The organism is Vibrio sp. H11 (assembly GCF_004804295.1).
In the GTDB taxonomy this organism is placed as follows: Bacteria; Pseudomonadota; Gammaproteobacteria; order Enterobacterales; family Vibrionaceae; genus Vibrio; species Vibrio ostreae.
Window position 1 is genome coordinate 515,067 of record NZ_SSHN01000001.1, and the last position, 57,671, is coordinate 572,737.

At 51.5% G+C, this 57,671-nt stretch carries 47 protein-coding genes and 1 riboswitch (2 of these 48 cut by a window edge); of the genes, 25 read left to right on the forward strand and 22 right to left on the reverse strand.

Translation table 11 applies throughout. The features are described 5' to 3' along the window. The 3 genes from E6C74_RS02520 to E6C74_RS02525 all read right to left on the reverse strand — a co-directional run. Positions 1-643, reverse strand: partial view of a LysR substrate-binding domain-containing protein gene (locus E6C74_RS02520; protein WP_136483046.1) — the 5' portion only. 329 nt of this gene lie to the left of the window's left edge; only the first 643 of its 972 coding nucleotides appear in the window; the start codon lies at positions 641-643; its stop codon lies off the left edge, out of view. A 214-nt stretch (positions 644-857) separates the two neighbouring features. Further along, the gene (locus E6C74_RS20955; protein ID WP_168796936.1) at positions 858-1,007 is read right to left on the reverse strand and encodes a hypothetical protein; all 150 of its coding nucleotides are present in this window, start codon (positions 1,005-1,007) and stop codon (positions 858-860) included. A 464-nt stretch (positions 1,008-1,471) separates the two neighbouring features. Then, positions 1,472-1,684, reverse strand: coding sequence for a cold-shock protein (locus tag E6C74_RS02525; protein ID WP_136483048.1), 213 nt, complete (start codon positions 1,682-1,684; stop codon positions 1,472-1,474). A 487-nt stretch (positions 1,685-2,171) separates the two neighbouring features. Here E6C74_RS02525 and E6C74_RS02530 point away from each other — a divergent pair, with 487 nt between their 5' ends. After that, a complete protein-coding gene (locus E6C74_RS02530) occupies positions 2,172-3,695 on the forward strand; it encodes a DEAD/DEAH box helicase (protein WP_136483050.1) in 1,524 nt (507 codons plus the stop codon). Between the two features lie 78 nt (positions 3,696-3,773). Here E6C74_RS02530 and E6C74_RS02535 read toward each other — a convergent pair whose 3' ends face one another. From E6C74_RS02535 to E6C74_RS02545, 3 genes are all read right to left on the reverse strand, one after another. After that, entirely contained in the window at positions 3,774-5,729 is a 1,956-nt protein-coding gene (locus tag E6C74_RS02535) for an LTA synthase family protein (protein WP_136483052.1), read from the reverse strand. Beyond that, on the reverse strand, positions 5,717-5,971 hold the full coding sequence (locus E6C74_RS02540) for a diacylglycerol kinase (protein WP_240798114.1): 255 nt from the start codon (positions 5,969-5,971) through the stop codon (positions 5,717-5,719). Before E6C74_RS02540 ends, E6C74_RS02535 begins: the two co-directional genes overlap by 13 nt. 145 nt (positions 5,972-6,116) lie before the next feature. Then, positions 6,117-7,709 carry a phosphoethanolamine--lipid A transferase gene (locus E6C74_RS02545; protein WP_136483056.1) on the reverse strand — a complete coding sequence of 531 codons (1,593 nt, stop codon included), beginning with the start codon at positions 7,707-7,709 and terminating at the stop codon, positions 6,117-6,119. A 425-nt stretch (positions 7,710-8,134) separates the two neighbouring features. On the opposite strand from E6C74_RS02545, the gene E6C74_RS02550 reads away from it, so the two are divergent. Together E6C74_RS02550 and E6C74_RS02555 are read left to right on the forward strand one after the other, a co-directional pair. After that, positions 8,135-10,201, forward strand: coding sequence for a bifunctional metallophosphatase/5'-nucleotidase (locus tag E6C74_RS02550; RefSeq protein WP_136483058.1), 2,067 nt, complete (start codon positions 8,135-8,137; stop codon positions 10,199-10,201). A gap of 473 nt (positions 10,202-10,674) precedes the next feature. After that, positions 10,675-12,843 (forward strand): sensor domain-containing diguanylate cyclase, encoded by a 2,169-nt coding sequence (locus tag E6C74_RS02555; RefSeq protein WP_136483060.1) that lies wholly within the window; start codon positions 10,675-10,677, stop codon positions 12,841-12,843. A 24-nt stretch (positions 12,844-12,867) separates the two neighbouring features. Here the strand turns inward: E6C74_RS02555 and E6C74_RS02560 are convergent, their stop codons facing one another. From E6C74_RS02560 to E6C74_RS02580, 5 genes are all read right to left on the reverse strand, one after another. Then, positions 12,868-13,773, reverse strand: a complete 906-nt coding sequence (locus tag E6C74_RS02560) for a DMT family transporter (RefSeq protein WP_136483062.1) — start codon at positions 13,771-13,773, stop codon at positions 12,868-12,870. A gap of 252 nt (positions 13,774-14,025) precedes the next feature. Next, a complete protein-coding gene (locus tag E6C74_RS02565) occupies positions 14,026-14,505 on the reverse strand; it encodes an LPXTG cell wall anchor domain-containing protein (protein WP_136483064.1) in 480 nt (159 codons plus the stop codon). Between the two features lie 536 nt (positions 14,506-15,041). After that, complete coding sequence (locus tag E6C74_RS02570) at positions 15,042-15,395, reverse strand: hypothetical protein (RefSeq protein ID WP_136483066.1); 354 nt, start codon at positions 15,393-15,395, stop codon at positions 15,042-15,044. A gap of 299 nt (positions 15,396-15,694) precedes the next feature. After that, positions 15,695-16,126, reverse strand: coding sequence for a DoxX family protein (locus E6C74_RS02575; RefSeq protein WP_136483068.1), 432 nt, complete (start codon positions 16,124-16,126; stop codon positions 15,695-15,697). Between the two features lie 351 nt (positions 16,127-16,477). Next, positions 16,478-18,397: a monovalent cation:proton antiporter-2 (CPA2) family protein gene (locus E6C74_RS02580; protein ID WP_136483070.1), complete on the reverse strand. Its 1,920-nt coding sequence runs from the start codon at positions 18,395-18,397 to the stop codon at positions 16,478-16,480. Between the two features lie 318 nt (positions 18,398-18,715). On the opposite strand from E6C74_RS02580, the gene E6C74_RS02585 reads away from it, so the two are divergent. After that, on the forward strand, positions 18,716-19,906 hold the full coding sequence (locus E6C74_RS02585; RefSeq protein WP_136483072.1) for a sugar transporter: 1,191 nt from the start codon (positions 18,716-18,718) through the stop codon (positions 19,904-19,906). Between the two features lie 388 nt (positions 19,907-20,294). Here the strand turns inward: E6C74_RS02585 and E6C74_RS02590 are convergent, their stop codons facing one another. From E6C74_RS02590 to E6C74_RS02605, 4 genes are all read right to left on the reverse strand, one after another. Then, positions 20,295-21,299, reverse strand: coding sequence for a LacI family DNA-binding transcriptional regulator (locus E6C74_RS02590; RefSeq protein ID WP_136483074.1), 1,005 nt, complete (start codon positions 21,297-21,299; stop codon positions 20,295-20,297). A gap of 105 nt (positions 21,300-21,404) precedes the next feature. Next, positions 21,405-22,841 carry a 6-phospho-beta-glucosidase gene (locus E6C74_RS02595; protein WP_136483076.1) on the reverse strand — a complete coding sequence of 479 codons (1,437 nt, stop codon included), beginning with the start codon at positions 22,839-22,841 and terminating at the stop codon, positions 21,405-21,407. 212 nt (positions 22,842-23,053) lie between these two features. Beyond that, positions 23,054-23,950: a DNA-binding response regulator gene (locus E6C74_RS02600; RefSeq protein ID WP_240798116.1), complete on the reverse strand. Its 897-nt coding sequence runs from the start codon at positions 23,948-23,950 to the stop codon at positions 23,054-23,056. Beyond that, positions 23,940-27,257 carry an ATP-binding protein gene (locus E6C74_RS02605; protein WP_136483079.1) on the reverse strand — a complete coding sequence of 1,106 codons (3,318 nt, stop codon included), beginning with the start codon at positions 27,255-27,257 and terminating at the stop codon, positions 23,940-23,942. The genes E6C74_RS02600 and E6C74_RS02605 overlap by 11 nt, the downstream gene beginning before the upstream one ends. Before the next feature lie 421 nt (positions 27,258-27,678). Between E6C74_RS02605 and urtA the strand changes: the two genes are divergently transcribed. The 13 genes from urtA (at position 27,679) to E6C74_RS02670 (ending at position 38,969) form a co-directional block, all read left to right on the forward strand. Next, the gene (urtA, locus tag E6C74_RS02610; RefSeq protein ID WP_136483081.1) at positions 27,679-28,956 is read left to right on the forward strand and encodes an urea ABC transporter substrate-binding protein; all 1,278 of its coding nucleotides are present in this window, start codon (positions 27,679-27,681) and stop codon (positions 28,954-28,956) included. Between the two features lie 109 nt (positions 28,957-29,065). Beyond that, positions 29,066-30,697, forward strand: coding sequence for an urea ABC transporter permease subunit UrtB (urtB, locus tag E6C74_RS02615; protein WP_136483083.1), 1,632 nt, complete (start codon positions 29,066-29,068; stop codon positions 30,695-30,697). Positions 30,698-30,700: 3 nt separating this feature from the next. Beyond that, positions 30,701-31,783, forward strand: a complete 1,083-nt coding sequence (gene urtC / locus E6C74_RS02620; RefSeq protein ID WP_136483084.1) for an urea ABC transporter permease subunit UrtC — start codon at positions 30,701-30,703, stop codon at positions 31,781-31,783. Continuing rightward, on the forward strand, positions 31,780-32,610 hold the full coding sequence (gene urtD / locus E6C74_RS02625) for an urea ABC transporter ATP-binding protein UrtD (RefSeq protein WP_136483086.1): 831 nt from the start codon (positions 31,780-31,782) through the stop codon (positions 32,608-32,610). Before urtC ends, urtD begins: the two co-directional genes overlap by 4 nt. A 2-nt stretch (positions 32,611-32,612) precedes the next feature. Continuing rightward, on the forward strand, positions 32,613-33,308 hold the full coding sequence (urtE, locus tag E6C74_RS02630; RefSeq protein ID WP_136483088.1) for an urea ABC transporter ATP-binding subunit UrtE: 696 nt from the start codon (positions 32,613-32,615) through the stop codon (positions 33,306-33,308). A 4-nt stretch (positions 33,309-33,312) separates the two neighbouring features. Beyond that, positions 33,313-34,176: an urease accessory protein UreD gene (locus tag E6C74_RS02635; protein ID WP_136483090.1), complete on the forward strand. Its 864-nt coding sequence runs from the start codon at positions 33,313-33,315 to the stop codon at positions 34,174-34,176. A gap of 11 nt (positions 34,177-34,187) precedes the next feature. Then, positions 34,188-34,490 (forward strand): urease subunit gamma, encoded by a 303-nt coding sequence (gene ureA / locus E6C74_RS02640; RefSeq protein WP_136483092.1) that lies wholly within the window; start codon positions 34,188-34,190, stop codon positions 34,488-34,490. Between the two features lie 9 nt (positions 34,491-34,499). Next, entirely contained in the window at positions 34,500-34,805 is a 306-nt protein-coding gene (locus E6C74_RS02645) for an urease subunit beta (protein ID WP_136483094.1), read from the forward strand. Between the two features lie 12 nt (positions 34,806-34,817). After that, the gene (gene ureC, locus E6C74_RS02650) at positions 34,818-36,524 is read left to right on the forward strand and encodes an urease subunit alpha (RefSeq protein WP_136483096.1); all 1,707 of its coding nucleotides are present in this window, start codon (positions 34,818-34,820) and stop codon (positions 36,522-36,524) included. Positions 36,525-36,541: 17 nt separating this feature from the next. Further along, positions 36,542-37,108 (forward strand): urease accessory protein UreE, encoded by a 567-nt coding sequence (gene ureE, locus E6C74_RS02655; RefSeq protein WP_136483098.1) that lies wholly within the window; start codon positions 36,542-36,544, stop codon positions 37,106-37,108. Continuing rightward, entirely contained in the window at positions 37,108-37,770 is a 663-nt protein-coding gene (locus E6C74_RS02660; protein WP_136483196.1) for an urease accessory UreF family protein, read from the forward strand. The genes ureE and E6C74_RS02660 overlap by 1 nt, the downstream gene beginning before the upstream one ends. Positions 37,771-37,773: 3 nt before the next feature. Further along, positions 37,774-38,412 (forward strand): urease accessory protein UreG, encoded by a 639-nt coding sequence (gene ureG / locus E6C74_RS02665; protein WP_136483100.1) that lies wholly within the window; start codon positions 37,774-37,776, stop codon positions 38,410-38,412. A gap of 20 nt (positions 38,413-38,432) precedes the next feature. Further along, positions 38,433-38,969 (forward strand): HupE/UreJ family protein, encoded by a 537-nt coding sequence (locus tag E6C74_RS02670; protein ID WP_136483102.1) that lies wholly within the window; start codon positions 38,433-38,435, stop codon positions 38,967-38,969. Between the two features lie 185 nt (positions 38,970-39,154). Here the strand turns inward: E6C74_RS02670 and E6C74_RS02675 are convergent, their stop codons facing one another. From E6C74_RS02675 to thiD, 4 genes are all read right to left on the reverse strand, one after another. Continuing rightward, a complete protein-coding gene (locus E6C74_RS02675; RefSeq protein WP_136483104.1) occupies positions 39,155-39,850 on the reverse strand; it encodes a pirin family protein in 696 nt (231 codons plus the stop codon). Between the two features lie 128 nt (positions 39,851-39,978). Then, entirely contained in the window at positions 39,979-40,626 is a 648-nt protein-coding gene (gene thiE / locus E6C74_RS02680; RefSeq protein WP_136483106.1) for a thiamine phosphate synthase, read from the reverse strand. After that, a complete protein-coding gene (gene thiM / locus E6C74_RS02685; protein WP_136483108.1) occupies positions 40,623-41,447 on the reverse strand; it encodes a hydroxyethylthiazole kinase in 825 nt (274 codons plus the stop codon). The genes thiE and thiM overlap by 4 nt, the downstream gene beginning before the upstream one ends. Beyond that, on the reverse strand, positions 41,444-42,310 hold the full coding sequence (thiD, locus tag E6C74_RS02690; RefSeq protein WP_136483110.1) for a bifunctional hydroxymethylpyrimidine kinase/phosphomethylpyrimidine kinase: 867 nt from the start codon (positions 42,308-42,310) through the stop codon (positions 41,444-41,446). The genes thiM and thiD overlap by 4 nt, the downstream gene beginning before the upstream one ends. Positions 42,311-42,447: 137 nt before the next feature. Continuing rightward, positions 42,448-42,572: riboswitch (TPP riboswitch) on the reverse strand. Between the two features lie 160 nt (positions 42,573-42,732). On the opposite strand from thiD, the gene E6C74_RS02695 reads away from it, so the two are divergent. Beyond that, positions 42,733-43,608, forward strand: coding sequence for an AraC family transcriptional regulator (locus E6C74_RS02695; RefSeq protein ID WP_136483112.1), 876 nt, complete (start codon positions 42,733-42,735; stop codon positions 43,606-43,608). 92 nt (positions 43,609-43,700) lie between these two features. Beyond that, positions 43,701-45,848, forward strand: a complete 2,148-nt coding sequence (locus tag E6C74_RS02700) for a TonB-dependent siderophore receptor (protein ID WP_136483114.1) — start codon at positions 43,701-43,703, stop codon at positions 45,846-45,848. Between the two features lie 76 nt (positions 45,849-45,924). Here the strand turns inward: E6C74_RS02700 and E6C74_RS02705 are convergent, their stop codons facing one another. Then, entirely contained in the window at positions 45,925-47,364 is a 1,440-nt protein-coding gene (locus E6C74_RS02705; protein WP_136483115.1) for a sucrose-specific PTS transporter subunit IIBC, read from the reverse strand. A gap of 254 nt (positions 47,365-47,618) precedes the next feature. Here E6C74_RS02705 and E6C74_RS02710 point away from each other — a divergent pair, with 254 nt between their 5' ends. Continuing rightward, positions 47,619-48,608, forward strand: a complete 990-nt coding sequence (locus E6C74_RS02710; protein WP_136483117.1) for a LacI family DNA-binding transcriptional regulator — start codon at positions 47,619-47,621, stop codon at positions 48,606-48,608. A gap of 234 nt (positions 48,609-48,842) precedes the next feature. Then, a complete protein-coding gene (locus E6C74_RS02715) occupies positions 48,843-50,474 on the forward strand; it encodes a glycoside hydrolase family 32 protein (RefSeq protein WP_136483119.1) in 1,632 nt (543 codons plus the stop codon). Positions 50,475-50,707: 233 nt separating this feature from the next. Here the strand turns inward: E6C74_RS02715 and E6C74_RS02720 are convergent, their stop codons facing one another. Together E6C74_RS02720 and E6C74_RS02725 are read right to left on the reverse strand one after the other, a co-directional pair. Further along, positions 50,708-52,096, reverse strand: coding sequence for a carbohydrate porin (locus E6C74_RS02720; protein ID WP_136483121.1), 1,389 nt, complete (start codon positions 52,094-52,096; stop codon positions 50,708-50,710). A 344-nt stretch (positions 52,097-52,440) separates the two neighbouring features. Continuing rightward, complete coding sequence (locus tag E6C74_RS02725; protein ID WP_136483123.1) at positions 52,441-53,364, reverse strand: aminoimidazole riboside kinase; 924 nt, start codon at positions 53,362-53,364, stop codon at positions 52,441-52,443. 251 nt (positions 53,365-53,615) lie between these two features. Here E6C74_RS02725 and E6C74_RS02730 point away from each other — a divergent pair, with 251 nt between their 5' ends. The 4 genes from E6C74_RS02730 to oppC form a co-directional block, all read left to right on the forward strand. Further along, a complete protein-coding gene (locus E6C74_RS02730; RefSeq protein ID WP_136483125.1) occupies positions 53,616-53,999 on the forward strand; it encodes a DMT family protein in 384 nt (127 codons plus the stop codon). Between the two features lie 830 nt (positions 54,000-54,829). Beyond that, positions 54,830-56,461 (forward strand): ABC transporter substrate-binding protein, encoded by a 1,632-nt coding sequence (locus E6C74_RS02735; RefSeq protein ID WP_136483127.1) that lies wholly within the window; start codon positions 54,830-54,832, stop codon positions 56,459-56,461. A gap of 99 nt (positions 56,462-56,560) precedes the next feature. After that, entirely contained in the window at positions 56,561-57,481 is a 921-nt protein-coding gene (gene oppB / locus E6C74_RS02740) for an oligopeptide ABC transporter permease OppB (RefSeq protein ID WP_136483129.1), read from the forward strand. A 15-nt stretch (positions 57,482-57,496) separates the two neighbouring features. Next, on the forward strand, positions 57,497-57,671 hold the beginning of the coding sequence (gene oppC, locus E6C74_RS02745) for an oligopeptide ABC transporter permease OppC (protein ID WP_136483131.1). 728 nt of this gene lie beyond the right edge of the window; the window shows 175 of its 903 coding nt (coding positions 1-175); the start codon lies at positions 57,497-57,499; its stop codon lies off the right edge, out of view.

Sequence of the window (57,671 nt, forward strand, 5' to 3'; positions counted from 1 at the left end):
CCGCCTTAGCAAAGGCACTGTCGATAGCACTGCGCCCGGTTGATTTTAGCTCGTAGCTGATCAGTTTCTCGTTGGCCAGTTGTTCCAGCGTGATGTTTTGCTGTTTGGCAAGAGGATGATCGGACGGAATTATCAGTGCCAGAGACCACTTGTAAGCCGGTAAAATAGCCAGGTCAGTCTGCTCGTCAATATCTTGTGCAACGATAGAAAAGTCATAGGGCCCAATCGGCAAGGCATTACCACGAGTTTCTGGTTCTATAGTCCCCATATGCAGCGCGACTTTAGGGTATTTCTTCATAAAGTGCTGCACGGTTTGCGGCAACAGAAATTTGGCAATCGCGTTAGTGGTATAGACGTTAAGGCGCCCCATATCCGGTGAGGTGACACTGGCAGAAAGGGCTTTGATCCGCTCTTCGATTTCCAGCATCTGGCTGGCTTCGTGAATGATCTGCTTGCCTATTTCGGTCGGGCCGGATAAATGTTTGCCCTGACGCTCAAAAATTTGCACGCCAAGTTCGTCTTCTAATAAAGCGACTTGTTTACTGATTCCCGGTTGCGAGGTAAACAGCTTGTCTGAAGTTAGAGAAATATTATAACCATTGCGCTGTATCTCGCGGATATAGCGTAATTGCTGCAGCTTCATTATGTACTCCCGGGCTACAAAACGATGACGTAACGATCACTTGAGCGATATAGGCCTGTATGGAATGCCTCCATCAGGCGCTTAGTATACCTTATTCTCTAGAACTTTGAGTGTATTGAGGTATATCAAGCCGTTACGCAGTAGGCGTTAATGGGCCGCAGTGTAAGACGGGCAGAAAAGCAGAGCAACGATTTTCCCACAATGGCGGGTGGGTTTATATCTCGAATTGCTTGTCAAACTCGCGTTGTTCGAGGATATCCTCGATGCGACGGCGGGTTTGATGCTCACTTAACTTTTTCGGCGTTTCTTCGGTTTCGCTGCTGTCATGTTTACTTGGTGCGGTTTTCTTTGATGGTCGGGCCATACCAATATCCTTTTGGTTACGATAATGTGATGTTAGCTGAAAATTGGACTGAAACTTTGAAAAGTTATCAACACTTTGACAAGCATTGGAGAAATGAGTTTCACTTTTACTCGTTTGTGAACTGCGTTCTCAATTTCAACAGTGCGTCTGTTAGTCAGAACAGAGCGTCTGAGTAGCAAAGTGCAGCGTACGGGGCTGGTTAAGTGAGTACTGAGTAATAAATTAGAAGAGATTGGTAGAGTAGAAATTAGTGAGCTTGATGAGAGGTCGGTTTAGTATTGCTTTTTTGCTGGCGCAACAACTGATACCAGTGGCGTTGCCTGGAAGTTCTTCTGGACATTGATTTCCTGTGATTAAGATAAGCGTAGATCGGATGAAATGCAGTGGAATAAGAGAGAGGGCAGTACGGGACAGAGTCAGGGGATTTTGACGCGGCCTGTCGTCAGGCCACGTCCAAGTAATGCTTACAGCGGAGTTACTTGAGTTGCTTGAGGGCCTTTTTTGCCGTCTTCAACGTTGAAGCTTACTTTCTGACCTTCAGTCAGAGTTTTAAAGCCGTCAGCAACAATTGAGTTGAAGTGAACGAATACGTCACTGCCGCCGTTGTCTTGAGAAATAAAGCCGAAACCTTTAGTTTCGTTGAACCATTTTACTGAACCAGTGATTTTACCAGACATAGATACCTCGGTATTTTAAATTTTTACAATAGATAGTTGACGCTGACTACGAAAGCTATTGATGGCGTATGAAGAAAAGTTGTCGCAGGTGCTTATACGAAGGGTATCGAAAGGTGTCTGAGAAAAAACTTGTACTTGATGTTTCATTAATAGCTCTTCGGTGAGAGCTGTCAGTATTATACATAGAGTGAGAGGAATAACCAGCATTATTTTTCTCTTCTTAAGGTAATTATTAGCAGCATGCGGATATGACCACTCTCTTTATCAATAACAAGACCGCTTTGACCGTGCTATGTCGTTGAGCTGTGGGTATAACGTGTATTCGGCTCGTTGGTTCTTACAGCTTGGTTCCTCAGCCAGTGAGGGGCACGGTTGTTCCGGTCGTGATTAGTTGTTGCGAGCCGGGCATAAAAGATTCAGAATGCCGCACCTTTTGTTGTGATCTGCACAACGCCTGTTTTTTTATTTTAACTATTGAGTATCGACTATGGGTTTTACCTCGTTAGGTTTATCTGCGCCAATTCTGCAAGCCATTCAAGAAAAAGGCTACACGACACCTTCTCCGATCCAGGAGCAGGCGATTCCTGCCGTGTTAACCGGCCAAGATGTAATGGCAGCAGCGCAAACCGGTACAGGTAAAACAGCAGGCTTTACTCTGCCTATTCTGCAACGTTTGTCACAGGGGCCGCGTGTGCGTGGTAACCAAGTGCGAGCGTTGATTCTGACCCCAACCCGTGAACTGGCCGCTCAGGTACAGGAAAGCGTGTTTACTTATAGCCGTCATCTGCCTTTGAGCAGCGCTTGTGTGTTTGGCGGCGTTAAGATTAACCCGCAAATGCTGCGCTTGCGTAAAGGGGTCGATGTGCTGGTGGCGACGCCGGGACGTCTGATGGACTTGTATAACCAGAATGCGGTCAAATTTGATCAGCTTGAAATTCTGGTGTTGGATGAAGCTGACCGTATGCTGGATATGGGCTTTATTCGTGATATTCGTAAAATCATCGATTTGCTGCCGGAAAAACGGCAAAACCTGCTGTTTTCAGCCACTTTCTCGGATGACATTCGTCAGCTGGCTAAAGAGCTGGTGAATCAACCGGTCGAAATTTCGGTCAGCCCGGCGAACTCAACGGCAAAAACGGTTGAGCAGTTTGTTTATCCGGCAGACGTGAAAAAGAAAGCGCCGATGTTGGTCAAACTGATTAAAGAAGGTGACTGGCATCAGGTGCTGGTGTTTACCCGTACTAAACGTGGTGCCAATCGCCTGGCCGCATTCTTAAATGAAGAGGGCATCAAGGCCGCAGCGATTCATGGTAATAAAAGTCAGGGCGCGCGTACGACTGCTCTGGCTGAGTTTAAATCGAATGATCTGCGCGTGTTAGTGGCGACTGATATCGCGGCACGCGGTATTGATATTCCTCAGCTACCTCAGGTGGTGAACTTTGAGCTGCCGAATGTGGCGGAAGATTACGTGCACCGTATCGGTCGTACTGGTCGCGCTGGTGAGGCGGGTAAAGCGATTTCTCTGGTGTGTGCGGTTGAAGCGCCGGACCTGTTTGGGATTGAGCGTTTGATTCAGCAAGTTCTGCCTCGTCTTGAACTGGATGGATTTAAGCCAAGTAATACCGTGCCGGAGTCAAAACTCGATACTCGCCCGATCAAAGCTAAGAAGCCGAAAAAGCCAAAGGTTAGTCAGGCTCAGTCTGGGCAGGGTGAAGCGAAATCAGGTGCACAGCGCCAGCGTCGTAAGCCAGCCAATGCCTCCGCTAATAAAGGGACGGGTAACAGTAACCGTGGCGCAAGCAACAATAGATCGGCTAACACTAGCTCGGGCAGTCATGGCGCGGGTAACAAACCGTCGTCTCAGTCCAATTCGAAGCTGGGTGGTCAGGCGACTGGTGCGAAGCCAGGCAATAAACCACGTAATGGGGCTGGTCAAGCCAATTCAGGCCAGGCTGCCAAACCGAATCGCCGTCGCGCCAGGCCGCGTCAGGATTCAACGCTGCAAGGTTAACCTAAGTAAAAACGCCAGAGTGAACTCTGGCGTTTTTTTTACCGCTAAACGGCGGCCAGTCGCGGCCTGCATAAGCGGTCAGGGTTTATACCAGCCTTTCTGATATGCAACGCTGCCAAAGTTGGCGTAGGCATGTGCTTCTTTAGTCAGGGCGGTATCTGTCTCGGTCGGAGTCAGGTTTTCCCCTTGTAGCAAAAATGTCTGAGGTGCTTTGTCTGGTTGGAAAATAACCGCCTTATCCTGTTTCAGATAAGCAAAGTTTTTATCGTATTGCAGTAAGGCACGTCTCTGATCAGCCGCAACGGGTTTGGTGAAGTCATTACCCAGCATTGGATGTTCGCCGGATGCGCCAATCAGTGACAGCAAGGTCGGCCCCAGATCAATTTGGCTTGCCAGGCGGTCATCCTGCTTAGGTGGGACATCGTTACCGAATATCACTGCCGGGATATGGAAATGACGCACAGGCACCAGGCTGGCACCATACACCCGTGAATCGTGATCAGCGACGACGACAAAAATAGTGTCTTTCCAATAGTTGGAATTCTTGGCTTTTTTGACAAATTCCCCTAGGGCGAAATCGGAATATTTCGCAGCGTTATTGCGCGTTTGTTTCTCGGTATCGTAAGGGGTGATTTTACCGTCCGGATAATCATAGGGAGAATGATTCGATGAAGTAAACACCAGACTGAAGAACGGCTTATTTTCTTTGTATAACTGGCTGAATTCGCGATCAGCCTGGTCGTAGAGATCTTCGTCAGAAGCGCCCCAGGAGCCGGTGAAGTTTACCTTGTCGAAGTCACTGCCCTGGACGATGTCCTGAAAACCATTTCCAAGGAAAAACGTCTTCATATTGTCGAAGTGTGCTTCGCCACCATAGATAAACTGGGTGTGGTAACCCTGTCTGCCTAAGAAATCTGCCAAAGTGAAAAAGTTTTGCTGCGACTTGCCGAGTTTGACGACAGCGCGTGCCGGAGTCGGCGTAAAGCCAGTGACCACAGCTTCGATACCACGCACTGAACGGGTTCCGGTTGCGTATAGGCGGGTGAAGTTCCAGCCTTCATCCATCAGCTTGTCCAGGTTCGGGGTCAGCGGTAGTCCGCCCAGTTTGCCGACATAGCGCGCACCTAAGCTCTCCTGTAGCAGAATCACCAGATTCTTTTTACGTTCTGGGAAGCTGCTGATATGCAGGGTTTTGGTCGGCGCGGTCGTGTCCAGATAGTGTGCATCCGGATTCTGCTGACTGGAACGAATCTCACTAAGCAGAGTCTGTTGGTTCATGGGGCCGTAGAAGTCGGCGCTCGACATCTCCTTTTGCGCCTGTTTCCAGGCAAAAGCAACGGAGTAGGCCGAGTTGAGACTCAGATCATTGAGCAGGTGATCGGTTGAGAATGCTACCAATGCCGGGTTAATCGGACGGTGATCCAGCGTACCGCGGCCTGCTAAAACAAACAGGCAAGCCAAAACCAGTTGCAGCGCAAGCTGGGGGAGCATCGCCCCTGTTATATCAGGATTCCAGATCCGGTTAAATACCTTACTCAGCCCGCTACCGAGCAAAAACAGGACCAGCAAGGTCACTGCAATTTCGGTCTTGTAGCCGGAGGCGAGCATAGAAAATACTTCTTTGGGATAGATCAGGTAGTCAATGAATAAGCGGTTCGGGCGCAGATCATATTCAAGAATGAAGGTCGGGGTAATGAGTTCAAAGAACAACAGTAATAAGGTGCTACCCACCAGGTAGACTTTGAGTGGCAGACGGATAAAGCGTGTTGCACGCAAAGCCGCTGCCAGCAGCATCACAAGCAGAGCCGGCGCGAGCAGATAGCCCAATGTTGAGAGGTCAATGCGCAGGCCACCCAGGAAAATCTGGCCATAGTCACCGGCAGCAAATACTCGCTCACTTTGCCAGATCGACAGCATTAAACGTGACAGGCTAAGCAGAGCCAAATCAATCATAAAGAAGCTCAGCAAAGGCAGTAAAGCCCCCGCTTTAAATCTTGCACGTTCGCCTGAAAGAACGGAAATCAACGTAGCCATAACACGGTTCCCCACACGGCTAAAGAGCACACCATACTGAGCAATACAATCGCCGAGCCGATGTTTTTGGCGACACCAGACAGGGTGTGGTATTCAAGGCCCACCCGGTCGACCACTGCTTCAATGGCGGTATTAACCATCTCTGCAAACAGAACAAACACCATGCTGAGCATCACCAGCAGGGTATGCATGGCCGGCAAATCCAACCAAAACGCAAAATAGGTGAGTGGCGCGAATAACATAAGCTCTTGCTGGAAAGCTGCTTCGTTTTTGCACAACCACTTAAAACCGTTAAAGCTGTGTATGAAAGTATGAGCAACTCTGCTCATACCGGTGCGTTTAATGATAACTTCCTGTTGCATGTTAACGGTGCTCTATAGTTATGGGTCATGAATTTAGTTGGCAGTTCTGGGTAATATCCAGCTCTGGGTTGTGGGCTTGTGATGTCACGCCGTACAACCCCAGCAAACTGTGAAAAAGGTTGTCATGTGAGAGCGAACGGGTCTGCGCTTCCTGTTCAAGGCATTGGGTATTCAGCCCTTTTTGCTGAGCGTACTGATGCGGAATCCACATGAGCCAAGGCACATGGGTCTGCTCTTTAGGGGCAATTGAGTAAGGCGTGCCATGCAGATAGAGGCCGCTTTCACCCAATGATTCGCCGTGATCGGAGATGTAGGTCATCATTACGTTGTAATCGTTAGAGACACTTTTTAGCTCATCAATGACCTGGGCCAGAACATAGTCGGTATAGACCAGGGTATTGTCGTATACATTGACGATTTGCTGGTCGCTGCAGTTTTCGATATCGCTGCGATCACAAGCAGGCTGGAACGGTGCCTGTGCGTCCGGATAGCGCTGCCAATAGGTCGGGCCATGGCTGCCGATGGTATGCAGCACCAGCAGCTTGTCGTGTTGGCCATCATCAATAAATTGTTTGGCATCTTTCATCATTGCCACGTCAAAGCAGGTGGTACCGTTGCAGTCTTGATTTTTCAATGAAGAATTAATGGTGCGGTACGGGAGATTATCTGCCACGCCTTTGTCGCCGCCGTCATTGTCAATCCAAAGTACGTCCACCCCTGCATGCTGAATGACATTCAGGGCATTATCCTGAGCCAGAGCACGTGGTTTGTTATAAGTCTCACGGGTCATATTCGAGAACATACAAGGCACTGAGAGCGCGGTGTAGGTGCCGCAGGATGAGACATCCTGAAAGGCAATCAGACCCATGTCTTTGGTGTAAGGGTTGGTATCGCGTGCATAGCCGTTATAGGCAAAGTTTTGCGCGCGGGCGGTTTCACCCAGCACCACGACCATTAACGTAGGTTTGCCGTTAGGATTGGCCACTACCTTGGCATCTTCGCCTTGGGTTTTATAAACCAGAGTCTGGGTAAAATAGGTTTTTTCCAGATATTTGACCCCGTTGTAAATATGCGCCGGGATGATCATCTTGTTAAGGTAGTGGTTGTTGCGTCCGACTGAGGCGTAATCTTTGTAACTGGTTGCGGCAGTCAGCCCAATTCCAGCCAGAGCAATGACAATAATGCCGACCCGGGACAGCGTTGCTCTCAGTAAGGTGCGCTGCGGTACAATACGGACCATGAACAGCAACAGGGTTGGCAGCAGACCAAAACCGGCCAGATAAGCCAGTGTGGCTCCATTCATGTAGAAGGATATTTCTGAGCTGTTAGTCTCAAACACACTTTCCATCATGGTGGAATCAAACAGCGTGTGGAAGTTAACTTCGGCATATAAAGCGGCTGCTGAAGTCAGCAGCACAAACGCCATAAACGGCTTAAAAATATAGGGCCAGGCGACGAGAGAAAAAATAATGATGAAGGCGCAGGTCAGCAGCAGAGGTGCACTGGCAGCAAACAGCGGATTAGAGACATTGCTGCTCAGGTTGAAAATAGCAGACAGGACCGGATAGTTCATCACGGTGCCAAAATAGACCGCGCACAAAACAATCAGTGTGCTCATGGTCATCGGGATTCGGGGCCAGCTAAAACGGCGCGTATTTGTCATCACAGTCAATCACGGTTATCGGACAGTGTGGTTATGATGCGCAGCAAAACTTAAGAGTTGCTTAAGAGTTGTTAAGAAATATTGAGGCTAGAGAAATTCGTAAACATTGACGTACTGGCCACGGTTGCAACGGTTGAATTCAAACCATTTCTGCTAATTGATGTGATTTTATTATTTTATTTATCAATAGCTTGGGTTGCTACCAACGATGTATGCGATTGCATGCATGGAATTGATGAATGAATAGGATCTTTCTTCCAAATATTACTGCAATTTCATATCACGTTCATGATTCGTTGCCAGTCTTGTGACTTGTTTCATCGTCGGTTTTTCGCGTATGGACACTCAATATCAACGTTAGACAGGTCTCGGAGACATAAATGAAAACCGCTAAGCTTAACAAACGCTTTTGGTCGCACTCTCTTGTGGCAAGTGCAATAGCGCTGGCACTGGTGGGCTGTAATGACAATGACAGCAATGATTCACAAGCCGCGTTTACCCTGCAGCTGCTGCATGTGTCAGATATGGACGGCTCGAATGCATTGGCCCTGGCGAATGCCGGTAATTTTGCCAGCAACGTCAGTTCACTGACCGCGCTCTATCCGCACAACACTTTGTTCCTCAGCTCGGGTGATAACTATATTCCCGGTTCACGCTATCAGGCCGGTGACAATGAGACGATGGCGGCGGTGAATGGGATCGGGGTTCCTGGTGTCGGACGCGCGGATATTGCCATGCTCAATGCCATGGGTCTGCAGGCTTCCGCGGTCGGAAACCATGATCTGGATGGCGGTACCGCTGAGTTCGCTGCTATTATTTCTGCCGAGACGGCCAGCGGCTCTTACAGTATGGATTACCCGGGAGCCCGCTTCCCTTATCTGAGCAGTAACATGATCTTTGCTGATGACGCGAATACCGCGCCGCTGGTGGTGGCTGACGGGCAAGTCGCAGATGATGTTCCCAATAGTCTGACGTCAAGCACGGTGATCACTGTGAATGGTGAACGGATTGCTATCGTGGGCGCAACCACGCCAACCAATGAGGTGATTACCAGTACCGGTGATATCACGGTATTACCCGGGAATGATTCCACAACGGAGCTGGCGGCGTTAATTCAGGAAAAAGTCGATGCCCTGACCGCCAGCGGGATAAACAAAGTCATCGTACTGGCTCACATGCAGACAATGACGCTGGAGCAACAGTTGGCAACACTACTGAAGGATGTCGATATTATCGTCGCCGGTGGCTCCAATACCTTACTGGCTGACAGCAACGACCGTCTCTGGGCCGGTGACAGTGCGATTGGTACCTATCCATTGCTTTACAAAGATGCCGACGGCAAAGATGTTGCTGTAGTGAACGTCGATGGTGACTACAAGTATCTGGGGCGTTTGGTGGTTGGTTTTGATGAAAACGGTGATTTACTGACCGGGACTATCAACGCCGAGGAAAGCGGTGCCTATATCAGTGATGATGCTATGGTGAGTGAGCTGGGCGGCAGTAATAATGCAGAGGTTGATGCGATCGTCACGGCGGTCAACAATGTGATTGTTGCAGATGAAAGTAACATTCTCGGCCATACGACTGTGTATCTGAATGGCCGGCGTGCCGATGTGCGCTCCAATGAAACTAACCTGGGCGATCTGACTGCCGATGCGAACTTGTGGTATGCCAAGTTAGAAGATGCCGGCGTACAGATTTCTATCAAAAATGGCGGCGGGATCCGCGCACCAATCGGTTACTCGGCTTATCCGGCAGGTTCGACCAATGCCGATGACCTGCAGTATTATCCACCTGCTGCTTATCCGGCGGCCGGTAAAGCAGAGGGCGATATTTCGCAGTATGATCTGCAGACTACGTTGGCCTTCAATAACGCCTTGGGTATTCTCGATGTGTCGGCGGCTGAGCTAAAGCAGATCCTCGAGCATACGGTGGCTGATATTGATCCGGATGATCCGACCGGCAACGCGGGTGGCCGTTTCCCGCAGATTGCTGGGATGCGTTTTAGTTTTGATCCGACCCAGCCAGCTTTGGATACCGGGGCCGGGGAGTCAGGCCAGCGCATTACCGAACTGGCGGTCGATACTACTGGCGATGGTGTGTACGATGATGTAGTGGTGTCTGCTGGTGTGATGCAGGGGGACAGCAGCCGCTCATTTAGCGTAGTAACCTTAAGCTATCTTGGTGAGGGGGGCGATGGCTATCCATTCCCTTGTACGCAAGCTGTTGACGGGCAGGGCAACAGCTATTGTCAGAACATGGACTATTTGCAAGATAATATGAGTGCTGATACTGGTTTGGCTGACTTTGCCACTACCGGTACTGAGCAGGATGCATTCGCTGAATATTTACTCACTCATTATCCAGACCGCGCGACCCCATACACCAGCGTGGATGCGGTTGAAGACAGCTCTGTCGTTGATACGAGAATTGTACGCATCAATTAATTCATTTAGCAGATTCCCGATTTTTCACTGGCCACCCATAATTGGTGGCCTTTTTATTTTGTAAAAACAGAGGATTAATGGTGCGGCTTTATTAGCGTGCGACCTGGTTTGATTTTTTGTGTCTCAAAAACACTCTATTTTTAAATAAAGACGGAGTGAATATCAGGGATGTAATATCTTTGGTTGTTGCAGTGCCTAACTGAGGTATGCAACATTTTTGTGAGCAGATAATTGACCTGTTTTTGACAATACAGTTACTATGGAATCTGATGAATACGAAGAATAAGTGGCTGCTATTATTTCCTTCCCACAATGCAATTCATCATGGTTTTATTTTTTAATATTTTGAATCGCTGTCAGGTTAATACCACACTCATTTTGTAACGGGCGACATTTTTTGTCGAATAGGGAAGGCATCTTTGGACCGTCATGAATACGCCGTAAAGTCGATTTTTATCAGGTCCTCCTATCTGTTGATTTTAGGGCTGGTAGTCTGTCTGTTGTGGATCTTGTCCCGACAAGATTTTATGACCTTTCATGCCTTCGTCGAATTATTTACAATTCTGGTTTCCGGCTTAATTGCCCTGGCCGGATTTAAAGCTAAGGCAACCGAAGAAACCCGCTATCTGAGATTGCTGAGTACGGTATTCATGTGTGTGGCCTTTATCGACCTGGCGCACATGCTGACCTATAAAGGGGCCTTTTTGTCCGGTAATCTCGGCCCTAATCCACCGACTCAGTTCTGGACGTTAGGCCGCTTAGTTGAAGCGATTGGCTTGCTGATTGTCTTTGTCTGTCCTTTTCAATGTCGTCATCAAACCGCGTATATTCGCGCTCTGATCGCAGTTTCTGCTGCGGGGATTCTGGCGATTTACCCGCTGATGGTATTTCCCGATACCTTTGTGGAGGGGAGTGGCCTGACGCCATTTAAAATATACAGTGAGTACGTGGTGATTGGTCTGATGGCAGTCGCCTGGCTTGCGGTGTGGTTGAAACGTAAAACCCTGCAATCTGTGTACGTGCCACATCTGATTCTCTTTTTTGCCCTGACCATATTGGCGGAACTCTGTTTTACTCAATACATTTCCGTCTATGGTGACGTGAATGCAATCGGTCATCTGTTTCGCTTTATGGCGACCTATTTTTTATACCGGGGCATTTTTTCGGATAAATACTCGTTACGTCATTCGATTTTCCGAATCAACCCGCTGCACGTCACGATTATTGTCCTCACCTGCATAGTGTGGCTCACCGTCGGTTTTGCTGTGCGTTATGTCGAGCAGGAAAGACAGAAGCAAGACCAGTTGTATCTGTACAAACAGCGTTTACAAGGGTTGGTCATTACTCTGCAAGCCATGTTGGATAACGAGTTACGACTCACTGACAGCCTGGAAGCATTCGTCATAGCACGCCCCGATTTTAGCGCACAAGAGTTTACCCTGTTTGCCGAGCGCGTGCTGGCTAAATCAGACTTTGTCAGCAGTCTGCAGCTGGCGCCTGAGGGAGTCGTAACCTATGTTACGGACCTTGAACGTAATCAGAATGCTATCGGACATAATCTGCTGCAAGATCCAAGACGTAAAGAGGGAGTGATGAAAGCGATTACCACCCGCCGGCCGATTGTAGATGGCCCTCTGCGCTTGATCCAAGGTGGGTATGGTCTGATAGCCCGAGCGCCAATTTATATCTCCAGTGGAGAAGGGCGCCAGAAGCAAACATTCTGGGGATTTGCGACAGTATTAATCGATATGGACGCGTTACTCAGCTCGCCCATACTCAAACGTTTTACTGATGAATTTATATTGTCGATCAGGGCGGTGAATCCGGTCGGGTATCTGGACCAACGCATTCTGGGCGAAGATCCGCCCGGGCAGGCGCCGCTGTTGCAAAATAAGTTGCACCTTAATAACAGCACCTGGACACTCTCTATGTACGGCGGGCGCCAGGGGGGGATGCAACATTCGTCTTTTATTCTCTCTTCCTGGTACTGGACCTATCTGCTGCTTTCAACGGGTTTAATCGCCGTGGCTCTGCTGCGGATACTCGGACATAAAGTCTATGTAGAGAAAGCTGTAATTGATGCCACGGAACACTTGCAGCAGGAAGTCATACGTCGCCAACAAGTGGCTGAGATGGAGCGTCGGTTGGCGACCCGTGATGAATTAACCGGCCTCGCCAACCGGCGTCATTTCTATGAACTGGCGTATGAACATCTTGACGTTGCCCGCCAAAAGGGGCGCAGCTTTACCCTGTACTATATGGATCTTGACGGTTTTAAAACGGTCAATGATACCTATGGTCATAGTATTGGCGATGGCGTATTGAAAATGGTCGGCCAGAGATTGTTCGGCTGCCTGCGATCAAGTGATATTGTTGCCCGGCTTGGTGGGGACGAATTTGTCGCAATCCTGTCTGATTCTGAAGATCATGATTTTCTAAAATCCCAGCAGATTATTGATAGGATCGGCATGCCGATGAAGATTGGTGAGCTGCAAGTATGCATAGGGATCAGTATCGGCGCCGCGGTTTATCCGGATAATGGCACCACGATCGAAGCCATGTTACTCCAGGCCGACCGGGCACTTTATCAGGCCAAAGATCAGGGGAAAAACCGCCTGGTGGTTGCCAGCACGGCTTCCTGAGCGCGGAACAAGTTCAAGGTCGGATTAGCTTCGCAGAATTCCGATGAATATCAGTGCCACTCCGGTCAACTGATACCAATGCAAACTCTCACCCAACAGGCCAATTGAGAGCAGAACACCAAACGCCGGGATGAGATGAATCGACAAACCAGCCTTGGCCGGTCCTAAACGCTCGACGCTGGCGGTATAAAGCAGGTAAGCCAGCACAGAGGGCACGATGCCTACATAGGCCAGAGCCAGCAGAGTGTGACTGTTCCAGATCGGGCTTGCACCTGAATACACTTCGGCAGCGTAAAATGGCATAACCACCAGCAGTCCGACAAACATCTGTACTGACATCAGCCCTAACCGGTTCATTTCTTTTGGCATTCTCTGGATCACCAGGGTATATACAGCCCAGCTGACCATCGCCAGGAAGACCACCAGATCACCATGATTAAAGCTCAGTGAGCGGAGGATCTGCCAGTCGCCACGGGTGAGAATCAGCAGCACTCCGCTAAACGACACTGCCATGCCCAGCCATTGTGAGCGCTTGAGGTGCAGTTTGAAAAACAGTGAACCGAACAGGCTGATGAGTAATGGAATGAAGGAGTTTAGGATCAGGGCGTTGCTGGCGGTTGTCGTTTGCAAGCCCACATAGATCAGTGAGTTAAATGCCGCCACGCCAGTGATCGAAGCGAGCAGGATACGGTAGCGATATTGCCAGTACAGACGACACTCGCGACGTAATATAGCGTAAGTAAATGGCAGCAGCACCAGGCTGGCAATCACCCAGCGATCAAAGGAAAGCGTTAAAGGCGGAATATCACCACGCACAGAGCGTCCGACAATAAAATTACCGGCCCAGAATAGTGGCGGCAGTGCCAATATGCAGAGAGTGGCCCAGAAGTTTCCTGAGCGGCTTTTGAGGCGTTGCACAAGGCTGGTCATACGTATCCTTTCGCTGACATTATGAATGACTGTGTTTCGAAAACGAAGATGTGGATGAGGCGCGCAGAGCGATGATAGACCCAGCGCGGCGATTATAGGATTGAAAGTAAGGCTTGCCAGGCGAAAATGCCACTGTTTATTGGATGCGGAGGTCAAAATGAGAGGTTGTCTGGAGTACAAGGGCTTGTCGTGCTGAAATAAAAACATAGCCCGCGAATGCGGGCTATTAAAACGGGAATCCGTCAGGAGAAATTAAACGCCGGCGCGTTTCAGCAGACCTGCCATCAGAGGAGAGCTGGATTTCACTTGTTTCGATTTATTCTGGAAGTTACGAGCCAGTTGAGTGTCATTGATGTTTTTCGCGATGTAAGCCATGGCGTGATAGAAGTCAGTGCCCGATTTTACTTTTGATTTATCGTTCATCGGCGCCAGCAACTGAACCATCTTAGTGCCGGTCATTTTGTTCTCAATCGCGTAGTTTTGCACTGAGTCCAGCAGCAGATCCAGGTCAGCCATGGATTCTGCGCTCTCTACGCCTTGCTTTTGCATTTCTTTACGGTTGCGTTTGCGCAGTTGTTTGACAACAAAAGCAGGTTGGTTGATTTTTTTGTAACCGAAGTAGCCCGCGGCTAGGACCAGGACGATACCGCCGATGACATAACCCCAGATAGAGGAGCCAGTCGCTTCGGCAACAGGTTGGATAGAGTCAATGCTCGTCGTTAGGTCAGACATAATTATGGATCCTTTGAATGGTGCTTTGTTAATAAAGCTAAAACTAATCTGGCAGGGAATAAGGTGTATTGCGGTGAATCAAGAATTCATTAAAAGCACGTTTCTGCCTCATTCCCCATTTATTGGGCTTTTTATCCCTTAAAGCAAGGGGCGCTGGTCTATCGTTAATAGTTTTGTGTTTAATAAGTCGAGTAGATCACGCGAAGGCCACTATTTGAACATAAAACAGCGCTAATTTCGAACCAAATTTTCAACCGATTTAGCGTGCAACGCAATGAAATCAAGCATTCTGAGCCGATATGATGGTCATTGGTCTAACGCGGCAAAATTGAGTGAATCAGAGGTTCAATAAATCAGCGAGTTAGCTTATTTATTTTTCGGCAGGCTAAAAATTGTGGCTGCAGGCGTGGAATGCGAGATAAATCAGCCGATGGCTGAACATGGACGATTGAAAGAATGGCTGGCCGCAGAAATAAAGAGCAAAAAGTAAAGGCCACCTGGGTGACCTTTATGAATCCTAGCCGATAAGATGATTGTTAGTGGTGGTGTCTGCCGCCTCTGTCTTCGTAGCGCCACTCTTCCTGGTAAATGACTTTTTCACGTTTTTTCCAGTGACCCTGACCATTTTTCCAGTGTTTATCGTGTTTCCACTTATTTTTACGCTGCCAGTGAGACGGATGTCTGTGATGGTCGTGATCTTCGTAAACGCGTACGGTTTCACGGTAAACACGTCTTGGGCGACAATCACCGGCACCGATACTCAGTCCGTCGACTTTAATGTTCAGACAGTCGGTTTCTACGCTGACTCCGCTCTGGCGTACAGCGACGTCGGCATGAGCCATACCCAACGGCATGACTGCCGCTCCAATTAGTAACCATTTATTAAACATAAGATGTCCTGCTTCGTCCCATCTGGTGCTATTAAAGATGGCAGGACTGTAGGGAGCAAGTCATCGCACGGCTTTATGACGTAAATCTGACCATAGCACAACCTGATGCTTAAATAGGCCGTATGCTGTGGGGTTAAGTCAGAATCGGGCAAGGAAAATCAATATGCAACCGAATGCGCCGTGGCTCAGAAGAGGGGGACTTTTAGTGAGAGCGAAGGACTGAACAAGTCGTAAGAAGCGTGGGGATGAGCCGAGTTGCAATGTTGCGGGCAAGCAAACCGCAACCGGCTCAGAGATACTCAGGCCGTCTGGCGGCGAGATTCCAGTGCATATTTGCCCGGACCAATCAGCATAATCGCCAGTGCCGCGAACAAATAAACCCCGATGCCTTCCGCTGCCCAGGCGCCGACTTTATTGACGGTAAACAGGTTGTCTGCATGCATCAACCAGATGACCATCAGGCTGGTGCCTACCCAGATGATGGCAGACAAGCGGGTAAACAATCCGATGATAATTAGGATCGGTACAATCACTTCTCCGAGGTAAACCCCGTAGGCGAAGAACGCCGGCAGGCCATGTTGCACAAATAACCCCTGAATAAATTCGGTACCGCCATAGATTTTGTGGATACCGTGCAGTAAAAACATAAATCCAAAGCTGACACGAAGAATGAGTTTGCCGAGGTCGTCTTTGTCTAACAGTGAATCCAGCCAATTAACCAGTGCTTGCATAGTGATATCCCCAGTGATTTTTTTCTAACTTAGCATCAGCCGAAAGTCTTGTTGGCTAACAGACCTTGTTGATGATCGCCAATTTTTTCGAATAACTTTGTTGATATGTATCAAACGGAATTATTCCCTTTTATGCACCAGCAGAAATCAGTTCTGCTATCGGTTGATTTAAGTGATTCAGTGCACAGAAATAGTCGTGAGCCGGACAGGTCGCACGGCCCTAACTGTCGGGAGCACAGGCAGGATGCGGAACGTCGGTGTGCTTAATTGTGAGTGAGTCGACATTCCGTTTTGGGTACTGAATCTCAAAAAACTCAGCCGGCAGAGTGAACTGGACAGGAAAGCAGCAAACTAGCTCATGTTACGCCGGTTTTCTTTGGCTTCCATACTGGCGCCGCGATCAAACTCATGAGTACTGTCAGCACTTTCAAACGCCATTTCTTCTTTGAGGCGCTGTTCCAGTTCGATAAACAGTTTAATGTAGTTATTGTCCACGCGCTCTTTGCCCTGGGCCTCACTTAACCAGGCTTGATACAATCCATCTGAATGACTGGCTTCGACTTTTTTGTACACCTTCTTCTGCTGTTCAACCAGATAGGGATGAAAGCCCAGCGCTTTCATGGCCGAAGCGCCGACTTCCAGTGCGGAATGGTAGGTTTCTGATACCGCCAAATCAACGCCGACCTGACGCAGGCGGTAACCGTGGCCACGGTCAAACGCCCGTGCCAACACTTTGACGTGCGGGTAGGCATGTTTGACATATTTAACCAGTTCGACGCTGCTCTCCTGATTATCAATCGCCACCACTAACATGGTGGCTTCTTCGATTCCCGCTGTGTGTAGCAGGCCCGGGCGGGTCGCGTCACCAAAATAGGCGGGGGTATTAATTTGACGCAAGTTGTCTATCTGTGACGCCTGGTGGTCAAGGACCACGGTTTTCACCCCGTTGGCAACCAGAAGACGGTTGACTATCTGACCGAAGCGGCCGCTGCCGGCAATAATGACGGTGCCGTGTTCGTCGATGACATCAGCTTCACGTTGCGGATTGGTTTGCTGTTCAAAGCGCGGCATGATGACTTTATCAAATAAGATAAACAGCCCCGGTGTCAGGAACATAGACAAGGTCACCACCAGCGACAAGACCTGAGCCATTTCGGTAGGCAATACGTGGCGCTGCTCGGTAAAGCTCAGCAGCACAAAACCAAATTCACCGGCCTGCGCCAGGCTGAGGGTGAACAGCCAGCGATTGCTGCCACGAATGCGGAAGATGACCGCCAGCAGATACAGCACAACGGCTTTAAGCAACATGATGGCCAGAGTGGCACCCATGATGACAACAAAGTGACTGAACAGCAGGTCGAACTTAATCCCTGCACCGACCGTAATAAAGAATAACCCGAGCAGCAGGCCTTTAAGTGGTTCAATGTTGGCTTCCAGTTCATGACGAAATTCACTGTTGGCCAGCACGACGCCAGCGAGGAAGGTGCCCAGCGCCGGGGAAAGACCGACCAGGTTCATTAATATCGCAATACCAATCACCAGCATCAGTGCGGTCGCCGTGAAAATTTCGCGCACACCGGCGTTAGCGACAAAACGAAACAGCGGCCGGCTCAGGTAGTGACCTCCGACAACGACAATCGCGATGGCGGCGGTAATGATTAATCCATATGCCCAGCCGGGTAAGTGAGTCATCACTAGCAACTCTTCCGCATGCTGAGCCGCTGTGCTGGCGGCGTTTTGTGCCTGTTCAACCAGCTCCGGCAATGCGAGCAGAGGAATAAAGGCCAGCATCGGGATCACGGCAATGTCTTGGAACAGCAACACAGAAAATGCATTCTGACCGCCCTCGGTACGATTGAGGCGTTTTTCGGTGAAGGTCTGCAGCACAATCGCAGTCGAAGAGAGCGACAAAATCAGACCAATGGTCAGTGCGATGGTGTAGGGAATATCAAACAGCAGGCAGCCTGCCATCGTCGCAAGGGCCGTCAACCCAACCTGTAAGCCGCCCAGTCCCAGTAACCGGTGACGCATCGCCCACAAGCGTTGCGGTTCCAGTTCCAGCCCCACCAGAAACAGCATCATTACCACGCCAAATTCGGCAAAATGCTGAATAGCCTGGGTTTCATCACCCACCAAGCCAACAATCGGGCCAATCACCACTCCGGCGATCAGGTAACCGAGCACGGAACCAAGCCCGAACCTTGTTGCCAGTGGAACAGCAATCACCGCTGCAATCAGATAGATAAAGGCCTGGATAAAATAACTTGTCATGCTGGGTGCCGGATTCCTTGTCGGTAAATGGGACTTGATTGTAACGGGCGAAATGCCGGATGACGCAGAGTGCCTGTATTAAGAGTACCTGTATCAATAGTTGTCTAAACCGCCGTGACTGGCAAATGATCTTTACTGTTTTTGTAACACATTGCCAGCTTGAGATCGCGCAGTGAATTCAAGTGATTATCGGTGGGCGGGAAATATGTCAGCAAAAGTTAGCAGTATAAAAATTGTTGTATAAAATCTTTCCTTATTGTGAACAAAAGTGAGACAATGGTCACTCTTTTGTCCTTCTAGTTAAACATCTGATTGCGTATGACCCACACCGTTTCGGCGGCGAGCAAAAACTCGCGCCACAATCAATATTTGCGTGTCTTTGCTCTGGGCTTTAGTGCCTTTATTTTTAACACCACAGAATTCGTGCCGGTCGGTTTGCTGACTGATATTGCCCGCGATCTGAATGTGCCGGTGGCGTCGGCAGGTTGGATGCTGACCATCTATGCCTGGATTGTGGCTTCAATGTCATTACCTATGATGATGCTGACTAGCCGAATTGAGCGTAAGAAACTGCTGATTGGCGTATTTACCCTGTTTATCGTCAGCCACGGCTTTTCCGTTATTGCCTGGAACTTTGAAACCTTGGTTGCCAGCCGGATAGGAATTGCATTTGCGCACGCTGTTTTCTGGTCAATAACCGCGTCAATTGCGATTCGGGTCGCTCCTGCGGGTAAGAAAACGCTGGCTTTAAGTGTATTGGCGACGGGGACATCGCTGGCGATGGTGCTGGGGGTTCCTCTGGGACGGATTATCGGCCAATGGTTCGGCTGGCGGGTGACCTTTGCTGCTATCGGCATTGTGGCTTTGCTGATTCTGCTTGCTCTGGTGCGTTTATTGCCAGTGATGCCAAGCCTGTTCAGTGGTTCAATGAAGAAACTGCCTGAGCTGCTGCGTAATCCAAAACTGATGGGCTTGTACCTGTTCATCTTCCTGTTGTTCACGGCGCACTATTCCGCCTACAGCTACATTGAACCTTTCGTGAAACAGATCGGCCAGGTAAGTGAGAACTTTACCACCTTGTTACTACTGGTGTTTGGTGGTGCTGGTATTCTCGGCAGTATCATCTTTGGCTACTGGGGTGAGCGTGCTAACACCAAGTTATTGATGAGTAACACCTTCTTACTGCTGCTCTGTCTGGTTGTGCTGATGTGGTCAGTGGGCAACCTGTGGGGCATCAGTGCGCTGTTGGTGGTTTGGGGGACGGCGTTGATGGTCGCGTGCCTGGCAATGCAGGTTAAAGTGCTGAACATTGATACCCAGGCGTCGGACATGATTATGTCGATGTTCTCCGGCATTATTAACCTCGGCATCGGTGCTGGTGCCTTGATTGGCGCTAAAGTAATTCATTTCAGTTCGCTGGAAATGATTGGTTATGTCGGTGCTGTCTTTGCCTTGCTGGCTCTGGTGCTGATGGCAACGTTGCTGAAGAAGTTTCCGGCATTACGCTAAAAATACGCGCACGACAATAAAACCCAAGCCCGCCTAATCGGGTTTGTAAGGCAGCCATTTGGCTGCCTTTTTGTTGGCCAAATAAAGTTGTTGGCCAGATAACGTAAAGATTGCTTGCGCTAGGTAAAGGTTATTTGCCGGAGAAAGGGAGCTAGGCAGCTTCACTGTTTATATCTGGCAAATAAAAAAGGTTGTTTTGCAAATAAAGAAAAAGGCGCAAGCTAACTGGGCTTGTGCCTTTCAGGAGGAGATGTTGTCGGCGCTCTGGCTGTCATGTTGTCTTGGGGAGGCGAAAGCCAGAGCAGCGTACAATGTTAAGCTTAGCTATATATTTGCCAATAGCAATAATTATCATTTAAATCTGTTCAAGCACTTATAACATGAGGGGTCAGCTGCGGCTGCGGCTGGATTCACGCACCACCAGTTCACCACCATAAGTCTGATGCTGACTGTCAATCGGCTGCTTGTTGGCCAGGTTAATCGCCAGTTGCACTGCATCTTGGGTCAGTCGGGAAATCGGCAGTGAGACGGTAGAGAGACTGGGAATGGCGTAAGCGGCCGCAGGTTCATTATCGATGCCGATAACGGAAATATCGTGCGGTACCTCAAGACCGTGATCGTGCAGGGCACGGATCGCGCCGATTGCCATGTCATCGTTACAGGCGAAAATGGCGGTGAAACTTACCTCATGTTCCAGTAAGAGCTGAGCTGCCTGGTAACCGCTGTCGAGTGTGTTTTCACCTTCTGCGACCCAGTTTTCCTGCGCAGGTAACTGGTTGGCTTGCAACATGTGCTGATAGACCCGGTAGCGACGGCGGCCGGTTTCACTGTTGAGTGGTGAGGTAATACAAGCAATATGCTGGTGGCCGAGCTCAATCAGATGCTGCATCGCCAGAGTGGCGAGCTGCGCCTGATCCAGACCAAAGCTGGAGATGCCCTCGTCGTTCAGCAGACGATTGATGATAATCAGTGGTACTTTGACGGACTGTTGCAGCTGTTTTAGTTGTGATTCACTCAGGTGACGGCTGTAAAGCATGATAGCGTCACAACGCTGATTGGCCAGAGTAAAAACGGCTTCACGTTCGCCATCTGCGGCGTCTTTGCTGTTAACGACCAGCAATTTCTTGCCAGCTTGCTGCGCGCCCTGTTCGGCATGATAGAGCACGCTGCCGAAATAGCTGCTCTGAAACTGAGGGAGTACCAGACCGATGGCGTTGGACGTATTGGTGGCTAAAGCCTGAGCCAGGGTATTGGGCTGGTAACCTAACTCTTCGATGGCAGCCATTACTGCATTGCGAGTGGCCTCTTTGACCAGTTGACTGCCATTGAGAACCCGGGAAACCGTTGCTTTTGAAACGCCAGCGGCCTTACATACGTCATTGATTGTTGCCATCACTGCTCCTTGATTACACTCACTGGACTGAGGTAATACTCAGGCCAGTGAGGATTTTAGCTAATTTCGCTAACTGATTGAAACAGTTATCTTCATTGGTGCGAATTACAGCTCTTCGCCATTGGTGCTAATCACATTCTGGTACCAGAAGAAACTCTTCTTCTTCGAACGGGCCAGGCTGCCGCTGCCGTCATCGTGACGGTCTACGTAGATGAATCCATAGCGTTTTTTATATTCACCGGTAGTGAAGGAAACACAGTCGATGCAGCCCCAAGGGGTGTAGCCCATCACTTCAACACCGTCATAACTGATGGCCTGTTTCACCGCGTTAATGTGCGCGCCAAGGTAGTCGATACGATAATCGTCATTGACTGAGCCGTCGGCTTCAACCTGATCGACCGCTCCCAGACCGTTTTCGACAATAAAAATCGGTTTTTGGTAGCGTTCATACAGCTCGGACAATGCAAAGCGCAGACCGTCCGGGTCAATCTGCCAGCTCCAGTCCGATGCCGGCAGATAAGGGTTAAGCTGGCTGCCTTCGAACAGAGAACTGCTTGAGCCTTCTTCATCCTTTTGCGCGGATACGATGTTGGTCATGTAGTAGCTGATAGCCAGGTAATCGGCACAACCGGCACGCAGAATCTCATCATCACCAGGCTGCATCTCGACATTGATACCTTTGCGTTGCCATTCTTTCAGCAGGTAGCTTGGGTAGTAGCCGCGCACCTGAACATCACTGAACAGGTATTTTTCACGCATCATTTCCTGTGCCAGCAGAACATCTTGCGGACGACAGGTTGCCGGGTAAAGTGGCATCATGTGGATCATGCTACCGATTTGGAAGTCGGGATTGATCTCGTGGCCAAGTTTGACCACTTTGGCGCTGGCCAGGAACTGGTGGTGCAGTACCTGATACAGGGCTTGTTCTGGATTTTCGTGCTCGGCGTAGATCATGCCTGAGTTACAGTACCCCCAGATTGGCAGTTTCCAGTTACGCTGGTTGTTGATCTCGTTAAAGGTGATCCAGTATTTCACCTTGTGTTTATAACGCTCCATCACGGTCTGGCTGAACTTGACAAAGAAATCCATCACCTGACGGTTCATCCAGCTGCCATATTGCTTCACCAGATGGTTTGGCATCTCAAAGTGAGACAGCGTGATGACCGGTTCAATGCCATATTTTAGCAGTTCATCGAACAGGTCATCATAAAACTGCAGACCGGCTTCGTTCGGTGCCGCTTCGTCACCATTCGGGAAAATACGCGTCCAGGCAATCGAGGTACGAAAACATTTGAAACCCATTTCAGCAAACAAGGCTACATCTTGTTTGTAGTGGCCGTAGAAATCGACCGCTTCGTGGTTAGGGTAGAACTGACCGGCTTCTACGCTATCGGTAATCACACGTGGCACTTCATGCGCGCCACGGGTCAGAACATCTACCACGCTGACGCCCTTACCATTCTGGTTCCAGCCGCCCTCGACCTGATGCGCCGCTACCGCGCCGCCCCATAAGAAATCTTTAGGAAAACCTTGCTGAGACATTCTTCACCTCTTTGCTATCGTCATTTTTGTCCGGTTTGCCCTTTGGGGCGATGGACTCATAGTAGATCATTGTCCGCCATTCTAGATCAGATAAAGCAAAAGTGTAACCGGTTTCTGTAACCGGTTACAAAGTGGTGCCGCTAAAGTTGGCGCCAGTGGAAAGCCCGGTTGAGGCCACAAAATGATGTTTCCTTAAATTTAACCCTTTTGGGTCAGGAGGCGTGGCCTGCAAGGACACGGATGCAGATACTGGCAGCGGCGGTGCGATTATCCACACTGAGTTTTTTGTACACTTGTTCGAGGTGTTTGTTGACGGTGCGCGGGCTCATGGCAAGAATTTGCGCTATCTCCCAGTTGGTCTTGCCAAAGGAGAGCCAGTAGGCGACTTCAGACTCGCGTCTGGTCAGTTGCAACGCATGTTGCAGATCCTGTTCATTGCCTTTTTGCTTGGGCTCAGAGAGGCGGATTAACCGGTGCAAGTTGTTATAGTCACCCGCATACTGCGCATCAAGCGGCGGGCTGAACTCATCCAATGTCAGGTGGGCAGGGCGCTGCTCATCGGCCAGCCAGGTTGCAATGCGCGGCTGAAGTTTGGCCCATACTGTGGCCACCTCCCCTTTGAGCTCGCTGATCAGCTGCTGGGCCTGCGGGGTGGCCCATTCGAGTTCACCTCTTTGATTGACGCAGAATATATACTGACCGGCGTAGTCGAGCGCAACTTGCGCTGACTGGGCCAGACGGGCGTTGTGGCTGTGAACGCGAATGCGGGCCAACACTTCATCCGGTACCACGGGTTTGGTAATGTAATCGACGCCACCGGATTCAAATCCGCGCAGCACGTGGGCTGAGTCATCCAGTCCGGTCATAAAAATGATCGGCGTGGCCGGCAGACGTTCTTTCAGCTTCTGACAGGTATCAAAGCCGTTCATCTCCGGCATGATGGCATCAAGCAAAATCACATCCGGCTGAATGCGCTCCACGATCGACAGGGCTTGCAGTCCGTTTAACGCCACCAATACCGTCAGCCCGGCCTGATTGAGGGTCGCGTTGAGCATACCCAGTGATTCCGGTGAGTCATCGACCACCAGGACAATTATGTTATTCGGCATGATGGTACTCATTGATCCACTCTTCCAGTTGCTGACTGATTTTGGCGAAATTGCATTGCTGCATCTGTTCTTCCATTCGACTGATAAAACTTTCCCCGGCGCTCTGTTGCTGTTTTATCTCTTCCAGCTTTTCACCAAATGCACTCATAAAGCCGATTTCGGCATAGTTTTTCAGTTTTTTCATCGTTTTCACGGATGGTAAACGCATGCTGTCGGGAGCGGATACGTCTGGTGACTGTGCCGTTTGGGAGTCGATCTGCCAGTCGATATCCAGCCACTGGCTCAGTTTACCCAGCAGTTGCGCCATCGACACCGGCTTGGTCAGATAGTCATTATGATGATGGTTTTTCTGGTGTCGCTCCAGTTCACGAATGTTGGCTGACAGCATCAGGATAGGCTGTTTGTAACCACTGTGGCGCAGATGACCGGCCAGTTGCCAGCCATCAACGTTGGGCATAAAGATGTCGAGCATAAATAAATCGACCGATTCGCTTTTTGCCAGCGTCAGTGCCGCCTGCGCGCCGTTGGCCTGCAGGACGTTAAATCCAAGCGGTGTTAACAGATTCGCGATTAACTGGCGCTGGTCATCAATGTCATCCACCACCAGAATCGTGCGGGTGCGGCCATGATAACCACAGATACGCTGATCGTAAATTTCCGGCTCCAGATCAGGGTTCGCAACACTCGACAGCATCAGGCGCAGGGTAAATGTACTGCCTTTGTCGACGTCACTCTGGCAGGTAATCTCACCGCCCATCAGTTCGGCCAGTGCATTGGAAATGGTCAGGCCAAGCCCCGTGCCGCTGATATCCATGGTATGCGGGGTGTGAATGCGTTCAAAGGGCTTAAAAATCAGCGCCTGATCGGCGGCTGAAATGCCGATGCCGGTGTCTTCGACAATAAAACGCGCCACCTGATTGCGATACATCACCTTAAACGTGACCGTGCCGCTGGCGGTGTATTTAATCGCATTGTTGAGCAGATTAATCAGGATTTGGCGCAGGCGCTGCTTGTCGGCGACGATAAACTCCGGCAGGTATTGCGACATAATGAATTCAAACTTGAGTCCTTTACGTGACGCCTGCAAATCGAAGATCTCTTTGATCTGGCTCAGCATCATACGCAGGCTGAACGCGTCACGGTGCAGCTCGAGCCGGCCTGCTTCGATTTTGGATATTTCCAGCAGACCTTCGAGTAAATCGGCCAGATGTTTACCGTTACGTTTCAGGATTTCGGCATAGCCGCGTTTTTTATGGTCGAGATCCTGATCATTGCTTAGCAGTTGGGCGTAGCCCAGTACCACATTGAGTGGGGTACGCAGTTCGTGGCTCAGACCAGCCAGATAACGACTTTTGGCCTGGTTAGCGTGCTCGGCCACCCGGCGGGCTTTCTCCAATTCACGTGACGTGTTTTCGTGGGCGCGGATTTCACGCAGCAGCAAATCGGCGTGATCCTGCAGCTCTGAAATCGCGCTGTGGCTGCCTTTACGCGCCAGCACCAGCAGCCAACTGATCACGCCCAGTGGGATCAGCAGCAGGACAAACGCTTTAATCAGCCCGTTGGCGATAGTGTTCATCTGGGTTTGTTCCAGCAGCGGCACCTGGGTGTAGGCCAGTAACAGGATGGCGCCGATGACACTGGTCATAATGAACACCACCAGCAGAAACTGCCCCAGTGATGAGGCTTGGTCGTTGAGCCAGGCGCGCGGGAGCACTTTGGCCAGAGCGCCGGAAATTTGCGCCGAGAACGTCGCTTGCGGCCGGCAGGCATCGTGACAGCGGACATCGAGTGAACAGCACAGTGAGCAGATGGGGCCCTGATAGGCGGGGCAAAAGGCGATGTCTTCATGTTCAAATGAGTACTCGCACACCACACAGCGGTGTTCACCAACAGAAATCGGCCGCAGCGTGGCAGGCGTCGGAGCGAGATAATAGCGGCTGCGGGTCAGCAGGGCGATTAGGGGCACGGTCAGAAACGGCAGACCAAAGGCGATGTAAGAAGCGAACGCCTTGATGACGTCATTGCACAGATCAAGATGGGCACCGATGCCGACCAGAGATGCGATCAACATTGAACCGACACCGACCGGGTTGATGTCGTACAGTTTGGCGCGTTTGAACTCGATGATTTTCGGGCTCAGTCCCAGCGGCTTGTTGATCACCAGATCGGCGACGATACTGCCAATCCAGGCCAGCACTAATACCGAATAGATTTGCAGGGTTTTTTCCAGCATCTGATACACCCCGAGCTCCATCAGCAGCAGGGCAAACATGACGTTAAACACCATCCATACCACCCGGCCCGGATGACTGTGGGTCAGACGCGAGAAAAAATTCGACCAGGCCAGAGAGCCGGCATAAGCATTGGCGACATTGATTTTCAGCTGGGAGATGACCACGAAAATACCCGCGGTCAGCAGCGCCAGCTTGGGGTTGTCGGTCACATAGGAAAAAACAGTCTGATACATGTGGGCCGGATCGCCGGCTAAATCAGCCGGTGTACCCGCTGACAGCGCCAGCCAGGCGAGAAAACTCCCCAGCACCAACTTAGCGGCTCCGAACAGCATCCAGCCTGGGCCGCCGAGCAGCATTGCCAGCCACCATTTGCCTTTGCCGCACTGCTCCTGCGGGGGCAAAAAGCGCAGAAAATCGACCTGTTCACCAATCTGGGCCACCACCGACAGCAGTACGGCCGATGCGGCGCCAAACAGCAGCCAGTCGAATCCACCGCCATTACCATCGACTCCGGCAAAAGAGAGCCAGCGTTCGATATCGGCGTCTGGGTGGGTGAAGACATAAAACAGCGGCACCACCTGCATCAGCAACCATAATGGCTGCGACCACATCTGGAAGCGGCCAATGTGAGTGATGCCCAGGATCACCAGAGGAATGACGATGACAGCACTGACGATATAGCCGATGTAGAGCGGAATGCCGAACAGCAGTTCCAGCGCCATTGACATGATGGCCGCTTCCAGCGCAAAGAAAATAAAGGTGAATGAGGCATAAATCAGTGACGCTATGGTCGAACCGATATAGCCGAAACCAGCGCCGCGACTGAGCAGGTCGATATCGACACCGTATCTCGCTGCATAATAACAAATGGGGATTCCGGTTACGATGACCAGTAAAGCGACAGCGCCAATAGCCCAAAGCGAATTGACCACGCCATAGTTGAGTGTGATAGCGCCGCCAAGCGCTTCCAGTACCAGAAACGAAACAATTCCAAGTGCCGTATTGGCAATCCAGCCAGCGGACCATTTCCGCGCTCGTTTGGCGGTAAAACGCAGTGCGAAATCTTCCAACATCTCGTTGGCAACCAGTTTGTTGTATTGACGCCTTGCCCTGAGGACTTTATGCATTCGATCTGACTTGCTATTCCGTGTTTCTGCTGCCGGCTCTTCCTGAGCCGGTTGATGACACCGGGCCGGCGAAATCTTTGGGTCAGCCAGCACTATAAGAGTGTCTGACAAGCTTGAGTGCATGATCACCTGAAAATCATCATCAACTTAAGACCATCCAAAAAAACGCGCGCCCGGATGCAAGCGCACAGTATAGCGTGAAAGCGGATTGCCGCTATGCGTCATTTGACGTAGGTGTGATGCACGAACTGCGCATATTCATAAAAACGTGATTCATCAATACTGTGCACAGTCGCCCGGTTTATGCCAGGAAGTCGTAACCGGAGCGTGATGACCAAAACCGAAACGGACGCAAAGGAAACAAAACATGAAAAGGAAAGTTCTCGCCAGTGCTGTACTGGCTGCTTCATTGTTGACCAGTATGCAGGCGTTAGCGGAAGAGATGATTAAAGTCGGTATTCTGCACTCGCTCTCCGGCACCATGGCAATCAGCGAAACCACTTTGAAAGACACTATGCTGATGCTGATTGATGAACAGAACAAACAGGGCGGCTTATTGGGTAAAAAGCTGGAGCCTGTGGTCGTCGACCCGGCGTCTAACTGGCCGTTATTTGCCGAAAAGGCGCGCGAACTGATATCAAAAGATAAGGTCTCTGCGGTGTTTGGTTGCTGGACTTCGGTCTCGCGCAAATCTGTTCTGCCAGTGTTTGAAGAGCTCAACAGTCTGCTGTTTTATCCGGTTCAGTATGAGGGTGAAGAGTCATCGAAAAACGTGTTCTATACTGGCGCGGCGCCAAATCAGCAGGCGATACCTGCGGTGGATTACCTGATGGATCAGGGCGTACAACGCTGGGTACTGGCGGGGACTGACTACGTCTACCCGCGTACCACCAACAAAATTCTCGAAGCCTACCTGAAATCCAAAGGTGTCGCTGCAGCGGACATCATGATCAACTACACCCCGTTTGGCCACTCTGACTGGCAGTCGATCGTCTCGGATATTAAGAAATTTGGTGCAGCCGGTAAGAAAACCGCCGTGGTATCGACCATCAATGGCGACGCGAATGTCCCGTTCTACAAAGAACTGGCTAATCAGGGGGTGAAAGCGGAAGACATTCCTGTGGTGGCGTTTTCTGTCGGCGAAGAAGAGCTGTCCGGTATGGATACCAAACCACTGGTTGGCCACCTGGCTGCCTGGAACTATTTCATGAGTGTTGAGTCGGACGCCAACGACGAGTTCATCGAAGAGTGGCACAAGTTTGTGAAAGACGACGAGCGCGTCACCAATGACCCGATGGAAGCGCACTATATCGGCTTCAAAATGTGGGTCGAAGCGGTTAAGAAAGCTGGCACCACGGATCCCTCTGCAGTCGAGGATGCCATGATTGGTATCACGGTGCCGAACCTGTCTGGTGGTTACTCGGCGATGATGCCGAATCACCACATCACCAAACCGGTCCTGATTGGCGAGATCCAGGATGACGGTCAGTTCCAGACGGTATGGAAAACGTCCGGACTGGTGGCCGGCGATGCGTGGTCTGATTACCTGCCGGGCTCTAAAGACCTGATCTCGGACTGGCGTCAGCCGCTGTCGTGCGGCAACTACAACGTCAAGACCGGCAAATGCTCGGGTCAGAATTTCTGATCCCGGGCGGGCAATCCGTGGCGCTGCATGCCACGGATTGCTGCAATAAGTGACGGGCGTTAACGATTGACGCTAACGCCCCAAATTTGCGCTTCATGGATGAACCCCTATGTTAAGCATTAAAAAATCTCGTCTGGTGTCGATGATTTTTATTCTGGTTGGTCTGTTAATGACAACCCGGATTTATGCCGCTGAGCCGGCCTCTTTTCAGCAAGGTCTGGATGCGCTGGCACAAAATACCTTCGAGCAGGTGGAAAGCGGCGTCGGACTGATTGCCCAAAGCGGCGATGAGCGTGCCGACCAGGTTCTTAATCTGCTGCTCAACGGCGATTTGTATGTACAGAAAAAAACCAATGTCCTGGTAACTGTGCGTGATAAGCAGGGCAGTAAATCAGACATCGTGGCGTTGTTTGCGCCGCAACAAGCGCAGGCTGAAACGGTCAGCTCGCGCTCAATCCGCAAAATCGCGATCAATAACCAGTTGCGCGGCCTGCTGCGCTCTGAACTGGCGTCGCTCAATCTCAGCCATCGCGACCCTGATGTGCGCGCTGAGGCGATAAAGCAACTGCTCGGCACGTTAGACGCCGGGATGTATCAGCGCCTGCAGCAGCGTTTGACGGTTGAAGGTGATGATACAGTGCAGGAGCTGCTAAGCGTTACGCTGGCTATCTACGATCTAAAAAACAGCAGTGACAGCGCGCGACAAAGCGCGGCAATCAGCACGCTGGGTGACAGTTACCAGCCGCAAGCACGTATCGCTCTCAACAGCTTTGTCGCCGGACCGCATTCTGATGTCTTACTCAGTGAAGCTAACAAGGCGCTCGGTATGATCGCCCAACGCGCTTCGCTCGCGGAGATGTCGGAGACACTGTTCTTTGGTCTCAGCCTTGGCTCGGTACTGGTGCTGTCCGCGATTGGTCTGGCCATTACTTTTGGGGTGATGGGTGTCATCAACATGGCGCACGGTGAACTAATGATGCTTGGCGCTTACACCACTTATGTGGTGCAGACACTGATGCCGGATCACATCGGCTGGTCTCTGGTTGTTTCCATACCTTTGGCATTTTTAGTTGCCGGTGCAGTCGGTATTTTAATTGAACGCAGCGTGATTCGTTTCTTGTACGGCCGCCCGCTGGAAACGCTGCTTGCCACGTTCGGCATCAGTTTGATCCTGCAGCAGACCGTGCGCACCATTTTCTCACCGCTTAACCGTTCGGTTGCCACCCCGGAATGGATGCAGGGTGTGATTGAAATTAACCCGCTGCTTAGCCTGACGTTAAACCGGCTTTATATCATCGGCTTTTGCCTGGCGGTATTTGCGCTGCTGTTTATGGCGCTGCGCTATACCCGGCTCGGGATTGAAGTGCGTGCCGTGTCGCAGAACCGCAGTATGGCGCGCGCCATGGGGGTTCGCTCCGACTGGGTGGACGCCATGACCTTCGGCCTTGGCTCCGGTATTGCCGGTATTGCCGGCGTGGCGCTGAGCCAGTTGACCAACGTTGGACCGAATCTCGGTCAGTCGTACATTATCGATTCATTTATGGTGGTGGTGTTTGGCGGAGTCGGCAATCTGTGGGGCACGCTGGTGGCCGGTATGTCGCTGGGTATTGTCAACAAGGTGCTGGAACCCTGGGCTGGTGCCGTGCTGGCTAAGATCCTGGTTCTGGTGTTCATCATTCTCTTTATTCAGAAAAAGCCCCGGGGATTGTTTCCTCAGAAAGGGCGCTCAGCGGAGGGTTAAAGGATGTTACAACCCAAATTGTTTGACCGTTCAACCCAGACGTTTCTTCTGGTGCTGGTGGTGGCGGTGGCACTGATTCCGCTGCTTAATCTGGCCACCGGCGCAGACAGTGCGCTGCATGTTTCGACCTATACCCTGACCCTGATGGGCAAATATCTGACTTATGCCCTGCTGGCGGTGGCGGTCGATCTGGTGTGGGGATATCTCGGTATTCTCAGCCTTGGTCATGCCGCGTTTTTTGCTCTCGGCGGTTATGCGATGGGTATGTATCTGATGCGTCAGGTCGGCGATCGCGGCGTATACGGCAACCCGGAACTGCCGGATTTTATGGTATTCCTCAACTGGCAGGAGCTGCCGTGGTTCTGGCACGGGTTTGACCAGTTCTGGTTTGCTGCACTGATGATTGTGCTGGTTCCGGGCGCACTGGCGTTTGTGTTCGGCTGGCTGGCGTTCCGTTCCCGGGTGACCGGTGTGTATCTGTCGATTATTACCCAGGCGCTGACTTATGCGCTGATGCTGGCGTTTTTCCGCAACGAAATGGGCTTTGGCGGCAATAACGGTCTGACCGATTTTAAAGATATCCTCGGATTTGACCTGCAGTCGGATGCAACCCGGGTCGGCTTATTTGTCGCCTCCGGTATCGCGCTCGGACTGGGGTATCTGGCGTGCCGGATGATTGTGGTCAGCCGTCTTGGCCGGGTGGCTATGGCGGTAAGGGATGCTGAATCACGTACCCGTTTTACCGGCTATAAAGTGGAATATTTCAAGCTGGCGATCTTCTGTTTCTCCGCCATGCTGGCCGGGATTGCCGGTGCACTGTATGTGCCGCAGGTCGGCATCATCAACCCGTCAGAATTCTCGCCGCTTAACTCGATTGAACTGGTGGTGTGGGTGGCACTCGGAGGCCGCGCCACGTTGTATGGTGCCGTGGTCGGTGCTCTGGCGGTTAACTATGCCAAAAGCTATTTCACCGCAGTCCTGCCGGAAGTGTGGCTGTTCAGTCTCGGTGCTATGTTCGTGCTGGTGACACTGTTTCTGCCGCGTGGCGTGGTTGGGTTGATCAATCTGAAGGAGAAACAGGCATGAGTGTACTCAATTTCGCCCGACAATTGACCGACCGTGAGCACGTCTACGACTTTATGCTGCCGAGCGTTAACCCGATGCTCAATGTTGATAAAGGAGTCCTGCTTTATCTGGAAGGCATTAGTGTCAGCTTTGATGGTTTCAAAGCGATTAATGATCTCAATCTGTACATCAAACAGGGTGAACTGCGCTGCATTATTGGTCCCAACGGGGCGGGTAAAACCACCATGATGGACATCATCACCGGCAAGACTCGACCGGATTGCGGCAGCGCCTGGTTCGGCCAGAACATCAACCTGCTGACCATGAGTGAGGCGGAAATTGCCCAGGCCGGCATCGGGCGTAAATTTCAGAAACCGACAGTGTTTGAGTTTCAGAGCGTGTTCCACAACCTGGAACTGGCGATGGCGGGTGACAAAACGGTGTGGTCGACCCTGACCGCGCGTCTGAGCAGCAGCCAGATTGATTTTATCGATCATGTACTGGCACAGATTGGTCTGACAGAGCAACGCTTTCAGTTGGCGGGTGCTTTGTCGCACGGACAGAAGCAGTGGCTGGAGATTGGCATGTTACTGATGCAAAACCCCAAGTTACTGCTGGTGGATGAACCGGTGGCGGGCATGACGCATCAGGAGATGGATAAAACCGGCGAACTGCTGACCTCGCTGGCTGGGGAGCGTACGGTGATCCTGGTTGAACATGATATGGATTTTGTCCGTTCACTGGCACGGCAAGTGACCGTGTTACATCAGGGCAGCGTGCTGGCGGAAGGCAGTATGGAGCAAGTTCAGGCCAACCCGCAGGTGGTTGAAGTCTATTTAGGAGAATAAGGATGTTACAGGTTAAAGGACTCAACCAGTTTTACGGCCAGAGCCATACGCTGTGGGATCTCGATCTTGATGTGACAGAAGGGCAGTGCACTTGCCTGATGGGGCGCAACGGCGTGGGCAAAACCACCCTGCTGCAGAGCATCATGGGCCTGCTGCCGGTCAAAAGCGGTCAGATTGACTATCTCGGTCAGAATATTGTCCCGCTGGCGGCGGAAAAGCGCGCGCCGCTCGGTATTGGCTATGTGCCGCAGGGACGGCAGATATTTCCGCTGCTGACAGTGGAAGAGAACCTGCGCATCGGGCTGCCGGTGCGCGCTGACCGCGCCAAACAGGTGCCGGAATTTATCTATGAACTGTTTCCGGTGCTGAAAGAGATGTTACACCGTCGCGGCGGCGATTTATCCGGTGGTCAGCAACAGCAGCTGGCGATTGGCCGGGCGCTGGTGATTAATCCCAAGCTGCTGATCCTCGATGAGCCGACCGAGGGTATTCAGCCCAATGTGGTGGCGGAAATCGGTGACATTATCCGCCGCCTCAATCAGGACATCGGCCTGACGGTGTTGCTGGTGGAACAGAAACTGCCGTTTGCGCGCAAAGTGGCGGACCGGTTCTGTATTCTCGATCGTGGCCGTCAGGTGGCAAGCGGTGAGATGGCCGCGCTTGATGACAAGCTGGTCAAACAGTACCTGACGGTGTAGGGCGATGGGCGAACTCTCTTTTCTCAATTTATCCCAGCAGGCCGAGCGTCACTGGCCGGCCTATCTTGCCCTAGGTTTTGACCGCACGGAGGGCCAGACCCGGCTGCGCCATATGGAATTTCGCGGTCCGCTGCGGGTACAGCGGCCATTTTATCCCGAACAGGGGTTGTGTCATGTTTACCTGCTGCACCCTCCGGGCGGGCTGGTATCTGGCGATGATCTGACGATTCAGATCCGCTGTCAGCCTGACAGTGAAGCGCTGCTGACCACTCCGTCGGCCGGTAAGATTTACCGGGCTGACAGTCAGGGCGTGGTGCAAAAGCAGCTGGTCGAAATCGAGGTGGAACAGGCTTGCTGTGAGTGGCTGCCGATGGAAACCATCGTGTTTGACGGTGCGCACGGCAAACTGGAGACCACGGTCAACCTGCTTGGCGATGCTCGTTTTATCGGCATGGATGTGTTTTGTCTTGGCCGGCCGAAAAGTCAGTTGCCGTTTGTCTCCGGCAGTATCGAGCAGCGCTTTGCGGTGTATCACCAGGGGCGGCCTTTGCTGCTTGAGCGTCAGTATCTGGCCGCCGATGACCCACTGCTGCAGGCCAGCAGCGGTTACGCCGGTCATCTGGTCTCCGGCATGCTGGTGGCCTTCGGGCTCAAGGATGTTGATGCCGTACTCGAACGGTTGCGAGAGGCGTTTCCGGCCGGCGCCAACGCGACATTAAGTATCACCTACCGGCTCGATGTGCTGGTGGTGCGTTATCTCGGTGACTGCAGCGAACAGGCCCAGCAGCAGCTCAGACGCTGCTGGCAACTGATCCGCCCGGCCTTGCTCGGGCGCGAGGCCTGCATTCCCCGTATCTGGAATACCTGAAGGAGAACACAATGGAACTGTCACCCAGAGATAAGGATAAATTGCTGCTGTTTACCGCGGCGCTGGTGGCTGAGCGTCGTCTGGCGCGCGGCATCAAACTCAATTATCCCGAAGCGGCGGCCTATATTTCCGCTGCGATTATGGAAGGTGCGCGTGATGGTAAAACCGTGGCGCAACTGATGAGCGAAGGGCGTCATCTGCTGAGTAAAAATGATGTGATGGATGGTATCGCCGAGCTGCTGGATGAAGTGCAGGTTGAGGCTACGTTTCCGGACGGAACCAAGCTGGTTACCGTTCACAACCCGATTCAGTAGGAGACGGTGATGAAACCAGGTGAGTACTTACTTCGACCCGACACACTCGATTTGAATGTCGGGCGGCGCACGGTGACGTTATCCGTGGTCAATCACGGCGACCGGCCGATTCAGGTTGGTAGTCATTACCATTTTTATGAAACCAACCCGGCGCTCGATTTTGACCGCGAGCTGGCGCGCGGCATGCGCCTCAATATCGCCGCGGGCACGGCAGTACGGTTTGAACCGGGCCAGAATCGCAGCATTGAACTGGTTGAGCTGGCCGGTGAACAGACACTGTATGGCTTTCGCGCGGCAGTGATGGGCAAATTGTAAAAGGATGAACACATGGCACAGATAAGTCGGCAGGCTTACGCCGATATGTACGGACCCACGGTCGGTGATCGGGTACGACTGGCGGATACCGATCTGATCATTGAGGTTGAACAGGACTTCACCGTCTATGGCGATGAGGTCAAATTTGGCGGCGGCAAGGTGATTCGTGACGGCATGGGGCAGGGGCAGAAATGCCGTGCTGACGTGGTGGATTGCGTGATCACCAATGCGCTGATTGTCGATCACTGGGGGATTGTCAAAGCCGATATCGGCATCAAAGACGGCCGTATCCATTCGATTGGCAAAGCTGGCAACAGCGATATTCAGCCGCAGGTGACCATTCATATCGGCGCCAGTACGGAAGTGATCGCCGGGGAAGGCCACATTGTCACCGCCGGTGCGATTGACGCCCATATTCACTTTATCTGTCCGCAGCAGATAGAAGAAGCGCTGATGTCGGGCACCACCACCATGATTGGCGGCGGTACCGGCCCAGCCACGGGAACCAATGCGACCACCTGTACGCCGGGGGCGTGGAATATGGCGCAGATGATGCGCAGTACCGACCTGCTGCCGATGAACTTCGGCTTTCTTGCCAAAGGCAATGCCAGCCTGCCGGAGCCGCTGATTGAGCAGGTTGAAGCCGGCGCATGCGGCTTTAAACTGCATGAGGACTGGGGCACCACGCCCGCTGCGATTGATAACTGCCTGAGCGTCGCTGAACAGTATGATGTGCAGGTGGCTATCCATACCGATACGCTCAACGAGTCCGGTTTTGTTGAAGACACCATTGCGGCATTCAAAGGCCGTACCATACATACCTATCACACCGAAGGTGCAGGCGGCGGTCACGCGCCGGATATCATCGTGGCCTGCAGTCAGCCGAACGTGTTGCCGTCATCGACCAACCCGACCCGGCCTTATACCGTTAACACCATTGATGAGCACCTCGACATGTTGATGGTATGCCACCATCTGGACCCCAATATTCCGGAAGACGTAGCGTTTGCCGATTCGCGCATCCGCAAAGAGACGATTGCCGCCGAAGACATTCTGCATGATCTGGGTGCGTTTTCGATGATCGCCTCAGACTCGCAGGCGATGGGGCGGGTTGGGGAAGTGATCTGCCGCACCTGGCAGACCGCCCACAAAATGAAAGTGCAGCGTGGCCTGCTGGAGCAGGATCGGGAGCTGGGCGCGGATAACTTCCGGGTCAAACGCTTTATCGCCAAATACACCATTAACCCGGCGCTGGCGCATGGCATCGACCATATGGTCGGTTCACTCGAAGTGGGCAAGCTGGCCGATATCGTGCTGTGGAAGCCGGCTTTCTTCGGTATCAAGCCCGCGCTGATCCTTAAAGGCGGCTTTATTGCGGCCGCGCCGATGGGCGATGCGAATGCCTCTATTCCGACGCCGCAACCGGTTCATTACCGTTACATGTTCGGCGGTTTTGGTCAGGCCGCGGCTGCCACTTCGGTGACCTTTACCAGTCAGGCTGCGATTGATGGTGAACTGCGCAGCCGCCTTAATCTGAGCCGTGAGCTGGTGGCGTGTCGCAACTGTCGCAGCGTCACCAAACACGACATGGTGCATAACAGCTACATGCCGAATATTACGGTCGATCCGCAAACCTATGAAGTGCGTGCGGACGGCCAGTTGTTGACCTGCGACCCGGCCACTGAACTGCCGCTCGCACAACGTTATTGTTTATTTTAATCCATAAGGAGAAGGGGATGTTTCGTGTGATAAGACGCATAGCGGATGCTGAGCATCAATCTCCCGTACAGGTGGCTGATCAGGTCATGCTGCCGTTTGATGTGCGCCAGAAAGGCCGCTTTCGCACCCAGAGTGCGCAGGGGCATGATGTTGGTGTATTTCTGGAGCGTGGCGAAGTGCTGCAAAGCGGCGATCATCTGCTGACCGAATGCGGGCAGAGATTCGCCGTCGTGGCAGAACAGGAGGCGGTGATTGAAGCCAGTTGCAGTGACTGGCAGGTATTTGCGCGCGCCTGTTACCACATGGGTAACCGGCATGTGCCGATGCAAATTGGTGAGCGCTGGCTGCGTTTTCAGCCCGATCACGTGTTGCAGGAAATGCTGGAATTGCTTGGTATGGCGTGCCGCGCGATGACAGCGGAATTCAGTCCGGAAAACGGGGCTTACCATGGTCGCGGCGGGCACACTCACGGCGGACACAGTCACGGCCATGCTCACAGTCATGACCATAGCCTCAATCCAAATCATCGTCGTGATCACCATCATTCACACAGTGATCATCAGCATGAGGAGCACAACCATTGATGAAGACCCAGGCACTGCTTTCGCTGCTGCATCTGAGCAGTCCGAGCCTGCCGATTGGTGCGTTTGCTTACAGTCAGGGGCTGGAGAGTGCCATTGAGCACCAGCTGGTCACCAATGAGCAAAGCCTGATGGCCTGGCTGGAGCCGCTGTTGGCGCAGGGTCAGGCCAGTCTGGATATTCCCATGCTGGCACGTTGCTACCATGCGTGGCAACAGCACGACCTGGCTGCGTTGCAACACTGGCAACAAATCTTGCTGGCTTATCGTGAGACGGCGGAGCTGGTGAAAGAAGAGCAGATCCTCGGTCAGACTTTATGCCGCTTGCTGACCAGCCTGGAGGTTGAACTGCCTGCTGAGGCACGGCAGATGAGTTACCTGCCGCTATACGCCAAGGCCGCACACCATTTTGGCCTCGATCTGGAGCAGGCGGTGGTGGGCTGGCTCTGGTCCTGGCTGGAAAATCAGATCACGGTGGCGTGTAAAGCCATTCCACTTGGCCAGACGGCCGCACAAAAGGTGCTGCTGGCGATGATGCCGAAATTCGAGTCGGCGATAGACAGGGGCCTGTCACTGGATGACGCCTCGGTCGGCTTAACCCTGCAACGTTTTGCCATGCTCAGCAGCTGGCATGAGACGCAGTATTCAAGATTATTCAGGAGTTAAACAATGAGTACACAATGCTTACGAGTCGGGGTCGGTGGCCCGGTCGGTTCAGGTAAAACCGCGCTGCTGCGCCAGTTGTGTCTGGCGATGCGCGAACACTACAACCTGGCGGTGGTCACTAATGATATCTACACCAAGGAAGATGCGGAATTTCTGCTGCGTCATCAGGCTCTGGAAGCGGACCGCATTCTTGGGGTGGAAACCGGCGGTTGTCCGCACACGGCGATTCGTGAAGATGCGTCGATGAACCTGGCGGCGATTGATGAACTGCAGGCGCGTCACGCCGGGTTGGAACTGGTACTGGTGGAAAGTGGTGGCGATAACCTCAGTGCGACGTTCAGCCCTGAGCTGTCGGATCTGACCCTGTATGTGATTGATGTGTGCGCCGGGGATAAAATTCCGCGCAAAGGCGGGCCGGGGATCACCAAATCGGATTTGCTGATCATTAATAAAACCGATTTGGCGCCGATGGTGAATGCTTCACTGGAGGTGATGGATCGGGATGCGAAAAAAATGCGCGGCGAAAAACCGTTTGTATTTACCAACTTGATGCGTGGTGACGGGCTGAAAACCGTGATCGATTTTATTGTCCGCCAGGGAATGCTGGCTCAGCGTGACGTCAAGGTCACGGTTACCGAATAATAATTGACAAGGAGAGTGTGATGAAAGTAACCAAATTAATGATGGCCGCGAGCGGATTGCTGGCCAGTCCTGCGGTCTGGGCTCATCCGGGCCATGACACCACGGCCAGTTTTGCACACGGCTTCATGCATCCGCTGACCGGCGCCGATCATCTGCTGGCGTTGCTGCTGATTGGTATGTTTGCCGCACCTTACGGCTGGAAGACCGCGTCTAAAGCGATTGGTGTGGTACTGGGCGCACTAGCGATGGGTTTTGTGGCCGGCATTGAGTGGGTTAATACCAGCCATATCGAAACGGTGGTGATGGCATCGCTGGTTCTGCTGCCATTGGCTCTGATTGCGATGCGCCGTTCTGCGTTGCAGGCGCTGGCGCTGGCCGCGGTGGCGCTGTTCAGTGCCTGTCACGGTATCGTGCAGGGCGCTGAGTCTCAGGGGGCCTTGCTGCAATATGCCCTGGGCACGCTGCTGGCGAGCGGCGTAGTGATTGTTGCCAGCCTGCTGGTGAGTAAAGCGGTGCGCCGTGCAGTGCTTGCTACCCGTCAGTTCAGCCGGCGTTAGACGCCATTAAACCGTTATGTGTACTGAAAACAGGATATGTGTTGAAAACAGGGATACGTACTGAGTTGGTTGATAAAGCTTAATCCGGATAGATAAAAGGGCCTGCAGATAGGCAGGCCCTTGTTATACTTTTCTCACGCTGCTAAACAAATGCTGGTAAACAAATGTTATACCGTGCTGCCAGCTTATGGCAGATCAAACACCAGAGCTTTGACCGCAACATCGCTGGCGTTACGCAGCTGCAGCTCGCTTTCGGCGTTGATTTTCGCGCCATCGCCCGGCGTGAGCACGACGTCGTTGACGTTCAGTTCGCTGTCTATCTGATGGATATAAATCCGGCGACCCGGCGCTACATCCAGATGTAAATCAGTGCCTGGCAGCAGGATTAGCTGGTGCAGGGTTACATTCTGTTTGATGTGCAGCGTGCCATTTTCACCCGTTGGCGTGGCAATGGTGGTCAGCCCCGGCTCCTGTCCGAAATCTTTCTGCTGGTAACCCGGCTCGCCGCCCAGCGTATCAGGCTGAATCCAGATTTGCAGAAATTTCAGCGTATCGCTGTTGGAAGCATTGAATTCACTGTGGTGAATTCCGCGCCCGGCCGACATCAACTGAAATTCACCGGCCGGCAGGGTTTTCACATTGCCGGCACTGTCTTTGTGGGCGATGGTGCCCTCCAGCACATAACTGATGATTTCCATATCTCGGTGACCATGGGTATCGAAGCCCGCGCCAGGTGTCACTTGGTCATCATTGATGACGCGCAGCTCGGAAAAGCCCATGTGCGCCGGATCGTAATAGTGGCCAAACGAGAAGGTATGTTTACTGTCCAGCCAGCCAAAATTTGCCCGGCCACGCGCTGCTGCCGCTCTTACTTCAATCATCTTGTGCTCCTCACCCGCTTGCTGCGGATTGCTTTTATTGCTTTCAACCGTTGGTGTACTGTTGCTTGATGGAGCCAGTCTACGGCGTTATGGATAGCCTCAACAGCAAGTCAGGTTGTCGCTCTTGTTCAATTATTTGCAATGACTTTGTGCGGGGAATGTGCATCAATCAAGTCACGTAATGCTCTGGCGGCTTGTTCAGGTTGGCTGGCATGGCTGATCGCCGATACCAGAGCAACGCCGTCTACGCCGGTCGCGGCCACACGGGCAAGGTTTCCCTGATTAAGACCTCCGATCGCCACCAGCGGCAGGCGGGTGTGCTGCATCGCCCAGGTCAGTCCTTCCAGCCCCCAATGTTTGACTGTATCGGTTTTGGTCGGGGTGGCAAAAATCGCACTTAACCCCAGGTAGTCGACCGGTAACTGATGAGCCGCCTGAAACTGCTGCTCATTTTCGACCGACAGTCCAAGGAGTTTATCCGCTCCCAGCAACTGGCGGGCGATGGTGGCGGGCATATCGCTTTGCCCGAGGTGCACACCGTCAGCATCAACAGCCAGGGCGACATCGACCCGGTCGTTGATGATCAGCGGCACCCCTGTACCGCTCAGGATCTGTTTTATCGCTTCAGCGCGTTGGATAAAGGCGCGTACATCACCATGTTTTTCACGGATCTGCACCATGGTTACCCCGCCACGTACGGCTTGCTTTACCACCTGACATAAGTTGGTGAGATCCTGCTGGTCATCGGTGACCAGGTATAAACGATAGTCATTCATAGTTCGAACGCCTTCGGGTCAGTTGGATGCGGCATAGTTTGCAGCTTTACTCTGTCGATTAAGGTGTTTTCATCCAGCAGGTGTAGCGTATCGAGCAGGGCAAGCTGCAGGCTGCCCGGCCCTTGAGCCTGCTGAGCCGCCAGTTCGCCGGCGACACCCATGATGGCTGCGGCGCTCAGACCACTCAGATCACCACATGCCGCGCAGGCTCCGGTTAAAGCACTCAGGCTGCATCCCATCCCGGTCACTTTGGGCATCATGGCGTCGCCGTTACTCAGCTGTGCGACTTGATCGCCGCTGATGATAAAATCCTGCGCGCCGGAAATGACCACGCTGGCATGGTATTGCCTTGCGAGTTGTTGCCCGGCGGAGATGGCGCTGTGGCTGGCATCTCTGGCATCCACCCCTTGCCCCTGTGCATCACTACCGGCCAGCGCCATGATTTCTGAAGCATTGGCACGGATGATTAGCCGCTCTGCCTGAGCAGCGAAACGACGTGAGGTTTCTGTACGTAACCGACTGGCGCCGCAGCCGACCGGATCCAGGATGACGGGTTTGTGGTGACGGTTGGCTGCATCAATGGCAAATGCCATGCGCTCAATCCAGATTTCATCCAGGGTGCCAATATTAATGACCAGCGCTCCGGCAATCTGCATCAGTTCATCCATTTCGCGGCGTGAATGGGCCATGATCGGAGACGCGCCGACGGCCAGCAACGCATTGGCACTGTTGTTCATCACTACATAATTGGTAATGCTGACTACCAATGGCTGATTGGCGCGCAGGGCCTGAAAGGTACGCGCGATAAGCTCAATATTCATAAAGACTCCAGCTGAGATGATGGAATAGGAGAAAGGGCAAAGAAATGATGCACCGGGCCGTGACCGCGTCCAACATCTAGCTCATCGGCATGGGCAATCGCCCGAGAGATGTAGTGTTTAGCGTGGCGAATGGCATCTTGCAGCGTAAATCCCTGAGCGAGGTAACAAGCAATCGCTGACGACAGCGTACAACCGGTGCCATGCGTGTTTTGGGTGTCGACCCGCTGAGCGCGGAATACCGCCGTGTCCGCGCCGCTCAGTAGCCAGTCATCGCTGTGACTGGTACCTGGCAGATGACCGCCTTTGAGCAGCACGGCCTGGCATGGCAGGGCGCGCAGTGCTGCGCTCATCGCTTCAAGCTGTGACTCCTGCTCGCAGAGCGGCAGACCAGTCAGCGCCGCGGCTTCTGGCAGGTTAGGCGTGATCAGGGTCGCCAGTGGCAGTAATTCCCGCTGCAGGCTGTCGATTGCCGCACTTTGCAGCAGTAAATCGCCACTGGTGGCCACCATGACCGGATCCAAAACCACAAAACGCGGCTGATACTGACGCAGTTTTCGCGCCACAGCGGCAATGATGTTACTGTCGGCCAGCATACCAATTTTGACCGCGACGATATCGAGATCGCTGAACACCGCATCGAGCTGACTTTCTACATGTTCAACCGGCACCGGCAGAATGGCACTGACACCTTGGGTGTTTTGCGAGGTTATGGCAGTAATCACGCTGCAGGCATAACCGCCGGTTGCTGAGATGGCTTTGATATCGGCCTGGATACCGGCGCCGCCGCCACTGTCTGAACCGGCAATGGTCAGCACAATCGGTGTATTAAGAGAGGATTGGGATTGATTATCTGATTGAGGCATTTGGGCTCCTAATCGTCCGACAATCAGGAACCGGTTTAGCACCACCTGTCAGGTTTTGCTAAACAGCCGCCGCGAGGCGGTCATGTTGGGGGGAGATGACAGGGGGAGCTATTAGATCTCAACCCGTCTACAAGCCTTACCACAACACTATAGTTCCCTACGTCAGTACTAACTGAATCAGGTTCTACGGGTCTCGCGATGACGCTTTGCCTGTGGCAAATCTTCCGGCGATCTCAGCTTTACAGCTCCCCGACTATAAGGCGCAGATGATAACAGATATTTTTACTACTGTTGATCACTGAGCGCTACTTTTGCTCGATTGACGCACTCAATCTTGTCTAGAGTGGTTAGTTGATAACACTTCTCACTAAGATTGGTTTTATGCGACACTAGTAGGTAAAGGTACTCAGGAGTCAGTTTACATGGGCGCTGTATCCGCTTCATTTACGCGAATCTGCAATTTGCTCGAATATATTCACCAACATCTAGACCAGCCTTTATCGCTGGATCGGCTTTCACAGCAGAGTTGCTGGTCGCGCTGGCAGTTGCAACGGGTATTTCACAATGAAACCGGTCTGACGGTGGCGAACTATGTACGCGAGCTTAAGCTGAGTGAAGCCGCTGAGCGTCTTGTATGCAGTCAGGAGCGAGTGATTGATATTGCACTGGCCCTCGGTTTTAGCTCTGAAGTCAGTTTTAGTCGCACCTTTAAACATCATTTCGGTATCAGTCCGCGCCAATATCGCCAGCAAGGGCAGCGCACAGGCTTACGTAAACCATTGCAGGTGCAACAATTTGCGCCGCGTGGTGAGCGCTGTACTCGTCTGGTTGATGTTCGGCTGGAAAGCCAAGCAGAATTTGAGTTGTTCGGTGTCGCCACGACTATCCGCGGTTTACTCTCTTCACAACCGGATTTCACGACTCAGGTGCCGAAAATCTGGCAGACATATTTTTCTTGTCCAAGCGATAGCAAGTCTGGTCCCTTGACGGGCGTCATCGATGTGACCCGGGTCGGCAGTGAACATGGCCAGCTGCGCTACTGGGCGACTGGAAGTCATTGGATGGCGGGGTTAAATTCGGTGCGTATTCCGGCGCAAACTTATGCGGTGGTGAAACATTGCGGACCGGTTTCGCACCTGGCTGATACTCTGGAATGGTTTATTTTTGAATGGCTGCCGGATTCTCCTTATCGGGGAGTGGACGGATTTGAGCTGGAGCGCTATCCGGCTGATTACAACTGCGCCTGCGATAACGCGGCAATGGAATACTGGTTACCCATTGCCGCACGAACGGATTAACATGCTCCAAATTGTTAACTTTCCGTGGTGTACTTTGCTTAGAATACAAATGATATGTATTCTCATAAGTAAAGGCAGGGTAGTTATTTCACATGGCTGTTGTTAAGCATTCTACATTTTCTCCGATCGCTGTTGCGATCATGGCGGCGTTCGCCACTCCATTTGCCTTGGCAGCGCAAGCAGACAATCCACCAGTCGATACGGTCACTATACTGGGCAAAACCTATCGCAACACCGCAACGAAAACCACGTTAGCACCGCAAGAAACGCCTCAGGGCATCAGCGTGATTGAAGGGGAGCAACTGCAGCAGCGTGCTGTCACCTCACTTGGCCAGGCGGTACGTTACGCGCCGGGTGTGGTGACGGAAACCAAAGGTGGTTCAGTCACCTTACTTGATAATTTCTATATTCGTGGTTTTGAATCTAATCAGAGCTATTACGATGGTATGTTGGTGCAGTATCTGAAAGGCTGGAACCTGCAGCCGCAGATTGATCCGATTGCGATGCAACAGGTGGAAATTTTTAAAGGGCCGACCTCTGTGCTGTATGGTGCCATGCCGCCTGGCGGCATGGTGAATGTGATTGCTAAAAAACCGCAGCCCCAGCGACATACTGAGCTGTCGGTTTCCGGCGGTTCGCGTAACCTCAAACAGGTCACACTCGATACCACCGGTCCGCTTGGGGATGGCGACCTGCGCTATCGTTTGCTGGCTAAATCCCGTAAACAGGATGGTCAGGTCGATGGCACTGAAGAGGAACGTTACGTGATTGCCCCGTCTCTGGACTGGCAAATTACGGACGATACGTTACTCAACCTGAATCTGTACTATCAAAAAGATCCGGATATGGGAATGAATTCCGCTTTGCCGGCATCAGGCACCGTAACCGGAAATCCATATGGTTCAACGTCGCCATCGACCTCGGCCGGTGACCGTAACTGGAGCAAGTTTGAGCGGGAATTTTGGATGCTAGGCTACAAAATCCAGCATGATTTTAATGCCGAGTGGTCTTTGCTGCAAAGTCTGCGTTATACCGATGCCACGCTTTATCAGGAAAACACCTATCACAGCGCCGGACAATTTGATGCCGTGACGGGCAATCTGCAGCGCAACATCTACAGCACGGATGAAGATTCGCACGGCATTGTGGTCGATAACCAGCTGTCAGGTCAGGTTAGCTGGGGCAGTGTTGAACACAACCTGTTGTTGGGTATCGATTATCAGCGTCTCAAGGGCAATTCGGACTATCGGACTTATCAGACTACTGAGAGCGATTTTGGCGCATTCAACCTCTTTGCACCTGACAATAACCTGTTGGATCGCAGTAGCCTCACGCAAACGGATTTGTATGCCTACGATATATCCATCAAACAGTTGGGTTTCTACTTTCAGGATCAGTTGCGCTGGAATCGCTGGGTGCTGATTGGCGGCGGCCGCTTTGATCATTATACCAGCAGCAGTGAGGTGTCCGGTTACAGCACGGATGCGGATGATAATGAGTTTACCTATCGGGTCGGTGCATTATACGAATTTGATTCTGGTCTGGCGCCTTTTGCCAGCTTCGCGACCAGCTTCTCTCCGGTTGCCGGGGTCGACAGCCAATTCGGCCAGCCGTTTAAGCCTGAAACCGGTGAACAGGTGGAAGTCGGGGTCAAATATCAATCGGCGGATATGAGCAAGCAAGGCAGCATCTCTTTGTACCATATCCTCAAAAACGATGTTGTGGTGACCGATCCTTCTTCCGCGGATTATCAGGATGATATTCAGGTCGGCGAAGTACGTTCACAGGGGATCGAAGTCGAAGGGCGCTGGTGGGTAACCCCTGGCTGGGATATTGCCGCCAGTTACACCTATTCCGATGTTGAGGTTACTAAAGACAGCGCCAACGGCCTGCAGGGCACGACACCGATTTACGTCCCTGAGCACAGCGCCACACTGTGGAGCACCTATCAGATTGATCAGGGAGTGCTTGATGGCAGCCGGGTCAGCGCAGGCGCACGTTATGTCGGCAGCATGATGATGGATGCGACGAATACCCAGGGCAAAGTACCGGACTACACCATGGTTGATTTGTCGCTGGGCTACGACTTGGGCAAAATCAGTGAGCGTCTGCAGGGCGTCAGCGCCGACGTGATTGCCAGCAATCTGTTAGATGAAAAATCGTATACCTGTTACGACAATATGAACTGCTGGTACGGAGCGGAGCGTACGATTGAAGTCAAACTGGGTTACCAGTTCTGAGTTAAGCACAGAGAAAACAACGCCCGGCGAAAGCCGGGCGTTTTGTTCGTCATCAGCCAGTGATTATCTATGTAGATCAGGCTGTAGCACTGACGCCTTGCTTGGCTTTTTGACGCATCCCCAGCACTATGGTCAGACCGAAGGCGACCGCAAACGAAATCACCATACCCACCACGTAGTAACCGATTTTTTCCGGATTGATGGAGATAATGCCCGGAATACCGGCTGCGCCCAAAGCGTGTGCTTTTACGTGGAACAAGGTCAGGAAAGCGCCGGATACCGCAGCACCAATAATCGCAGCGATAAACGGGTAGCGTAGCTTGAGGTTAACGCCGAACATGGCGGGTTCAGTGATGCCAAGTAGCGCTGTAATACCCGATGGCATCGCGATGCCTTTTTGTTTCACGTCTTTGGTGGTAAATGCCACTGCCAATGCAGCCGCGCCCTGTGCAACGTTCGACATTGCTGCAATTGGGAAGATGAACGTACCGCCTGTGGTGACGACATCAGCCAGCAACTGGGTTTCAATCGCGATAAAGCTGTGGTGCATACCGGTAATGACAAACGGAGCGTAAATCAGGCCAAATACCGCACCGCCAACGAAACCCGCTGAGTCATATAACCAACTCAGGCCATCACCGAGCATAAAGCCAACATCACGGGTAATAGGGCCAACCAGAGTGAAGGTCAGAAAGCCGGTGATAAAAATTGCCAGCATCGGAGTCAGCAGGTTATCGAGTACCGAAGGGACAACCTTACGCAGCCCCAGCTCAACTTTGGCCAGAATAAATGCCGAGACCAGAACCGGCAGTACAGAGCCCTGATAACCGACTTTTTCGATTTCCAGCCCGAGTATATTCCAGGTCGGTACCGTGCCATGGACAGCCGCGCTGCCAAAACCCCAGCCATTAAGCAGGTCCGGGTGCACCATCAGCATACCCAGTGCCGCGCCCAGGAAGGGGTTACCACCGAACTTACGTGATGCGGAAAATGCCAGTAAGACGGGTAAATAAACAAAAGGCGCATTGGCAAAGGTGTTGATCATGCTGGCCAAATCAGCCAGTCCCGGGTTGGCGTCAATCAGAGATTGCCCGTCAATAAACAGCCCTTTTGCGGTCAGAACATTAAACAACCCCATCAGCAGACCGCCGGCGACAATGGCCGGAATGATGGGGACAAAAATATCCGACAGGCCTTTAACCGCGCGCTGCAGCAGATTTTGCTTATCTGCCCCGGCTGCGGCAACGTCATTGGTCGACATTTCAGCCATGCCAGTCAGTTTAGCCATTTCGGCATAAACCTGGTTGACAATGCCGGATCCAAAAATGATCTGGTATTGACCTGCGACTTTAAACTGGCCTTTTACGCCCTGCAGTCCGTCAATGGCCTTTTCGTCAATCTTATTTTCGTCTTTGACTGCAAGACGCAGTCTGGTTGCGCAGTGTGCCAGCGCCTGAAGGTTTTCTTTACCGCCCAGGTGCTCGAGAAGTTGCTTTGCTATGACTGGATAGTCCATAACTCACTCCGGTTCTTGTTACTTGTCAGTATAGTGGTTAACTGCGTTATTTTTGAATTTTCGGGAACGTTTGCAATACGCATTCTTGTCAATAAAAAACCGCCGGTCAAAAGCATCTCGTTTATTCTGTGAGAAAGATCAGCAAAACCGAGAAGGAAAAAGGGCAAAACAAGGTTAAAATCACGCTAGTTAAGTGGTTGATGTCGGTTCATTCTGCAATCAATCCCAATTTTCGCAGCGTAATAGGATATGGCATGGCAAGTTTGCACGATGTGGCCAGGTTGGCCGGGGTGTCAAAATCGACGGTCTCGCGCGTCATTAATGATGAATACGGGGTCAAAGAGTCGACTAAAGTGAAAGTGCTTCAGGCGGTGTCCGAGTGCGGCTACGTCGTCAATCAGGTGGCTAAAGATCTTAAATCACAGAAGACCAATCTGATTGGTGTGATTGTGCCACGGGTGTCTTCCCATGCCACCGCACAGGGTGTGGATGGCCTGACCAAGATACTGGAACAAAATGGTAAGCATGTCCTGCTGGCCAACACTCATCAGATGCATGCCAAAGAGCTGGAATACATCCGCATCTTCAATCAAAAACGGGTCGAGGGCATTATTTTTTATGCGACCCACCTCGACATGCCGCTGATTAAAGAGATTCAGAACTCTGCAGTGCCGGTCGTGCTGGTCGGGCAAGATGGTTCTCTGCACGATATTCCCAGCGTGGTTCATGACGATACCCGGGTTGGCTTTGAAGCGGGCAACCGTCTGGTAGCGGCAGGCTGCCAGCGCGTTGGCTTTATCGGCGTACAGAGTGATGATATCGCGGTCGATGTGCAGCGCGGTCAGGGGCTAGAGCAGGCGCTGACGATGCATAACCAGTCGTTGGTTTGTCATCTGCGTGGTGACTTTTCGATTGAGTCCGGTCATCGGCTGGCACAGCAAGCGATGCGCGACTATCCGCAACTCGATGGCTTGTTCTGTGCGACAGACCGTCTGGCAGTAGGGGCGGTAAAAGCGCTGCAGGCGGCCGGTATTCAGGTTGGTAAGCAGGTGAAAGTGCTGGGCGTCGGGAATGATGAACTGGCGTTTGTCAGTAATCCCGGGTTATCAACCTTCAATTATGCGTTTGATAAAGCAGGTGAAAATGCCGCTAAAATGTTGCTGGACCGGATTGCCGGTCAAGGACAGGAAATGAGTAAAGTGGTGCTGACATTTCAGAACATTGTCCGTGAAACCTGTGCGTGACGATCCTGCTCTGATCATCGTTGCCGACCATTCTCACATAACATCTGTTCTCACATAACATTTGTGTTTCACAACCGCCTGAATGTTCGGTTTCGGCCGCCTATCAGGCGGAGTTTGTGTGTCCGGCTTCACACACATCTGCATAACCTTGCTATAAAAATTGGAAACACTTGCCTGACAGTGGTTAGTTGTATATTTTGAGAACGTTCCCGAAATTAGCTATTAGGTCAGTTTATGTCGTTACAGAGACTTATCGAACTCGCGGGCGGGCTCGATAACATTCAACGGATTTTGGCGCCGGACGGGCGCATAGTCGTTGCGGTATCCGATCGCCACGCTGTCTGTTCACTACCAGATGAGGTCACGGCGGAGTCCGTACTCGGAGAGTGGCAACTGAGTATAAAACGTGATAATACCATTCAGGATGAGGATCTGGCCTTGGTCGGCCGCTCTATTGCCGCCAGGCAGCAGATTAAAGCCGCGCAGTATCGTGTCGCCCGGCCATCTCACTATCGCCCGCAGTGGCATATTTCTCCGCCGCAAGGCTTGCTCAACGATCCCAATGGTTTTATCTACCATGATGGGGCTTACCACCTGTTCTATCAATGGTATCCATATTCCTGTGAGCACAAAGACAAATACTGGGTTCATCTCACAAGTGATGATTTGATTAGCTGGCACTGGCAGTCTGTGGCCTTAACCCCGTCCGACTGGTTTGACAGCCACGGGGTCTTTTCCGGCCATGCAGTCAGTCATGGCGATGATTTAATGCTGTTTTATACCGGCAATACTCGTTTGGGGCCTGATCGTCAACGCCAGACTATGCAGTGTGCGGCCCGTATGAACGCAGACGGGCAGTTTGAAAAATTAGGACCGCTGATTCGAGAGTTGCCGCCGGGGGTGACCGAACATATCCGTGACCCGAAAGTGGCGTTTCATCAAGGGCGCTGGCATATGTTGCTGGGTGCTCAGACCGAATCTCTGCAGGGACGACTTGCCGTTTATCATTCTGATGATCTGCTTAACTGGCAGTTTGATAAGCTATATGGTGATGAGCTTTCTCCTTACGGTTATATGTGGGAGTGCCCGGACTGGTTTGAGCTTGGCAATGAATGGTTTGTGGTGTTTGGCCCGCAAGGCATTGAATCTGAAAACCTGCATCACAATATTGTGCATCAAAACCGTATCTTCCGCGTTAATCAGGATGAGCAGGGCGGCTTTGATTTTATCGAAGGCTGGGCCCTGGACGAAGGGTTTGATTTTTATGCGCCGCAAAGTGTACAAACCCCGGACGGACGCCGTGTGATGTGCGGCTGGATGGGATTACCGGATGAGTTAGATCAACCGAGTTGTGATCATGGTTGGCTGCACCAGTTAACCTCGATGCGTGAATTACGCTGGCTTAACGGGCGGGTGCTGCAACAGCCGGCGGCTGAACTGGATTTACTGCGTGGTGAAACCCGTCAGGTCAACTTGAATGATAAGCCGCTTGACCTGAGTACCAAGAGTTTCGAGCTGGTGGTCACGCTGGCGTGGGGCAGCGAACTGCATCTGATGCATGACGATAAACATAAAGTGGTACTGACGCTGGATAAACAGCAGGGTGTGCTGCGTTTTGATCGCTCCCAAACCTTGATCCGCCAGGGCGATACAATCCGTGAACTGGTGTTGAACAGTGAGTCGGTAACATTGCAGATTCTGGCCGACAGCTCATCACTGGAAATTTTTATTAATGGTGGTGAGCAGGTAATGACCGGACGTGTATTCACTCCTGAGCATGCAACCCGGATCTCTCTGCAAGGTGCCGCTGTCAGTGGCAGAGTGACTCTTCTTCATTCTGCTCACGCGCCGTTTGTTGACGCATAAGAGGTTATGAGCAGCCAAGCCATCCCGTCGGGATGGCTTTTTTTGTTTCTATGCCGGCTGTTTTCTGGTTTGCTGTTTTGCAAGGCAAGGCAAGGCAAGGCAAGGCAAGGCAAGGCAAGGCAAGGCAAGGCAAGGCAAGCTGTGAGTGCCGGGGTCAGGAACACTGACAGAAAAAAGCCCGGCTTGCGCCGGGCTGAATGGGAGGGATTACTTTTTGAGATCAGGTATTAAAATCAGAACCAGGTTTCCATTTGCAGTGCGAATACGGTTTCACCGCCGTTACCCATGGTGCTGGCGTCGCTTGCCAGGCTGACCGCGTAGTCATCCAGTTCGCTGCTCCAGTCAACGTAGCTGACTGCAAAGCGAATTTCCGGGCGGTCAAAGAAGCCGGCGGATGTCGCCAGTTTAAAAGTGGGTGCCAGTGTCGCTTTGTAGAAACTGCCCTTGGCTTTTTCAACGCTGTTGTCCATATCCATGTACTGATAGGTGCCTTCGTAAACCATCTCAAAGTTCTCGGTCAGCTCTTGCGCGAAACGAACGTTGGCGGTTGCCCAGATAAACTCGTCGTTGTTTTTAATGCGATCCTGGCTGTATTCAGCCATCAGCGCTGGTGCGATGCGCCAGTTGTCGGCAAATTGGGTGACACCGTAGCTGAACAAACGAACCGCTTTGGCATCATCATTCAAATCGCCGTTTGAACCTATACCTTTTAGTTCAGCACCTAATCCCTGACCCAACAAAATACCGGTCTTGGAGAAACCGTCTTGTATGCCATAGAAGCTGTCGCCATGATACGCGAACAGAGCATGGATACCGTTTTCAGCGCGCTGAGTCGGGGACGCTGCTTCACTGGCGCGATCTTGGTTATCAGCCGATTTCATGCCACTTAACATCACCTGAAAAGGACCAATATGGTTATTCATGGTCGCCACATAGTTTTCGACGTCCGTGCTTGAGCTGTCAATGTCACCAAAGTCGCGGCCGTAAAGCGAGAAATTGGCTTTCCAGCTGTCACTCATCTGCACATCATAAATCCCTGCGCCGCTTCCGGACAGGAATACAATATCTGAATCAAGGAAGTGGATGTCAAAATTATCACGGTCAAAGCGTTTTCCCGCCCAGAGTGTTGCATTAGCAAAGGCACCGCTGAACGAGGGCAGCGAGCTCAGCTCAGCATACACCTGGCGTACATTAAGCTGGCTGTCATCCGCGGTCCATTCATTGTTGGTTTCGACTCCGTCGGCCAGCATGATCTTAAATCGTGCTTTTGAACCATCGTCCATCACCCGGTTATGAATCAGATTCGCTTCGAGGTAATTGTCATCTTCCAGTCCGAGACGGCCAACCGGTGCGCCCAGCGCGCCTGCGGCGGTCATGTAAGGACCGGTGCCGACCGCACCGTTAAAGTTGTCATTGATTAACAGTCCGGCACGGGCATAACCGTGAAATTCGAACGATGACGCTTTCTGTTCCGCCTGCTGGGCGGTTTGCTCGGTCTGGGTCAGACGTGATTCCAGCTCGTTAATCCGGGCTTCCAGAGAGGCTAAATCACTCTGTGCGAATACAGAAGTGGTTGGTAGCAGGGCAAGCGAGATAGCGATCGTCAGGGCTTTTGTCTTCATTGTTATTGTCTCCACAAATGGATGAAAAATAGGGGATTGCTGCAAACGTTCCCGTTAATTCATGACACAGTGTGGGTTGTTTTAATTTTTTGGTCTCATCGATTCAGCAAAGTGCGTTTCACGCTACGCTCTCTGAATCTGAAGACTTAATTTGATTAGCAATATACCTAACATTTCGGGAACGATCCCTGAAAATAAACTGATAATTCTACTCAACGCACGATCTACGGTGATTTTGTGATCCAGATATGGGGAAGTTGATGCATAGACAGCATAAATAAATAGGGAGAAATAAGAAGAAAGGCGAGCGTCAAGCTCGCCTGGCAGGATACGAGTAAGCAGGCTTACGACTGCAGGAATACCATTAATGCCTGTTGATTGGGTAAAGCGGTCATCGCCCCTTTTTCAGTGGTCGCCAGAGCGCCACAACCATTAGCCGATTGCACCGCCTCATGGATAGAAGGCTCGGTTTGCCATTGTTCATGTTGTGCCAGTGTGGCCAGTAACCCGCCGACAAACGCATCACCGGCCCCTGTGGTATCGACCGGTTTTACTGCTTTGCCGCTGAGCAGTTGTTGCCCCTCTGCGGTCACTACCAGCGCGCCTTTCGCGCCCTGTGTAATCACGGTCAGTGGCAGGTCGTAACTGCGCAGGGCTTGCAGACCATCCTCGATAGACGCTGTGCGTGTCAGTTGCATAAGTTCTTGTTCGGAGAATTTGGCGACATCGGCCAGCGCGACCGCCTGCATGACCACGTTAATGAGTTCACTCGGATCGTTCCATACTTCCTCACGTAGGTTAGGATCGAAGCTGATAAATCCACCGGCTTGTTTCATTTTCTTCATCGCCGCCAGAGTTGAGCTGCGGCTCGGTTCGTTAGCAAGCGCGATAGAGCATACGTGTAACCATTCTCCTGCCCGAAAATCAGGAATATCCTCAGTTTGCAGGAACTGGTCTGCGCTTGGCTTCACCATAAAAGTAAAGCTGCGTTCACCGTCATCATCCAGATCAACAACGACCGTAGAGGTGCGATGTAAAGGGTCAAAGTGAAGGTGGTCAATATTGACCCCTTCACTTTGAAGTGTCTGTGCCAGAAATTGTCCGAAGGGATCTTTACCCACCCGGCCAAAAAAGGCGGTGTTACCACCGAGTCGGGCGATAGCGACAGCCACGTTGGCTGGCGCGCCGCCCGGACACTTGAGGTAATGTTGCTCGCCGTCCGGAATCAAATCAATCACTGCGTCTCCGGTGACCCATACTCTGTTCATAGTCAATCTCCTGTAAATTTGCTTCAGTTTAATCCAAGCCCGATTGATGAAAAGTGGTTGGCGGGATGGTTTGTTAGTGCAGGATAAAATCTGTGATCAACAAGAAAGATAAAGCGTCTATCAGGAGCAATTGGCTTGATTTGTTGGTATCGTTCCCGACATTTTGCTTTTGTATTTCGCTTGCTGAGATTGACGGCAGTCAGACGCAGGCGCAAACTGCGCTGGTTTTTCATTTATTAGCGGAGTTAATCATGTTTGGTCTTTCACCGATTGTGTCCACCATCGGGCTGCTTGTCATCAGTAACGTATTCATGACTTTTGCCTGGTATGCCCATCTGCGTGAGTTGGAACATAAACCCTGGATTGTGGCCGCGCTGCTCAGTTGGGGGATTGCTTTGTTTGAATATATGTTTCAGGTGCCGGCAAACCGTATTGGCTACACCGTACTTAATCTTGGTCAACTGAAGATCCTGCAGGAAGTGATTACGCTGAGCGTGTTTGTGCCTTTTGCGCTGATTTATATGAAAGAGCCGTTTCGGATGGACTTTATCTGGGCGGGCTTATGTCTACTGGGGGCGGTGTTCTTTATATTCCGGCCACAAATCATCGAAGTGGTCGCGCGTGCTCTGGCTTAGAGCTGGCTTTGTGTTACTAAACTTAAACCACTTTTCAGCCGGTTTATTCTCCTTACTCTCTCTATTGGTGTTGGTTTCCGTCTCCCTCTGGGCCTGATAACCGCGTGCCTGCTGGCACGTGGTTATGTATCACGCACGCTGTGTCGTTAACTCTCCCTGTTTATAGACTGATAGGCTCGCCACTTAGGGTGTGTCATTCTATTTATTGTACAAAATGATGCTTTATAACGGATTATTTTGGACTAGGGTTAATAGTTAGAGGCGAAATTTAATGCTCCGTATTCGCTCACGTTCAACCTGGCTGTATATCCCGCATCATGCGGTAATTAGCGTTATGATACCGCTTTCATTTTGTAACTGATACGCAAACGTTTCCTAAAAAGTGCGTTGTGGATCACAATGGTGCAACAGGTGACTCTGTTCACAATTTCTGTCATCTGATGAGTGGATCATCACTTTCAATTAGACGTCATGTGAGGCAGATGTTAAATTTTCCGCCGAATTTCTAGCATAAGATGCTGAAAAAGTAATCTTGGTTAGTATATGTGGCATTTACGGTTGGCTCTAAGTCCTTATTTGTACTGAAATTCTGCGTTACTGACGATCAATTAAGTCATTTCACTGATTTATTGATTCTGCGCAGTGCATAGTTTTTGTTAAAGACTATTTTTAGGCAAGTTAGTTTGATGGTCGCCGTTCTACGCCGCTTTCTTTGTATGGGTTAGGTTTTGTGTTTGGTTTTTTGCGTTAAACACCCTAATTATGGCAGTCAGATGCCTCATGCCCCACAAGGAAGTCATGGATGCAAAATGAAAACTTGGAGTTTATGCATGTATAAAAATAAAATCACTCAGGCCCTGCTTCTGGGGGCTGGCCTTGCAGTGGCAAGTGCTTCTTTCTCATCTCTCGCCGCGAATGTTCCCGCTGGTACTAAACTCGCTGACAAACAGGAATTTGTCCGTGGTAACGGTACTGAAGTCGCTTCTATCGATCCGCATAAAACGGAAGGGGTGCCAGAGTCACACGTGATTCGTGACCTTCTGGAAGGCCTGGTAAACCAGGATGCGAACGGTAAGACGGTTCCGGGTGTCGCAGAAAGCTGGGAAACGACAGACAACAAAACTTTTATTTTCCACCTGCGTAAAGATGCGAAATGGTCAAACGGTGATCCGGTTACCGCTGACGACTTCGTGTACAGCTTTAAGCGTGCGGTTGATCCTGCAACGGCTTCTCCATACTCGTGGTATATTGAAATGACCACTATGGTGAACGCGGCAGATATTATCGCCGGGAAAAAAGATAAAGAGACACTGGGTGTGAAAGCGCTGGATGCGAACACCCTGGAAGTGAATCTGGAAACATCGGTTCCATATTTTGTAAAAATGATGGGCCACACCACAGTGAAACCTGTTCACCGTGCAACGGTTGAGAAGTGGGGCGATCAGTGGACCAAACCTGAACACTTCGTTGGTAACGGCGCTTATGTGGTTGATAAGTGGACGGTAAACGAACGTTTAGTGCTCAAGCGTAACCCATACTATTGGGATAACGCACACACCGTTATCGATCAGGTCACCTACCTGCCAATCGAAAACCAGGTAGCGGAAATGAACCGCTTCCTGTCGGGTGAAATTCAGATGACGTATGAACTGCCGCTGGAGCACTTCAAACGTCTGAAGAAAGAGTACCCGGAATCGGTGAACGTGAAAGGTAACCTGTGTACTTACTACTACGGCTTCAACAACCAGAAAGCGCCGTTTGATGATGTGCGCGTGCGCAAGGCGCTATCGTACGCTATCGACCGTGACATTGTCGCCAATGCGATTCTGGGTCAGGGTCAGAAGCCTGCTTACTTCATGACGCCGGAAATCACCGCTGATTTCAATCCAGAGATGCCAGCTTACGGCAAAATGACTCAGAAAGAGCGTATTGCCGAAGCGAAAAAACTACTGGCAGAGGCCGGCTTTGATAAGTCTCACCCACTGGAATTCACCCTGCTGTACAACACCTCTGAAAACCACAAGAAAATCGCAACCGCGATTCAGTCAATGTGGAAACAGGCGCTGGGTGTGAACATCACTTTGGAAAACCAAGAGTGGAAAACCTTCCTGGATACCCGCCGTGAAGGTAACTATGACGTGACTCGTGCTGGTTGGTGTGGTGATTATAACGAAGCATCCAGCTTCCTGTCGCTGATGCAGTCCAACAACAGCTCCAACGACCAGAAATATCACAGCGCAGAGTACGACGCCGTGATGGAAAAAGCGTTGAATGCGAAGACCGATGAAGAGCGTGAAGCACTGTACGTTGAGGCAGAAAAACTGCTGGCGCGTGATATGCCAATCGCCCCTATCTATCAGTATGTAACTTCCCGTCTGGTGTCGCCACAACTTGGTGGTTACCCGGTTAATAACGCGGAAGACAAGATCTACACTAAAGATCTCTACATCAAAGCTCAGTAAATCCTGAGCATTAAAACTATAAATATATAGACACTGTATGTGCCCGGCACATACAGCGTCTTTTCGTTTTCTATTGTCACAGACTGAAAGAGTGAGTTTATGATTAAATTCATAGCAAAAAGGATATTTGAAGCAATCCCAACCTTGTTGGTATTGATCACGATATCATTCTTTCTGATGCGTTTTGCACCAGGTAACCCATTTTCTTCTGAGCGTCCGTTACCGCCGGAAGTGATGGCCAACATCAATGCGAAATATGGCCTGGATAAACCAGTATCCGAGCAGTACTTCACCTATCTGACTAACATTTTGCAAGGCGATTTTGGTCCGTCATTCAAATACAAAGATTATTCGGTTAACGAACTAATCAGCGCGGCTTTGCCTGTTTCAGCTAAAGTGGGCTTTGCTGCTTTCATCTTCACTGTCATCATGGGGGTCGGAGTTGGCACCATTGCCGCGCTAAGGCAAAACACTTGGGTCGACTACACCATAATGTCGACCGCCATGCTCGGGGTGGTGATGCCATCCTTTGTGTTGGCACCGGTTCTGATCTACATCTTCTCCATCAATCTCGGCTGGTTCCCGGCGGGGGGGTGGCAAGACGGATCGTTACAGTACATGGCGCTACCTGTCATTGGTATGTCCTTGTTGTATGTGGCCACGTTTGCCCGTATTACCCGTGGTTCGATGATCGAAACCCTCAACAGTAACTTTATCCGTACCGCTCGTGCGAAAGGTCTGAGCTATCGCTATATCGTGTTGAAGCACGCATTGAGACCGGCGCTGTTACCTGTGGTGTCCTACATGGGCCCAGCGTTTGTCGGCATCATTACCGGGTCGGTGGTGATTGAGACCATTTTTGGTCTGCCGGGGATTGGTAAACTGTTCGTCAATGCGGCGTTTAACCGTGACTATTCATTGGTGATGGGCGTAACGATTTTGATCGGTTTCCTTTTCATTCTCTTCAATGCGGTGGTGGATATTCTGCTTGCTTATATCGACCCTAAAATTCGCTACTAATCGGACACGGATATTATGTTGAGCAAAAAAGAAAATTTAGAAGCGATCGAAAAGTTCTCTGAGAACCTGGAAATTGAAGGTCGCAGTTTATGGCAGGATGCGCGCATTCGTTTTATGCGTAACAAAGCGGCGATGGTCAGCCTGTTTATCCTGACGTTAATCACCCTGGCGGTGATTTTTCTGCCGATGT

Excerpts from the sequence above, each read along its gene's own strand:
- E6C74_RS20955 (WP_168796936.1), bottom strand. The coding sequence starts at position 1,007 with ATGGCCCGACCATCAAAGAAAACCGCACCAAGTAAACATGACAGCAGC.
- E6C74_RS02525 (WP_136483048.1), bottom strand. The coding sequence starts at position 1,684 with ATGTCTGGTAAAATCACTGGTTCAGTAAAATGGTTCAACGAAACTAAA.
- E6C74_RS02530 (WP_136483050.1), top strand. The coding sequence starts at position 2,172 with ATGGGTTTTACCTCGTTAGGTTTATCTGCGCCAATTCTGCAAGCCATT.
- E6C74_RS02535 (WP_136483052.1), bottom strand. The coding sequence starts at position 5,729 with ATGGCTACGTTGATTTCCGTTCTTTCAGGCGAACGTGCAAGATTTAAA.
- E6C74_RS02540 (WP_240798114.1), bottom strand. The coding sequence starts at position 5,971 with ATGTTATTCGCGCCACTCACCTATTTTGCGTTTTGGTTGGATTTGCCG.
- E6C74_RS02545 (WP_136483056.1), bottom strand. The coding sequence starts at position 7,709 with ATGAGCACACTGATTGTTTTGTGCGCGGTCTATTTTGGCACCGTGATG.
- E6C74_RS02550 (WP_136483058.1), top strand. The coding sequence starts at position 8,135 with ATGAAAACCGCTAAGCTTAACAAACGCTTTTGGTCGCACTCTCTTGTG.
- E6C74_RS02560 (WP_136483062.1), bottom strand. The coding sequence starts at position 13,773 with ATGACCAGCCTTGTGCAACGCCTCAAAAGCCGCTCAGGAAACTTCTGG.
- E6C74_RS02565 (WP_136483064.1), bottom strand. The coding sequence starts at position 14,505 with ATGTCTGACCTAACGACGAGCATTGACTCTATCCAACCTGTTGCCGAA.
- E6C74_RS02570 (WP_136483066.1), bottom strand. The coding sequence starts at position 15,395 with ATGTTTAATAAATGGTTACTAATTGGAGCGGCAGTCATGCCGTTGGGT.
- E6C74_RS02575 (WP_136483068.1), bottom strand. The coding sequence starts at position 16,126 with ATGCAAGCACTGGTTAATTGGCTGGATTCACTGTTAGACAAAGACGAC.
- E6C74_RS02580 (WP_136483070.1), bottom strand. The coding sequence starts at position 18,397 with ATGACAAGTTATTTTATCCAGGCCTTTATCTATCTGATTGCAGCGGTG.
- E6C74_RS02585 (WP_136483072.1), top strand. The coding sequence starts at position 18,716 with ATGACCCACACCGTTTCGGCGGCGAGCAAAAACTCGCGCCACAATCAA.
- E6C74_RS02590 (WP_136483074.1), bottom strand. The coding sequence starts at position 21,299 with ATGGCAACAATCAATGACGTATGTAAGGCCGCTGGCGTTTCAAAAGCA.
- E6C74_RS02595 (WP_136483076.1), bottom strand. The coding sequence starts at position 22,841 with ATGTCTCAGCAAGGTTTTCCTAAAGATTTCTTATGGGGCGGCGCGGTA.
- E6C74_RS02600 (WP_240798116.1), bottom strand. The coding sequence starts at position 23,950 with ATGCCGAATAACATAATTGTCCTGGTGGTCGATGACTCACCGGAATCA.
- E6C74_RS02605 (WP_136483079.1), bottom strand. The coding sequence starts at position 27,257 with ATGTTGGAAGATTTCGCACTGCGTTTTACCGCCAAACGAGCGCGGAAA.
- urtA (WP_136483081.1), top strand. The coding sequence starts at position 27,679 with ATGAAAAGGAAAGTTCTCGCCAGTGCTGTACTGGCTGCTTCATTGTTG.
- urtB (WP_136483083.1), top strand. The coding sequence starts at position 29,066 with ATGTTAAGCATTAAAAAATCTCGTCTGGTGTCGATGATTTTTATTCTG.
- urtC (WP_136483084.1), top strand. The coding sequence starts at position 30,701 with ATGTTACAACCCAAATTGTTTGACCGTTCAACCCAGACGTTTCTTCTG.
- urtD (WP_136483086.1), top strand. The coding sequence starts at position 31,780 with ATGAGTGTACTCAATTTCGCCCGACAATTGACCGACCGTGAGCACGTC.
- urtE (WP_136483088.1), top strand. The coding sequence starts at position 32,613 with ATGTTACAGGTTAAAGGACTCAACCAGTTTTACGGCCAGAGCCATACG.
- E6C74_RS02635 (WP_136483090.1), top strand. The coding sequence starts at position 33,313 with ATGGGCGAACTCTCTTTTCTCAATTTATCCCAGCAGGCCGAGCGTCAC.
- ureA (WP_136483092.1), top strand. The coding sequence starts at position 34,188 with ATGGAACTGTCACCCAGAGATAAGGATAAATTGCTGCTGTTTACCGCG.
- E6C74_RS02645 (WP_136483094.1), top strand. The coding sequence starts at position 34,500 with ATGAAACCAGGTGAGTACTTACTTCGACCCGACACACTCGATTTGAAT.
- ureC (WP_136483096.1), top strand. The coding sequence starts at position 34,818 with ATGGCACAGATAAGTCGGCAGGCTTACGCCGATATGTACGGACCCACG.
- ureE (WP_136483098.1), top strand. The coding sequence starts at position 36,542 with ATGTTTCGTGTGATAAGACGCATAGCGGATGCTGAGCATCAATCTCCC.
- E6C74_RS02660 (WP_136483196.1), top strand. The coding sequence starts at position 37,108 with ATGAAGACCCAGGCACTGCTTTCGCTGCTGCATCTGAGCAGTCCGAGC.
- ureG (WP_136483100.1), top strand. The coding sequence starts at position 37,774 with ATGAGTACACAATGCTTACGAGTCGGGGTCGGTGGCCCGGTCGGTTCA.
- E6C74_RS02670 (WP_136483102.1), top strand. The coding sequence starts at position 38,433 with ATGAAAGTAACCAAATTAATGATGGCCGCGAGCGGATTGCTGGCCAGT.
- E6C74_RS02675 (WP_136483104.1), bottom strand. The coding sequence starts at position 39,850 with ATGATTGAAGTAAGAGCGGCAGCAGCGCGTGGCCGGGCAAATTTTGGC.
- thiE (WP_136483106.1), bottom strand. The coding sequence starts at position 40,626 with ATGAATGACTATCGTTTATACCTGGTCACCGATGACCAGCAGGATCTC.
- thiM (WP_136483108.1), bottom strand. The coding sequence starts at position 41,447 with ATGAATATTGAGCTTATCGCGCGTACCTTTCAGGCCCTGCGCGCCAAT.
- thiD (WP_136483110.1), bottom strand. The coding sequence starts at position 42,310 with ATGCCTCAATCAGATAATCAATCCCAATCCTCTCTTAATACACCGATT.
- E6C74_RS02695 (WP_136483112.1), top strand. The coding sequence starts at position 42,733 with ATGGGCGCTGTATCCGCTTCATTTACGCGAATCTGCAATTTGCTCGAA.
- E6C74_RS02700 (WP_136483114.1), top strand. The coding sequence starts at position 43,701 with ATGGCTGTTGTTAAGCATTCTACATTTTCTCCGATCGCTGTTGCGATC.
- E6C74_RS02705 (WP_136483115.1), bottom strand. The coding sequence starts at position 47,364 with ATGGACTATCCAGTCATAGCAAAGCAACTTCTCGAGCACCTGGGCGGT.
- E6C74_RS02710 (WP_136483117.1), top strand. The coding sequence starts at position 47,619 with ATGGCAAGTTTGCACGATGTGGCCAGGTTGGCCGGGGTGTCAAAATCG.
- E6C74_RS02715 (WP_136483119.1), top strand. The coding sequence starts at position 48,843 with ATGTCGTTACAGAGACTTATCGAACTCGCGGGCGGGCTCGATAACATT.
- E6C74_RS02720 (WP_136483121.1), bottom strand. The coding sequence starts at position 52,096 with ATGAAGACAAAAGCCCTGACGATCGCTATCTCGCTTGCCCTGCTACCA.
- E6C74_RS02725 (WP_136483123.1), bottom strand. The coding sequence starts at position 53,364 with ATGAACAGAGTATGGGTCACCGGAGACGCAGTGATTGATTTGATTCCG.
- E6C74_RS02730 (WP_136483125.1), top strand. The coding sequence starts at position 53,616 with ATGTTTGGTCTTTCACCGATTGTGTCCACCATCGGGCTGCTTGTCATC.
- E6C74_RS02735 (WP_136483127.1), top strand. The coding sequence starts at position 54,830 with ATGTATAAAAATAAAATCACTCAGGCCCTGCTTCTGGGGGCTGGCCTT.
- oppB (WP_136483129.1), top strand. The coding sequence starts at position 56,561 with ATGATTAAATTCATAGCAAAAAGGATATTTGAAGCAATCCCAACCTTG.